Here is a 57,671-nt window from a genome sequence, read left to right on the forward strand (position 1 = left end):
ACAGGGGACCGCGTCAGCATGCATAGCGCGGTCGGTGTAGGAGCGGCCTTGTGTCGCGATGGGCCGCAAAGCGGCCCCGACAATCTCAGCCGCGAGCCAGCTGCCGGCGCAACTCTGCCAAAACCGGCGCCGTATCCGGCCGTACCCCACGCCAGATAAAGAACGCCTCAGCCGCCTGCTCAGCCAGCATCCCCAAGCCATCCAGCACCTTCACCGCCCCCAGCTTCTCGGCCCACTGGCAAAACGGCGTAAGCTCCTTGCCATACATCATGTCATAGCAAACCGTGCGCCCCGCCTCGACCAGGCTGTCGGCAATAGGCGGCAATTCCCCGGCCAGGCTCGCCGAGGTGGCATTGATGATCACATCCACCGGCTCCTGCAACCAGGCAAACCCGCTGGCTACCACCGGCCCCAGCTCATCGAACTCACGCGCCAGCTGCTCGGCCTTTTCCACGGTCCGGTTGGCAATCACCAGCGACTGCGGCTTGTGCGCCAGGATCGGCTCCAGCACACCACGCACCGCACCACCGGCCCCAAGGATCAGAATGCGCTTGCCCGCAAGCTCCACCCCGGCATTCACAGTCAGGTCGCGCACCAGGCCAGCGCCATCGGTGTTGTCGCCCTGCAGAGTGCCATCGGCCAGCTTGCTCAGCGTGTTCACTGCACCCGCGCGCTGGGCACGCGGGGTCAGGCTGTCACACAGGCGGTAAGCTTCTTCCTTGAACGGCACGGTGACGTTGCCGCCGCTGCCTTGCTTGAAGAAACCGCGCGCGCAGTCGCTGAATTCGTCCAGTGGCGCCAGCAGCGTCCTGTACTCCAGGTCCTGGCCGGTCTGCTCGGCAAACAGGCGATGGATCAACGGCGATTTGCTGTGGCCGATGGGGTTACCAAAAACAACGTACTGGTCCATGACGGCTCCTTGGTTATCCACAGGCTTACTGACCGAGCCAGTCGCGGTCCTGCAGGAAGTACTCGGTAAGGCGCGCTTCTTCGCTACCAGGCGCGGCCTTCCAGTCGTAGCCCCAGCGCACCTGCGGCGGCAGCGACATGAGGATGGACTCGGTGCGGCCACCGGACTGCAGGCCGAACAGGGTGCCACGGTCGTAGACCAGATTGAACTCCACGTAGCGGCCACGGCGGTATTCCTGGAACTCGCGCTGCTGCGGGGTGTAAGGGGTGCCCTTGCGACGCTGGATGATCGGCAGGTAGGCGTTGATGTAGGCATCGCCGATTGCGCGGATGAAGGCGAAGCAGGTGTCGAAGTCCCATTCGTTCAGGTCATCGAAGAACAGGCCACCGATACCGCGTGGCTCGCCGCGGTGCTTGAGGTGGAAATAGCGGTCGCACCAGGCCTTGTAGCGCGGGTACACGTCGGCGCCGAACGGCGCGCAGGCCTGCTCGGCCACACGGTGCCAGTGGATGCAGTCTTCTTCATTGCCGTAGTACGGGGTGAGGTCGAAGCCGCCGCCGAACCACCAGACAGCCTCTTCACCTTCCTTTTCGGCGATGAAGAAGCGCACGTTGGCGTGAGAAGTGGGTACATGCGGGTTGTGCGGGTGGATCACCAGCGACACACCCAGGGCCTCGAAGCCACGGCCCGCCAGCTCGGGGCGGTGAGCACTGGCAGAGGGTGGCAAGCCTGCACCGAACACGTGGGAGAAGTTGACCCCGCCTTTCTCGATCACTTTGCCATCACCGATCACCCGCGTGCGGCCCCCGCCACCGGCTTCGCGCACCCAGGCGTCCTCGACGAAGCGGGCACCGCCGTCTTCGGTTTCGAGGGCAGAGCAGATGCGGTCTTGCAGGTCGAGCAGGTAGGCTTTCACGGCCTCGGTGCGGCTAGTCATCGGGTCACCAGGAACGGGCAGGGAAGAATTCGCCGGGTAGCATACCACCGCCAGCCCGCGCGCCGCAGTTGACGGCGATCAAGCAAAGGCGTCCGATAGAAGGCCTTTCCCGACCCATACGACAGGAGTGCGAGATGGCCAAGCGTATCCAGTTCAGCCAGCATGGCGGCCCGGAAGTGCTGCAGTTTGTGGAGTTCGAACCAGCCCCGCCAGGGCCGCAGCAGGTACGTGTGCGGAACCATGCGATCGGTCTGAACTTCATTGATACCTACTTCCGCAGCGGGCTGTATGCGCCGCCGTCCCTGCCTTCGGGGCTGGGTACCGAAGCGGCGGGTGTGGTCGAGGCGGTTGGCGAGGGCGTAACCCGGCTGAAAGTGGGTGACCGCGTGGCTCATGCCGGTGGCCCGTTGGGCGCATATAGCGAGGTACATACGCTGCCGGAAGCCAACCTGGTGAAGCTGCCCGACAACATCAGCTTCGAGCAGGCGGCGGCGGTGATGCTCAAGGGTTTGACCGTGCAGTACCTGCTGAAGCAGACCTACCAGGTGAAGGCGGGAGATGTGATTCTGTTCCATGCGGCGGCTGGTGGCGTGGGTTCGTTGGCGTGCCAGTGGGCGAAGGCGCTGGGCGCCAAGCTGATCGGTACCGTGAGCTCTGCCGAAAAGGCCGAGCGGGCCAAAGCGCTGGGGGCTTGGGCAACCATCGATTACAGCCGTGAAGACGTAGCCAAGCGGGTGCTGGAGCTGACCGACGGCAAGAAATGCCCGGTGGTGTATGACGGTGTGGGTGCCGATACTTGGCTGACCTCGCTGGAGTGCCTGCAGCCGCGTGGGTTGATGGTGAGCTTTGGTAATGCCTCGGGGGCAGTGAGCGGGGTGAACCTGGGGATTCTGGCGCAGAAGGGCTCGTTGTATGTGACCCGGCCCACGTTGGCGACCTATGCCAACAATGCCGAGAATACCCAGGCCATGGCCGATGACCTGTTTGCGATGATTGGCAGCGGCAAGCTGGTTGTGGATATCCAGCAGCGGTATCCGCTGAGTGAGGTGGCCAAGGCACAGGCGGAGCTGTCGGCGCGCAGGACTGTGGGGTCGACTGTACTGATCCCCTGAGCCCACTCCCACAGGTTCCCAAGAACTGGGGCCAATCACTTTACCTGTGGGAGCGGGTTTACCCGCGAAGAAGACACCGCGGTGCATGGCACCGGCTTTGCCGGTGTTCGCGGGTGAACCCGCTCCCACAGGTACTGCGTCGGCCTTGAATACGGCGCTATCCCTGTGGGAGCGGGCATGCCCGCGAAGCAGGCACCGCGGTGCATGGCACCGGCTGCGCCGGTGTTCGCGGGCGCGCCGCTCCCACAGGTACTGCGTCGGCCTTGAACAGGGCGCTATGCCTGTGGAGGGCGGCTTGTTGGTATCGACTCGATACCATCGAGAATCGCCTCCACCAATCCCTCCGCAAGTTCAATGGAATGCAGGCTCGACCAATACATGCCACGGCCTTCTTCGCGCAGGTACTCAAGGGCTTTCGAGCCCGTTTCGTAGGCGCCTCGCAGATACAGAGCTACATGAACCAAGGCGTCCTCGGCGGAAATGTTCGGGTTTACGGTGAACAGCGGTTCGTGGCCGGCATCGCAGCGGCCGAAGGGGCGAGTAGAGGTGCAGGGAAGCGGTGGATCGGGGACTATTTTCTTCATCATTGGAAAATGCTCCTCATTGCCGCCACCAATCACTACCACGTGAATGGGTGGCGACTGTACGCGAGGTGGTAGACCCGGGCATTTTCCAATCCAGGCAGGCTCGAAAGCCTCCCACGCACAGTCACCATAGACTGCCATGGAAAAAATGCATCCGGGCTACCACACCCGATCGCCAAGTTATTCGGCGATGGGTGAAGCCTAGGGGCACTGGTTCCCACTGAGAAGGTGATGGCAGAGGACGCGGCTCGTAGGATATTTCCCAAGCCGCAAGCTGGACAGCCCTTCGAGACAAAATCAGAAAAATCTGCGGGGACTTGGCCCTGACCTGTGGGAGCGGGCATGCCCGCGAACACGGGCGAAGCCCGTGCCAGGCACCGCGTTGGATTCTTCGCGGGCTCGCCCGCTCCCACAGGAGGTCCCGGAAAGGCCTGTGGATATGTATCAGCCCGGGCGAACGACTTCGCCTGTGGCCAGGTTGCGAATCACACTCGGGTTCTTCCTTCCACCCAAGGCCCCACCCAACACCAGATCCAGCTGACCATGAAAGTACTGCTCCACCCGCAACCGGGTCTTCGCCGCCGGGCGCCCGCCAGGGTTGCACGAGGTGGAAATCAACGGCCCGACCAACGCGCACAGCTCACGCACCACCGGGTGGTCACTGACCCGCAGCGCCACGGTGTCATGCTCGCCGGTCACCCACTCAGGCAACAGGTCCTGGTGCGGCACCAGCCAGGTATTCGGCCCCGGCCAGGTGCTGCCCATGCGGTCGATCCAGTCTTCGGGGAAGTCCTCGAACAAAAAGTCGAACTGGCGGATGTTGTCGGCGACCAGAATCAGCCCTTTATCCACAGGCCGCGACTTAAGCGCCAGCAGGCGATACACCGCGTCCTCGTTCCACGGGTCACAGCCCAGGCCCCAGACCGCTTCCGTCGGGTAGGCGATCACCGCGCCCGCCCGGATCTCACGTGCGGCTTGTTGCACACGAAAACTGCTCACCATTTCTGTCACTCCGCCTATAAACCTTGCTTGTGAGCAGTGTACTTAGCCCGCGCGGGCAAACCAACGCCCGGCTTCGTTGCTGACCCGGCCTTGCAGCTCCAATTCGGTCAGTTGCGCCAGCACCTCGGCCAAGGGCAGCTCGCTGCAGTGGGCCAGGCTTTCGCTGGTTTGTGGCGCAGCATGCAGCAAGGCGAGCAGAGGATGGTCGAATTTGTCCACAACCGCAGGTGGCAGGTTCTGCCAGCCCTGCAGGCTTTCCAGGATCTGCTCCACGCTCTCCACCAACAGCGCGCCGTCACGGATCAACTGGTGGCACCCCTTGGCCCCAGGGTGGTGAATGGAGCCCGGTATGGCATACACCTCGCGGCCTTGCTCGGCAGCCAGGCGTGCGGTAATCAGCGAACCACTGGCCAGGCTGGCCTCGACCACCAGCACGCCCAGCGACAGGCCACTGATGATGCGATTGCGCCGCGGGAAGTTGCCAGGCAGCGGCCCGGCATCCAGCGGGTACTCGGAAACCAGCGCGCTGCCATTGTCGATCATCGCTTGCGCAAGCGACTTGTGGCGCTGTGGATAAAGTTTTTGCAACCCCGTGCCGAGTACGCCAATCGTGCCCCCACCAGCCTGCAATGCGGCCCGATGAGCGGCACCATCGATGCCCACAGCCAAGCCGCTGGTAATTGTGAAGCCGGCCTGCGCCAGGTAGCGGGAAAATGCCGCAGCGGTATCGAGCGCCGGGGGTGAAGCACGCCTGCTGCCCACAATTGCCAGTTGTGGGCGCTCGAGCAAGGCCGGGTCGCCTGCGACGAAAAGCAGCGGAGGGGCATCGTCGATTTCCGCCAATAGTGGCGGGTAGCCAGGGCTGTCCCACATCAGTAAATACTGGCCCGGGCGCTCTAGCCAGGCCATTGCGGCCAATGCACCCTCACGTACTTCGGCACTGCGCCGGGCATCTATGGTGGCCTGTGGTATGCCCAATGCGCGCCAGGCGCCGGCCGGAGCACACAGCGCCGATGAGGCACTGCCAAAGGCCCCCAGCAAGGTGTTAAAGCGACGCAATCCTGTCTCCGGCAGCCGGTGCAGACGTAATCTCGCCTCCAGTTCGGCAGGTGGAAGAGGCGACGAATGGTAGGTTTGCATGGGGATCATCCTTGATCGAAACGGGGCCAGCAACGTGGCACAAACTGTGGATAACTTTGTTGATAACGCTTTGACAACCTGTCCATCGAATGGGCTATAAGCTGGCCCTGAAAACCCTAGACGAGCTTTCGCAGGTGCTGAAATCCCCGTTTCCCTTTATTATGTGTGCTCAGTTTTCAACCGAACGCACAGTGACTGCCTGACCTTATGGCCATCTTGAACATTCTCGAATTCCCGGACCCGCGCCTGCGCACCATCGCCAAGCCGGTGACGGTGTTCGACGACGCCCTGCGTCAGCTGATCGACGACATGTTTGAAACCATGTACGAAGCCCCTGGCATCGGCCTGGCCGCCACCCAGGTCAACGTGCACCTGCAGGTCGTGGTCATGGACCTCAGTGAAGACCGCAGCGAGCCGCGCGTCTTCATCAACCCCACGGTCGAAGAGCTGACCCACGACATGGGCCAGTACCAGGAAGGTTGCCTGTCGGTACCTGGCTTCTACGAGAACGTCGACCGCCCGCTGCGTGTGCGGGTCAAGGCCCAGGACCGCGACGGCAAGCCATACGAGCTTGAGTGCGAAGGGCTGCTGGCGGTGTGCGTGCAGCACGAATTCGATCACCTCAACGGCAAGCTGTTCGTCGACTACCTGTCGCAGCTCAAGCGCGACCGGATCAAGAAGAAGCTGGAAAAGCAGCACCGCCAGCAAGCCTGACCCCCACCTTCCAGAAGGCTTGCTCCGGCAAGCCTTTTTCTTTTTGAAGCGAGAACTCCATGCGCATCGTCTTTGCAGGCACTCCAGAGTTTGCCGCCGAACACCTCAAGGCCCTGCTCGACAGCCCGTACGAGATCGTGGCCGTCTACACCCAGCCCGACCGCCCCGCCGGCCGTGGCCAGAAGCTGATGCCAAGCCCGGTCAAGCAACTGGCTGTGGCCCATGACATCCCGGTGTTCCAGCCGCCGACCCTGCGCAACGCAGAAGCCCAGGCCGAACTGGCCGCGCTGAAGCCGGACCTGATGGTGGTGGTCGCCTACGGCCTGATCCTGCCACAGGTGGTGCTGGATATCCCGCGCCTGGGCTGTATCAACAGCCATGCTTCCCTGCTGCCACGCTGGCGCGGTGCCGCACCGATCCAGCGCGCCGTGGAAGCCGGAGACGCCGAGAGCGGTGTGACCGTGATGCGTATGGAGGCAGGCCTGGACACCGGCCCGATGCTGCTCAAGGTGGTAACCCCGATCAGCGCCGAAGACACTGGCGGCAGCCTGCATGACCGCTTGGCCGAGATGGGCCCGCCGGCAGTAGTGCAAGCCATCGCCGGCCTGGCCGACGGTTCGCTGCAAGGCGAGGTACAGGACGATGCCCTGGCCACTTATGCACATAAGTTGAACAAGGACGAAGCGCGCATCGACTGGAGCCGCTCGGCCGTCGAGCTGGAGCGCCTGATCCGTGCCTTCAATCCATGGCCGGTCTGCCACAGCACCCTGGATGGCGAAAGCGTGAAGGTGCTCGCCGCCAGCTTGTCCACAGGCAACGGCGCCCCTGGCGAGATCCTTTCCGCCAGCAAGGACGGCCTGGTGGTCGCCTGCGGTGACCAGGCACTGAGCCTGACCCGCCTGCAACTGCCGGGCGGCAAGGCACTGAACTTCAGCGACCTGTTCAACAGCCGTCGCGAGAAATTCGCCAGCGGCAAGGTGCTGGGCCAATGAACCCACGCCTCGCCGCCGCCCGTGCCCTTGCAGCTGTGCTCAGCGGCAAGGCCTCGCTGAACAGCTCGCTGCCGGCGCAACTGGACAAGGTCGATGAACGCGACCGTGGCCTGACCCAGGACCTGGCGTTCGGCACCGCGCGCTGGCAGCCACGCCTCGACCTGCTGGCCGCGCAGCTGCTGCAGAAGCCGTTCAAGGCCGCCGATGCCGATGTGCAGGCGCTGCTGCTGGTCGGCCTGTACCAGCTGTTCTACAGCCGTATCCCGGCCCACGCCGCTATCGGCGAGACCGTCGGCTGTGCCGACAAGCTGAAGAAGCCGTGGGCCAAGGGCCTGCTCAATGCCGTACTGCGCCGCGCCCAACGCGAAGGCGAGGAACTGCTGGCCAGCATGGAGCGCGACCCGGTGGTACGCACTGCCCACCCGCGCTGGCTGCAGAAGTCGCTGAAGGCCTTCTGGCCGGAGCAGTGGGAGGCCATCTGCGCCGCCAACAACGCCCACCCGCCAATGATCCTGCGGGTCAACCGCCGCCACCACAGCCGTGATGCCTATCTGGCACTGCTGGCCGAGGCGGGTATTGGCGCCAGCGCCTGCCAGTACAGCCGTGACGGCATCGTGCTGACCGAAGCCTGCGACGTACGCGGCCTGCCAGGCTTTGCCGAAGGCTGGGTGAGCGTGCAGGACGAAGCCGCGCAGCTGTCCGCCGACCTGCTGGAACTGGCCCCCGGCCAGCGCGTGCTCGATGCCTGCTGTGCACCAGGCGGCAAGACCTGCCACCTGCTGGAAGCCGAAGCCGGCCTGGCCCACGTGGTGGCCATCGACCTCGAAGCCAAGCGCCTGACCCGGGTGCGCGAAAACCTCGACCGCCTGCAACTTGACGCCGAGCTGATCGCCTGTGATGCCCGCGACACCGCCAGCTGGTGGGACGGCAAGCCGTTCCAGCGCATCCTGCTCGACGCACCATGCTCGGCCACCGGCGTGATCCGCCGCCATCCGGACATCAAGCTGACCCGCCAGGCCGACGACATCCCGGCCCTGGCCAACCTGCAAGGCGAGCTGCTCGATGCCCTGTGGCCGACTCTGGAAGTGGGCGGCATGCTGCTGTACGCCACCTGCTCCAGCCTGCCGACCGAGAACACCGAAGTGATCGATGCCTTCCTCGCCCGCACTCCGGGCGCCCGTGAGCTGGACCTGGCCACCGAAGCCGGCCTGCGCCAGCCCCACGGCCGTCAGTTGCTGGCGCAGGAGGGCGGCCACGACGGTTTCTACTATGCCAAGCTGATCAAGATCGCCGCCTCGCGCGGATAAGAACAAAAGGTAGGGAGTAGCGGATGAAGATCATCATCCTCGGCGCAGGGCAGGTAGGCGGTACGCTGGCGGAACACCTGGCCAGCGAAGCCAACGACATCACCGTGGTCGACACTGACGGCGACCGCCTGCGCGACCTTGGCGACCGCCTGGACATCCGCACCGTGCAAGGCCGCGGCTCGCTGCCTACGGTGCTGCGCCAGGCCGGTGCCGACGACGCCGACATGCTGGTTGCGGTAACCAACAGTGACGAGACCAATATGGTCGCCTGCCAGGTGGCCTATTCGCTGTTCCACACCCCGACCAAGATCGCCCGGGTGCGCGAGTCGGCCTACCTGACCCGCGAAGAGCTGTTCGACAACGACCATATCCCGGTCGACGTGCTGATCAGCCCAGAGCAGGTGGTGACCAACTACATCAAACGCCTGATCGAGCACCCGGGTTCGCTGCAGGTGATCGACTTCGCCGAAGGCAAGGCCCAACTGGTTGCAGTAAAGGCGTACTACGGCGGGCCGCTGGTCGGCCAGCAACTGCGCCAGATCCGCGCGCACATGCCCAACGTCGACACCCGCGTGGCAGCCATCTTCCGCCGCGACCGCCCGATCACCCCGCGGGGCGACACGGTGATCGAAGCAGACGACGAAGTGTTCTTCATCGCCGCGAAGAAGGATATCCGCGCGGTGATGGGCGAGCTGCGCCGTATCGACGAAACCAACAAGCGCGTGGTCATCGCCGGCGGTGGGCAGATCGGCGAGCGCCTGGCCGAGGCCATCGAAAGCCGCTACCAGGTGAAGATCATCGAGATGAGCGCGGCCCGTTGCCGATACCTCTCCGACACCCTGGATAGCACCGTGGTGCTTCAGGGCAGCGCCTCGGACAAGGACCTGATGCTGGAGGAGAACATCGCCGACGCCGACATCTTCCTGGCCCTGACCAACGATGACGAGGCCAACATCATGTCGTCGCTGCTGGCCAAGCGCCTGGGTGCGCGCAAGGTGATGACCATTATCAACAACCCGGCCTATGTCGACCTGGTGCAGGGTGGCGACATCGACATCGCCATCAGCCCGCAGCTGGCCACCATCGGTACCCTGCTGGCACACGTGCGCCGGGGCGACATCGTCAGCGTGCACTCGCTGCGCCGCGGCGCTGCCGAAGCTATCGAAGCGGTGGCGCACGGCGATTCGAAGTCCAGCAAGGTGGTTGGCAAGGCGATCGAAGACATCGCCCTGCCGCCGGGCACTACCATCGGCGCGATCATCCGTGATGAAGAAGTGATGATCGCCCACGACGACACCATGATCGAGTCGGGCGACCATGTGATCCTGTTCGTTGTGGATAAAAAGCATATTCGGGATGTGGAGAAGCTGTTCCACGTCGGCTTGAGTTTCTTCTAGGAGCACAGGGCATGCGCGAATCGCTGGAGAAGATGCTGGCCAAGGGTGTGGATAACCCGCTGCTGAGGTTCGGGCTGGGCAAGGCCTGGCTGGATGAAGGCAATGGCGCTGAAGCGGCGGTGCATCTGGCACGGTGCGTTGAACAGGACCCGAAGTACTCGGCGGCGTGGAAGCTGCTGGGCAAGGCGCATCAGCTGCAGGGTGACCTGGCGGCGGCGCGCAAGGCCTGGGAGGAGGGGATCGTGGCGGCGCAGGCCCATGGGGACAAGCAGGCCGAGAAAGAGATGACCGTGTTCCTGAAGAAGCTCGACAAAATCTCAAGCTGACGCGGTCCCTGTGGGAGCGGGTTCACCCGCGAATGCGCCGGTGAAGCCAACATTGCATTCGCGGGTAAACCCGCTCCCACAAGGTCCCTGCTACCACAGGCAGAAGTGCATTCAGCCTACTGGAAGAGCAGTGGATAACTCAGTACCAGCGCGGCTCGCCAGCAGGGCGCTTCTTGAAGCGCTTCATGCTCCACATGTACTGGCTCGGGTACTCGCGCACATAGCGCTCGACCACCTTGCTCATCGCCGCTGCCGACACGGTCACGTCGGTGCTGTACATCTCTTCCGGCGCCGCCTCCAGGAACACCTTGAAGCCCGAGCCATCCGGCAGCCGCAGGGCATGCAGGAACACTCCCACCGCCTTGCCCCCGGCCAGCATGTTCGGCACGAACTTGCTGGTCAGCGCCTGGGTCCCCAGGAACGGCACGAATACCCCCGCCGACTCCGCCGGCTCCGGGTCGGCAGGAATACCCACCTGGCCACCACGGCGCACTTCCTTGATCACGCTGAGGATGCCTTCCTTGGTCGAAGGCGCCACGCGGTTACCCATCTGCACCCGCTGCTCGCGCAGCAGGTCATCCACCGCCTTGAGCTTCGGCGGGCGGTAGAAGATGATCGGTTTGCACTGGTTGCAATAGAAGTGGTTCAGCACTTCCCAGTTGCCCAGGTGGCTGGTGATGCCAACCACGCCCTTGCCAGAGGCCAAGGCCTGCTCCAGCACTTCCAGGCCGTGTACTTCCTTGACCAGCTCCAGCGAGCGCTGCGGCGGCCAGATCCAGGCACAGGCACTTTCGACGAAGGATTTACCGATATCCTTCAACGCGCGGCCCACCAGCTGCTCGCGCTCGGCCGGGTTCATCTCGGGGAAGCACTTTGCCAGGTTGATGCGCACGACATTGCGCGAACCGTTAGGCACCTTCCACATCAGCCAGCCGATACCGGCACCGACGCGCTGCACAGCGCCCCAGGGCAGCTTGGCAAACAGACGCAGCACCCCGACCATCAGGGCGCCCTTGAACTTTTCCACAGGCGAATTCCTTATTTCAGCAAGGCGCGCATTGTAACCCCTCAGCGCAACAAGGCGGCGTAGCGATCGCAATCGGTGGTGTGGTCCATGACCATGCCGGTGGCCTGCATGAAGGCGTAGCAGATGGTCGGGCCAACGAACGTGAAGCCGGCTTTCTGCAGGGCCTTGCTCATTGCTTTGGCTTCATCGGTAACCGCAGGTACCTCGCTGCGGCCCGTGAAGTGGTTGATCTTCGGCGCACCACCAACGAACGACCACAGCCAGTCGGCGGGGTTATCCACAGCCAGCCAGGCCTGTGCATTGCGCCTGGCAGCCTTGAGCTTGAGGCGGTTGCGGATGATGCCGGCATCCTGCATCAGCTCCTCTATGCGTTCGTCGCTCATGCCGGCGAGTTTCACCGGATCGAAGCCGTGCAGCACCTCGCGATAACGCTCGCGTTTGCGCAAAACGGTGATCCACGAAAGCCCCGCCTGGAACCCTTCGAGCAAAAGCATCTCGAACAGCAACGCCGGGTCACGCTGGGGCGTTCCCCATTCCTGGTCATGGTAGGCCTGGTACAACGGATCGTCGGTACACCAAAAGCAGCGTGGCATAAGGCTCCAATGAGTAGAGGGCGAGGCGAATCAGGTTATACTCCCGCTCTTTACATCCGCATCCCCAGATACAGGTGAATTTCGTGAGCCAGCCTACGCCAGCCGTGCGTACCTTCCAAGACCTGATCCTCGCCCTGCAGAACTACTGGGCAGCTCAAGGTTGTGTGGTGCTTCAGCCCTACGATATGGAAGTAGGCGCCGGCACTTTCCACACCGCTACATTCCTGCGCGCCGTGGGTCCAGAAACCTGGAACGCCGCCTATGTGCAGCCTAGCCGTCGCCCTGCCGACGGGCGGTATGGCGAAAACCCCAACCGTCTGCAGCACTACTATCAGTTCCAGGTGGTACTGAAGCCCAACCCGGCCAACTTCCAGGAGCTGTACCTCGGCTCGCTGAAAGCCATCGGCCTGGACCCGCTGGTCCACGACATTCGCTTCGTCGAAGACAACTGGGAATCGCCGACCCTCGGCGCCTGGGGCTTGGGCTGGGAAATCTGGCTCAACGGCATGGAAGTCACCCAGTTCACCTACTTCCAGCAGGTAGGCGGCATCGAGTGCTACCCGGTCACCGGTGAAATTACCTACGGCCTTGAGCGCCTGGCCATGTATATCCAGGGCGTCGACTCGGTGTACGACCTGGTGTGGGCCGACGGCCCGTTCGGCAAGGTCACCTACGGTGACGTGTTCCACCAGAACGAGGTGGAGCAGTCGACCTACAATTTCGAGCACGCCAACGTCGAGAAATTGTTCGAGCTGTTCGACTTCTACGAAAGCGAAGCCAACCGCCTGATCAAGCTTGAGCTGCCGCTGCCGACCTATGAAATGGTCCTGAAGGCCTCGCACACCTTCAACCTGCTGGACGCCCGCCGCGCCATCTCGGTAACCGAGCGCCAGCGCTATATCCTGCGTGTACGTACCCTGGCCCGGGACGTGGCGCAAAGCTATCTGCAAGCCCGCGCACGCCTGGGCTTCCCGATGGCCACCCCAGAACTGCGTGACGAAGTGTTGGCTAAGCTGGAGGCTGCACAATGAGTGCTCAAGATTTCCTGGTAGAACTGGGCACCGAAGAGCTGCCACCGAAGGCCCTCGCCAGCCTCGGCGAAGCCTTCCTGGCCGGTATCGAGAAAGGCCTGCAGGCCGCTGGCCTGAACTACACCGGCAAGCAGGTTTACGCCGCGCCGCGTCGCCTGGCCGTGCTGATCCGCCAGCTGGATGTGCAGCAGCCTGACCGCAGCATCAATATCGACGGCCCACCCCTGCAGGCTGCTTTCAAAGACGGCGAGCCGACCCAGGCTGCCTTGGGCTTTGCCAAGAAATGCGGTGTGGATCTGTCGGAAATCGACCAGACCGGCGCCAAGCTGCGCTTCTCCCAGCACATTCCGGGCAAGGCCACTATCGGCCTGCTGCCGACGATCGTCGAAGATTCGCTCAACGACCTGCCGATCCCCAAGCGCATGCGCTGGGCGGCCAGCCGTGAAGAGTTCGTGCGCCCGACGCAATGGCTGGTGATGCTGCTGGGCGACCAGGTGGTCGACTGCACCATCCTGTCGCAGAAGGCCGGCCGTGAATCTCGCGGCCACCGCTTCCATCACCCGGAAAACGTGGTCATCACCACCCCGGCCAACTACGTCGAAGACCTGCGCAAAGCCTACGTGCTGGCCGACTTCGCCGAGCGCCGCGAGCTGATCAGCAAGCGTACCGCCGAACTGGCCATGCAGCAGGAAGGCAGCGCCATCGTGCCGCCGGCACTGCTGGACGAAGTGACCGCTCTGGTCGAGTGGCCGGTGCCGCTGGTGTGCTCGTTCGAGGAGCGTTTCCTCGAAGTGCCGCAGGAAGCCCTGATCACCACCATGCAGGACAACCAGAAGTACTTCTGCTTGCTGGACAGCGAAGGCAAACTGCTGCCGCGCTTCATCACCGTGGCCAACGTCGAGAGCCGCGACCCCAAGCAGATCGTGCAAGGCAACGAGAAGGTCGTGCGCCCACGCCTGACCGACGCCGAGTTCTTCTTCAAGCAGGACAAGAAGCAGCCGCTGGAAACCTTCAACGAGCGCCTGAAGAACGTGGTGTTCCAGGCTCAGCTGGGTACTGTGTACGACAAGGCCGAGCGCGTTTCCAGGCTAGCCGCCTTCATCGCCCCGCTGATCGGCGGCGACGCCCAGCGTGCCGGCCGTGCTGGCCTGCTGTCGAAGTGCGACCTGGCCACCGAGATGGTCGGCGAATTCCCTGAAATGCAGGGTGTTGCCGGTTACTACTACGCGCTCAACGACGGTGAGCCGGAAGACGTAGCCCTGGCCCTGAACGAGCAGTACATGCCGCGCGGTGCTGGTGCCGAGCTGCCGCAGACCCTCACCGGTGCTGCCGTGGCCATCGCCGACAAGCTCGACACCCTGGTCGGCATCTTCGGCATCGGCATGCTGCCTACCGGCAGCAAGGACCCGTACGCCCTGCGCCGTGCCGCCCTGGGCGTGCTGCGCATCCTGATCGAGAAGCAACTGGACCTGGACCTGACCGGCGCGGTCGAGTTCGCGGTCAAGCAGTTCGGCACCAAGGTCAAGGCCGTAGGCCTGGCCGAACAGGTGCTGGAGTTCATCTTCGACCGCCTGCGTGCGCGTTACGAAGATGAAGGCATCGACGTGGCCACCTACCTGTCGGTACGTGCCCTGCAGCCAGGTTCTGCGCTGGACTTCGACCAGCGCGTGCAGGCTGTACAAGCCTTCCGCAAGCTGCCGGAAGCCGAGGCCCTGGCCGCGGTGAACAAGCGTGTGTCGAACCTGCTGAGCAAGGCCGAAGGCGCCATCGCCGACCACGTCGAGCCGAAATACTTCGACAACGCCAACGAGTTCTCCCTGTACTCGGCCATCCAGCAGGCCGACCAGGCTGTGCAACCGATGGCTGCTGCACGCCAGTACAGCGAATCGCTGGCCCGCCTGGCGGCCCTGCGTGACCCGGTCGACGCCTTCTTCGAGGCGGTGATGGTCAACGCCGAGGATGCCAAGGTACGCGCCAACCGTTATGCCCTGCTCAGCCGCCTGCGCGGCCTGTTCCTGGGCGTGGCCGACATTTCGCTGCTGGGGTAAGCCTTGAAACTGCTGATTCTCGACCGTGACGGAGTCATCAACCATGACTCCGACGCCTACATAAAGACGCTGGACGAGTGGGTGCCGATCCCTGGCTCGGTCGAAGCGATCGCGCAGTTGAGCAAAGCAGGCTGGACGGTGGCGGTAGCCACCAACCAGTCCGGCATTGCCCGTGGCTACTATGCGCTGGCAACCCTTGAGACCATGCACGCGCGCCTGCGCGCTCTGGTGGCCGAGCAGGGTGGCGAGGTGGGTTACATCGTGTATTGCCCGCACGGGCCGGACGAAGGCTGCGATTGCCGCAAGCCCAAGCCTGGCATGCTGCGGGCGATCGCCGAGCATTACCAGGTCGGCCTGGAAGGCGTCTGGTTCGTTGGCGACAGCAAAGGTGACCTGGAGGCCGCCCTGGCCGTCGGTGCACAACCCGTGCTGGTGAAAACCGGCAAGGGCGAGCGGACCCTGGAAAAAGGCGTCCCGGAAACTACACTGATTTTCGACGATCTGGCAGCTATCGCCAGAGAACTAATTTAAACAGTGCGCCTTCGGGCGCATTTTTCTCAGGCGGGCATGCCCCGCAATGGTACAAGCCACTATGTCGATCCTGCAGGCGATCAGAATCTTTCTTTTTTACCTGCTGCTGGGCACCAGTTCTCTGCTGTGGTGCTCGCTGAGCTTCTTCGTCGCGCCGTTCCTGTCTTTCCCCAAGCGCTACAAGTTCATCAACGTGTACTGGTGCCGTTGCGCGTTGTTCCTGGTGCGCACCATCCTGGGTATCGACTACAAGGTCACTGGTGCCGAGAACGTGCCTGATGAGCCTTGCGTGATTCTGTCCAATCACCAGAGCACCTGGGAAACCTTCTTCCTTTCCCAGTACTTCTCGCCGCTGAGCCAGGTGCTCAAGCGCGAGTTGCTGTACGTGCCGTTCTTCGGTTGGGCCATGGCCATGCTGCGGCCGATCGCGATCAACCGCGACAACCCCAAGGAAGCCCTGCGCCAGGTAGCCAGCAAGGGCGACGAGTTGCTCAAGCAGAAAACCTGGGTGCTGATCTTCCCGGAAGGCACCCGGGTGCCATTCGGCACAATGGGCAAGTTCTCCCGCGGCGGCACCGCGCTGGCGGTGAATGCCGGGCTGCCGGTGTTGCCGATTGCCCACAACGCCGGCAAGTTCTGGCCGAAGAACGGCTGGGGCAAACGCGCTGGCACCATCGAGGTGGTGATTGGCGAACCGATGTATGCCAACGGCACCGGGCCACGGGCCATCGCCGAGCTCAATGACCGCGCCGCAGCGTGGAACGAAGCGACCCAGCGCGCCATGGGTTCGCTGCCACCAGCAGAGGAGAAGCCCCAGGAGCAGATGGCCTGACCTTCTGTGGATAACTTGTGTGCAATTTCTGGATGAAATGCTCTTAATCGACGCTAAGTCTTTGAATTAGCTGTTTATTTCTGTGTATGACATTTTTCTGAAAATCGTGCATAAGTTTTTTTGGGGCATAAGAAAACCGGCTTTTACAGCCGGTTTTTTTATGGGTTCATGCAGGTGTGGGTGATCTGTGTAGGAGCGGCCTTGTGTCGCGATAGGGCTGCGAAGCAGCCCCGGCAATTTGTGCATCACTGCTGAAACCCCAGGGCCGCTTCGCGGCCCTTTCGCGACACAAGGCCGCTCCTACAGCCAACCGTCAGATCTTGTCGATATCCACATCCTTGGTTTCTTTCAGGCAGAAAATCCCCACCACCAGGCTGACCCCGGTTACCAGCACCGGGTACCACAGCCCATAGAAGATATCCCCGGTATACACCACCAGTGCGAACGACACCGTTGGCAGGAAGCCACCAAACCAGCCGTTGCCAATGTGGTAAGGCAGCGACATCGAGGTGTAGCGGATACGAGTCGGGAACAGCTCGACCATCACCGCCGCCAGCGGGCCATAGGTCATGGTCGCGATCAGGATCATCGCCACGATAAGCACCACCACCATCACCTGGTTGACCTGCCCTGGGTCAGCCTTGGCCGGGTAGCCAGCCTGTTCCACCGCCGCACGCATGGCCGCTTCGTCGAAGCCATTGATGGTCTTGTCACCGATGTTGACCACCACATCGCTGCCCGCCACATCCACCGAGCTGTACGGCAGGCCCTGCTTGACCAGGAATGTCTTGACCTTGTCGCACGGGCTGTCGAAACGCGCCTTGCCCACCGGGTCGAACTGGAAGGTGCAACCTTGTGGGTCGGCGGTGACCACGATCGGCGCCTGGCGGCTGGCCGCGTCGATCTGAGGGTTGGCGTAGTGGCTCAGCGCCTTGAACAACGGGAAGTACAGCACCGTGGCCAGCAGCAGGCCGAGCATCAGGATCGGTTTGCGGCCAATACGGTCGGACAACCAGCCGAAGAACACGAAGAACGGCGCACCAATGACCACGCTGATGATCAGCAGGGTGTTGGCTTGGGCCGGGTCCATCTTCAGCATCTGGGTCATGAAGAACAGCACGTAGAATTGCGCCGTGTAGAAGGTTACGGCCTGCCCTGCGTTGATGCTGAACAGGGCGGTGAGCACCACCTTCAGGTTCGGCCAGGAGGTGAACGACTCACGGATTGGCGACTTGCTGACCTTGCCCTGGGCCTTCATTTTCACGAACGCCGGCGACTCGTGCATGCTCATGCGGATCCAGGTGGAAATCGCCAGCAGCACGATCGACAGCAGGAACGGCAGGCGCCAGCCCCAGGTTTCGAACTGGTCGCCACTGACATAGCGGCTGCCCAGCACCACCAGCAGCGACAACAACAGGCCAAGGGTGGCGGTAGACTGGATGAAACCGGTGTGGAAACCGCGCTTGCCGGGCGGCGCATGCTCGGCCACGTAGGTGGCCGCACCGCCGTATTCACCACCCAGCGCCAGCCCCTGCAGCATACGCAGGACTACCAGGATGATCGGTGCCGCGATGCCGATGCTGGCGTAGGTGGGCAACAACCCCACCGCGAAGGTGGACAGGCCCATCAGCACGATGGTCACCAGGAAGGTGTACTTGCGCCCGATCATGTCGCCCAGGCGGCCGAACACCAGCGCACCGAACGGCCGCACCAGGAAGCCGGCAGCAAAGGCCATGAGGGCGAAGATGAAGGCGGTGGTGTCGTTCACGCCAGCGAAGAACTGCTTGCTGATGACCGCTGCCAGCGCACCATAGAGAAAAAAGTCATACCACTCGAAAACTGTCCCGAGGGATGACGCGAAAATGATCTTGCGTTCTTCACGACGGCTGGAGCTGCTGGCCGCCGCACCCTGCTCTTGGATGTAATCCGACATCGTTGCTGTCCTCGGCCCGCAGGCCACAGTGATTATTCTTGTTGTTCCACTGTCGGCAGCTTCTGACCGCCAGCTGCCGGTACTGCACGCACCCGTGGTCAGGGCGTCGGTATCGCGTCTTCGTTCAGATAGGTCTGGGTGGCAGCTCCTTTGAGAATCAGTTGCGCCGCCTTCTCGGCGATCATCAGGGTGGGTGAACAGGTATTGCCGGAGGTGATCTGCGGCATGATCGAGGCGTCTGCCACGCGCAGACCGGGGATGCCGTGCACGCGCAACTGGTTATCCACAACGTCCAGTTCGCCATTGCCCATGCGGCAGGTGCCGACCGGGTGGAAGATGGTGGTGCCGATCTTGCCGGCAGCTTCGAACAGCTCCTCTTCAGTTTGCAGGGCTGGGCCCGGCAGGTATTCCTTCGGGTCGAACACGGCGAGGGCAGGGGCCTGGACGATACGCCGGGTTAGGCGAATGGAATCGGCGGCAACGCGCAGGTCCTGGGGGTCACTGAGGTAGTTGGGGTCGATCAGCGGCGTGCTGTTCATGTCGCTGCTGCGGATATCGATACGCCCGCGGCTGGCCGGGCGCAGATTGCACACCGAAGCGGTAAAGGCCGGGAACGTGTGCAGTGGCTCGCCGAAGCGCTCAAGTGACAGCGGCTGCACGTGGTACTGCAGGTTGGCGGTGGCCTGCTCAGGGCTTGAACGCACGAATGCCCCCAGCTGGCTCGGCGCCATGGCCAGCGGGCCACTGCGGTCATAGAGGTAGCGCAGGCCCATGCCCATCTTGCCCCACAGGCTGTTGGCCATCTGGTTGAGGGTGCGGGTATTGCGAATCTGATAGACCAGGCGCAGTTGCAGGTGATCCTGCAGGTTGCCGCCAACACCGGGCATGTCGTGACGTACGCCAATGCCCAGGCTTTCCAGTAGCTGTCGTGGGCCGATGCCGGAGCGCTGCAGGATACCAGGAGAGCCCACCGCGCCCGCACAGAGGATGATCTCGCGACGTGCCGCAAACTCGTGCCAGGCACCCTGCCAGAACGCCTTCACCGCCCGTGCGCGGGTGTTGTTGAGCAGCACCTGGTCAACCTGAACGCTGGTCAGCACGGTGAGGTTGGGGCGGTCCTTGATCGGCCGCAGGAAAGCCTTGGACGCGTTCCAGCGTACACCGCTGCGCTGGTTCACCTGAAAGTATCCACAGCCCTGATTGTCGCCAGTATTAAAGTCGTCGACCTTGCTGATGCCGCTCTGCTCGGCGGCATCGCGGAAGGCATCGAGGATCGGCCAGCTGTAGCGCTGGCGCTCGACCCGCCATTCGCCATCACCACCGTGGTGCTCGCTGGCGCCGGCAAAGTGGCTTTCGCTGGCCTTGAACAGCGGCAGTACGTCCTTCCAGGCCCAACCGTCGTTGCCTTGCTCGGCCCAGCGGTCGTAGTCGGCGGCCTGGCCGCGCATGTAGATCATGCCGTTGATCGAGGAGCAGCCACCCAGCACCTTGCCGCGTGGATAGCCCAGCGCACGACCGCCCAGGCCAGGCTGCGCCTCGGTCTTGAAGCACCAGTCGGTGCGCGGGTTGCCGATGCAATAGAGGTAACCAACGGGGATGTGGATCCAGGGATAGTTGTCGCGGCCACCCGCCTCCAGCAGCAGCACGCGGCAGGAAGGGTCGGCGGACAAACGATTGGCCAACAGGCAACCGGCGGGACCGGCCCCTACGACCAGGTAGTCGAAGACAGAATCGGCTGATGGCATGTGCAACCTCGGGCCTGATTATTATTCTTGTCCCGATCCATCTTAGTGAGTAATTTCGTGGAGGAAACACGAGATTTCGCGCAGCCGCTGTGCGTTTTAGCACAGTGGTAAGTCTGTACCGGCCTCTTCGCGGGTGAACCCGCTCCCACAGGTTCGGCGCTGCTTCTGAAGCCTGCGCGATCCCTGTGGGAGCGGGTTTACCCGCGAAGAGGCCGGACGAACAGCCACAAGGATCAGCATGTTCGACTGGAACGATCTGCGGTTTTTCCTCGAGTTGCAGCGCAGCGGCCGTCTGCTTACCGCCGCCAAGCGCCTCAACACTACCCACAGCACCGTGGCCCGGCACATCGAGAGCATCGAGCAAAGCCTGGGTACCGCGCTGTTCGTGCAGCATGCCCAGGGCTATGAACTGACCCCCTCGGGCCAGGCCCTGCTCAAGCATGCCGAAGCCATGGAGAACGTCGCCCTGCTGGCGCAGGAAGAAATCACCCAGGCCATCACACCGCTCGGCAAGATTCGCCTGGGTGTGACCGAAGGCATCGGCATCATGTTCTTCACCCCGCGCATGAATGCGCTGTTCGACCGCTACCCCGGCCTGGAGGTGGAGCTGGTGGCGGTGCCGCGCTTCGTCAGCATCCTCAATCGCGAGGCGGAAATCAGCATCCACCTGGAACGGCCCAACGCAGACCTGCTGATCACCCGCAAGCTCACCGACTATCGCCTGGCCTTGTACGCCAGCCAAGCCTACCTGGATCGTGCCCCTCCGCTGCGCAACCGCGAGGACCTGGCCCGGCACAGCTGGATCGGCTACGTGGACGACTTGTTGTTCAGCCAGGAACTGCTGTTTCTCAACAGCTTCTGTCGCGCCCCCAACGTGGTGTTTCGCAGCACCAGCGTAATCGCCCAGCAAACCGCCGCCCGCGCCGGGCTGGGCATCGCCGTACTGCCCAACTACATGGCGCGCCACGACCCGACTCTGGTGCGCGTGCTGCCTGGCGAAACCATCCAGCGCAGCTACTGGATCTGCACCCGCCGCGAACTGCACAAGTCGGTGCGCCTGCGGGTAGTGTGGGACTACCTGCTGGCGCTGTGCGCGGCAGAACAGAGCGAGCTGCTAGCCCAGTAGCGCCTTGCCGGCCAGCAGCAGAGCCGCAGCCCAACCGGCCACGGCAAACATCTGCTGCAAGCGCGGCCCGGCCAGCCTGGCCGCCAATGGCCGCGCCAGCAGCAGGCCGAGCACCGCACCGACGGCGAACGGGGCGCCAACCTGCCAGTGCATGACCCCTGCCAGGCTGGCGCTGACCACACTGCCGGTGGACACCAGCGCGATCACCGCCAGCGAAGTGGAGACGATGCTGGCCATCCGCAGGTTGGTGTAGCGGTTCAGGGCCGGGATGATGACAAAGCCACCGCCCACGCCGAGCAGGCCGGACAGCAGCCCGGACAGTGCGCCGGTGAAGGCCAGGGCGCGCGCGCAGGGCAGGGTCCAGCGCAAACGGCCCTGCAACGGGTTCAGCACGCAGGGTTCGATGTAGCGATGGGCGTCATTGGCTTCGCCGCGCAGTTCCTTGGCCGCCTTGCGCCAGATGCGCAGGCAGGCGTATACCAACAGCCCGGCGAACACCAACTGCAGTGGCGTATTCGGCAAACGGTGGGCCAGCATCAGCCCGAACGGGGCCGCTGCCACACCGATCAATGCGATGAACAATGCCGCCCGGTAGCGCACCAGGCCCTGACGCAAGCCCAGCACAGCACCCACCGCTGCCGCCATGCCGACAGCCAGCAGGCCGACCGGTGCAGCCTCGACCATCGACAAACCCAGGCCGAACACCAGCAAAGGCACTGCGAGAATGCCACCGCCGGCACCGGTCAACGCCAGCACGGCACCGATGATCGCGCCCAGCCCCGCTCCCAGTATTTGATGTTCGATCACTGCCGACCCTCGGCTACCAACGGCTGTGGCCGTGCCAGCCACTCGCGGCCCTTGAGCATGCCTTTCCAGTACAAGGGTGGCAGCACCTGTGCCTTGAGCAACCAAGCCAGACGTGTCGGTTTGCGGCCATCCAGCAGCCAGTTGGGGAAGCTTGGAGCCAGCTTGCCGCCATAGGTGAACTCGGCCAGGACGATCTTGCCGCGCTCGACGGTGAGCGGGCATGAGCCATAACCATCGTACTGGGCCAGGGTAGGCAATCTGCCCAGGGCCACCAGCACGTTGTTGGCCACGACCGGAGCTTGCTTGCGTGCAGCGGCGGCGGTCTTGGCATTGCTGGTATTGGCTACGTCACCCAGGGCATGCACGTTGGTGTATTTGCGATGGCGCAGGGTGTGCGGGTCGACATCGACCCAGCCGGCGCTGTCGGCCAACGGGCTTTCACGAATGAAGTCCGGTGCCACCTGCGGTGGTACCACGTGCAGCATGTCGAAGGCCTCGACACGGGTTTCGCTGCTGCCATCGGCCAAGGTGCACACGAAGGTGGCGCGCTTGTTCGGGCCGTCCACGGCGACCAGGCGGTGGGAAAAATGCAGGTCCACGGCGTACTTGTCGATGTACTTCATCAGTGCGGGCACGTAGTCCGCCACTCCGAACAACACCGCGCCGGCATTGAAGAAGCTGGCTTTCACAGCCCCCAGATGACCGTGCCGCAGCCAGTGGTCGCAAGACAGGTACAGCGCCTTCTGCGGCGCGCCTGCGCACTTGATCGGCATGGGCGGCTGGCAGAACAGGGCTCGGCCTTGCTTGAGCTTCTGCACAAGTTCCCAGGTGTAGGGCGCCAGGTCGTAGCGGTAGTTGGAGGTGACGCCATTGCGACCCAAGGTCTCGCTGAGGCCATCAATGGCCGCCCAATCCAGCTTGAGGCCGGGGCAGACCACCAACTGTTCATAACTGATGGCGCGGCCACCTTCGAGCAGGACCAGTTGGCCCAACGGGTCGAACCCCTGCACGCGTGCCTTTATCCAGCGCACGCCGCGCGGAATGGTCGAGGCCATGGTGCGAGCAGTGCTTGGCGCCTTGAACACACCGGCACCGACCATGGTCCAGCCGGGCTGGTAGTAATGCACTTCGGCGGGGTCGATCAAGGTCACATCCAGCGACGGGTCACGGCTGATCAGGCTGGAAGCAGTGGCGATTCCGGCGGCGCCGGCACCGACGATGACCACTTTGTGGTGGTCGGTATTGGCAGGGGACAACAAGGCAGGCATGGCGGTAAATCCTGTAAATCTGGTTATGGGGCAGGGCGGTCACAGCTTGTTCAGCGGAATCTTCAGGTAGCTCACACCGTTATCTTCCGGCGCGGGGAACTGGCCGCTGCGCATGTTCACCTGCACCGAAGGCAGGATCAGTACGGGCATGTCGAGGGTCTTGTCACGGGCTTCACGCATGGCGACGAAGCTGTCCTCGTCGACGCCCTGGTGGATATGAATATTGTTGGCGCGCTGCTCGGCCACGGTGGTGACGTACTGCATGTCACGGCCACCTGGCAGGTAGTCGTGGCACATGAACAGCCGGGTCTGATCGGGGAAGGCCAGCAGGCGACGAATCGAGCGGTACAGGGTCCGGGCATCAGCCCCAGGGAAGTCGCAACGGGCGGTACCGTAGTCGGGCATGAACAGGGTGTCGCCGACGAACACCGCTGTCTCGCCGGCGTCCTCGATCATGAAGCTCATGCACGCAGGCGTGTGCCCCGGAGTGTGCAACGCGCGGGCATGCAGGTTGCCAATGCGGAAACCTTCCTCGTCCTCGAACAGCACATCGAACTGGCTGCCATCGCGGGCGAAGCCAGGCTCGGCGTTGAACAGGGCACCGAACACTTTCTGTACCTGGGTGATGTGCGCGCCGATGGCGGTATGGCCACCTAGCTTCTCCTTCAAATAGGCCGCCGCCGAAAGGTGGTCGGCATGCACATGGGTTTCCAACACCCACTGCACACTGGCTTCAAGCTCGGTCACGCGCTGGATCAGGCGGTCCGCCGACGCAGTGCGGGTGCACCCGGACTTGGGGTCGTAATCCAGCACACTGTCGATCAATGCGCATTGGCGGGTTTCACGGTCCATGACCAGATAGCTGATGGTCGAAGTCGCCTTGTCGTAAAAGGCGTCCACGTGCAGGTTGTTGCCGATGATCATCGCGTTCTCCAATTTATCCGCCCGGCCTTGTACAGGCGTAGGCAGTGCCAGGAGGTTTATCAAGATGCATGCCAGGCAATTTCCTACGCGTGGGCTAGGGAAACCGGTCCGTTGCTGTCAGTTGCCGATGACAGTGGCAGCGCAGATGGCAGTCGACTGTCAGCCAATGGCAGTGTTTGGCAGTCCTTGTTACCCTGCCCCGGTCATCCAATCGGTGCCGTCATGCCTGAAGCCCATCCCCTCATCCTAGCTTTGGTTTCCTATCTTGAGCACGATGCCCTGCCAACCATCGTGCTGGATACCGACTACAACATCCTGGCGGCCAATGCTGCCTATCGCCGTCAGTTCGGCCGCCATGAGCAGGCACCACTGGGTGAGAAATGTCACAAGGTCTCGCACCACTACGCCGTGCCTTGCGACCAGGCCGGCGAGCATTGCCCGATGCGCAAGGCATGGCAAAGCAAGGTGCCGGAGCGTGTGCTGCACATTCATCACACGCCACGCGGCCCCGAACATGTGGATGTCGAGCTGCGGCCAATCCTGGATGAACAGGACAGGGTGGTCGCCTTTGTCGAACGCCTGACCAGCATCACGCTGGCGTCAGCGCAGCCTCAGGAACAAGGGCTGGTCGGCCGAGCACCAGCTTTCAAGGCGGCTCTGGCCAGCCTGCAGCGTGCGGCGCCGGCGCAGATCCCGGTGTTGCTGCAGGGTGAGTCGGGTACCGGCAAGGAACTGTTCGCTCGAGCAGTACACATGGGCAGCCCCAGGGCGAACGGTCCGTTGGTGGTGGTCGACTGTACTGGCCTGACCGAGTCGTTGTTCGAGAGCGAGTTGTTCGGTTACGAGAAGGGCGCGTTCACTGGCGCCAACCAGCGCAAGATCGGCCTGGCTGAAGCGGCGCATGGCGGCACCCTGTTCCTGGACGAGATCGGCGAGGTACCGCTGGCGATGCAGGTGAAGCTGCTGCGCCTGATCGAGTCCGGCAGCTTCCGCCCGGTGGGTAGCCTGCGTACGGTGCATTCGGATTTCCGCCTGGTGTCGGCAACCCATAAACCGCTCAGGCAAATGGTCGCGGACGGCACCTTCCGCGAAGACCTGTACTACCGCATCAGCGGCTTCCCGATCCGTCTTCCTGCTTTGCGCGAACGGGTAGAGGACCTGCCCTTGCTCGCCCAGAGCCTGCTGCAGCGCATGGCAGACAAGCCGACACCGAGGCTGAGCGACGACGCCTTGCAGCAGCTTGGGCTGCATCCATTTCCGGGCAACATTCGCGAGCTGCGCAACATTCTGGAAAGGGCTCGCTTGTTTGCCGATGACGGACTGATCCGGCCAGAGCATTTGCCGGAGGATATTGGGCCGGCGGGGGCGATTACGGCAGGTGGCAGGCGCAATCATCTGGGCGAGCTGGCGCAGGCACTGGAACAGTTCAAGGGCTCACGCAGTGAACTGGCCCGTCACCTTGGCCTGAGCGAGCGCACGCTGTATCGCCGGTTGAAGACGCTTGGCCTGAATTGAAGCGTTGGCTGTGCTGGCCGTATCGCCGGCAAGCCGGCTCCCACAGGTACGTCACAGCACCCAAATACAGCGCCACACCTGTGGGAGCGGGTTACCCGCGAAGAATTCGACGCGGTGGATGGCACCGGCTTCGCTGGTGTTCGCGGGTAAACCCGCTCCCACAGGGGTGGCACTTCACGGACCTTTACCTCTGTGCTGACATTTTGAACGGGGACTATGTGTTGGTGGCCATTGCCAGTGGTGTGATCGTCAACGTCCTCAGCGGTTACTGATTTCTACAGGCACAAAAAAGCCCGCATTTGCGGGCTTTCTTGTGTCTGGTGATCTACACCGGATCAGAAGTCCAGGTTCGATACCGACAGCGCGTTGCTCTCGATGAAATCACGACGTGGCTCGACCGCATCACCCATCAGGGTGTTGAAGATCTGGTCAGCAGCAATCGCATCCTCGATGGTGACCTTGAGCATACGGCGGACGGTCGGGTCCATGGTGGTTTCCCACAGCTGCTCAGGGTTCATCTCGCCCAACCCTTTGTATCGCTGGATGGTGTGGCGCTTGGTGGTTTCGTTCATCAGCCAATCCAGGCCTTCCTTGAACTCGACGATTGCCTTGCGGCGCTCACCGCGCTGCACGTAAGCACCTTCGCCCAACAAGCTGGACAGCTTGGCACCAATGTTGACTACGGTACGGTAGTCATTGCTGCCAAAGAAGTCCCGGTTGAAGGTGACGTAGCTGGCCAGGCCGTGGGAGGTAATTTCCACTTCTGGCAACCATACGTTGCGCTCTTTGTCTTCACGCAGGCTGGCTTTGTAAACCAGGCCGGACTTCTGGCTGCTGTTCAGACGTTCCTGGAACTTAGCCAGCCAGGCTTGCATCACAGCATGGTCACCCAACTGCTCCAGGGTCACCTCCGGCAGGTAGATGAAGTGCTCGGTCAGTTCTTCCGGATACAAGCGCGACAGGCGCTTGAGTGTCTTCATGACACTGCGGAACTCATTCACCAGCGCTTCCAGCTGCACACCAGAAACCGCTGGTGCCGACTCGTCCAGGTGCAGGCTGGCATCTTCGAGGGCCGACTGGGTCATGTACTCTTCCATGGCCTCGTCGTCCTTGATGTACTGCTCCTGCTTGCCTTTCTTTACCTTGTACAGCGGTGGCTGGGCAATGTAGATGTAACCGCGCTCGACCAGCTCCGGCAGCTGACGGAAGAAGAAGGTCAGCAGCAGCGTACGGATGTGCGAACCGTCAACGTCAGCATCGGTCATGATGATGATGTTGTGATAACGCAGCTTGTCGATGTTGTACTCTTCGCGGCCGATACCGCAGCCAAGTGCAGTGATCAGCGTGCCCACTTCCTGGGACGAGATCATCTTGTCGAAGCGCGCTTTCTCGACGTTGAGGATTTTACCCTTCAGCGGCAGGATCGCCTGGGTGCGACGGTTGCGGCCTTGCTTGGCCGAGCCACCCGCAGAGTCACCCTCCACCAGGTACAGTTCAGAAAGGGCAGGGTCCTTTTCCTGGCAGTCCGCAAGTTTGCCTGGCAGGCCAGCAATATCCAGCGCGCCTTTACGGCGAGTCATCTCACGGGCTTTACGTGCCGCTTCACGGGCACGGGCAGCGTCGATCATCTTGCCAACGACGGCCTTGGCCTCGTTGGGGTTTTCCAGCAGGAAGTCGGCGAAGTACTTGTTCATCTCCTGTTCCACGGCGGTTTTCACCTCCGAGGAGACCAGCTTGTCCTTGGTCTGCGAACTGAACTTAGGGTCCGGCACCTTCACCGAGATGATTGCGGTCAGGCCTTCACGGGCGTCGTCACCAGTGGTCGCCACCTTGTTCTTCTTGGCCAGTCCTTCCTGTTCGATGTAGCTGTTCAGGCTACGGGTCAGCGAGGAACGGAAGCCCACCAGGTGAGTACCGCCATCACGCTGCGGAATGTTGTTGGTGAAGCACAACAGGTTTTCGTTGAAGCTGTCATTCCACTGCAGGGCGACTTCAACACCCACGCCATCGTCACGCTGGACGTTGAAGTGGAATACCTGGGAGTTGACCGGGGTCTTGTTGGTGTTCAGGTATTCGACGAAAGCACGCAGGCCACCTTCGTACTTGAAGAACTCTTCCTTACCGCTACGTTCATCCTTCAGCAGAATGCCAACGCCCGAGTTGAGGAACGACAGCTCGCGGATACGCTTGGCCAGGATGTCCCAGCTGAAGTGAATGTTCTTGAATGTTTCAGCCGAAGGCTTGAAGTGGATGTGGGTACCGGTGGTTTCGCTGTCACCGACAACCGCCATCGGCGCCTGTGGAACACCGTGAACGTAGGTCTGTTCCCAGATCTTGCCACTACGGCGAACGGTCAGTACCAGCTTTTCGGACAGGGCGTTCACAACAGAAACACCTACGCCGTGCAGACCGCCGGATACCTTGTAAGAGTTGTCGTCGAACTTACCGCCGGCGTGCAACACGGTCATGATGACCTCGGCTGCGGAAACGCCTTCTTCTTTATGCACGTCGACCGGAATGCCGCGACCGTTGTCGCGCACACTGATGGATTCGTCCGGGTGGATGATGACGGTGATGTCATCGCAGTGACCGGCGAGGGCTTCGTCGATCGAGTTGTCGACTACCTCGAAAACCATGTGGTGCAGGCCGCTACCATCATCGGTGTCGCCAATGTACATGCCGGGGCGCTTGCGCACGGCATCCAAACCTTTCAGCACCTTGATGCTGGAGGAGTCGTACGTTTGATTTTCGCTCATGCATTCACTCCCGATGGTCGTGGGTCTGGGTGATACGGCCTTGTTCCACGTGGAACAAAGCAACTGGCGTTTCCGTCTGCCAGCCTTCCCTCAGTAATTCGTGATCTACACAGGTGATGAACACCTGGCAGCGTAATTCTTCAAGCAAGCGGCACAACGCGCGGCGATGCTGGTCGTCCAGTTCGGACGGCAAGTCATCCACGAGATAAATACAGTGACCGCGGCGAGCCTGACTAACGAGGTGGCCTTGGGCAATGCGCAATGCGCACACCACCAGCTTTTGCTGACCACGCGACAGGATGTCGGCTGCATTGTTGGCAGCCAGACGAAGACGCAGATCAGCGCGCTGCGGACCGGCCTGGGTGTGGCCCATCTGCTGATCGCGAAGGAGAGAGGACGCGAGTACTTCTTGCAGTTCCCGGTCCTTGTCCCAGCCTCGGTAGTAGCTAAGGGTCAACCCGTCCAGCTCGACCAGTTCGCTCAGGGTTCGCTCGAAGACGGGCTTCAAGGCCTTGATGTAGTTGCGACGGTATTCATCTATCTCCGCACTGGCCAGGCATAATTCCCGGTCCCAAGCGGCTTGCGAAGCTGGGTCAAGTGTACCATGCCGCAACCATGAGTTCCGCTGCCGCAGTGCCTTCTGCAGCCGTTGCCAGGCTGGCAGGAAACGTGGTTCCACGTGGAACACTCCCCAATCCAGGAACTGGCGGCGTATTTTTGGAGCGCCTTCCAACAGGCGGAAACTGTCTGGATTGATGAGCTGAAGCGGAAGCAGCTCAGCTAGCTGTGCCGCACTCCGAGCATTCTGCCCATCAATACGAATAGTGAACTCCCCTTGCCGCTCCCGGGATACACCCAGGTTGCTGCTGCCACCCTCGGCCAGTTGCACCTCGCCGAACACGGTACAGGCAGGCTGTTCGTACTGGATAACCGGATTCAGGCGGGTGCTGCGGAACGAACGCGCCAGCCCGAGCAGATGCACGGCTTCAAGCACGCTGGTTTTGCCGCTACCGTTGGCGCCGTAAAGGATGTTGATGCGGGGGGAGGGTGAGAGTGTCACCGGGTGCAGATTGCGCACCGCGGTGACAATGATACGTCGAAGGGACATTTCGCCTGCTACGGGTTACAGGCGCATCGGCATGACAACGTAGGAAGAATCGTCGTTGCCAGCTTCCTGCAGCAGAGCACTGCTGTTGGAGTCGGACAGGATCAGACGAACTTGCTCGGTAGTCATCACGCCCAGCACATCCAGCAAGTAGCTGACGTTGAAGCCGATTTCCAGCGAGCTACCATCGTAGTCCACGCTGATTTCTTCTTCAGCTTCTTCCTGCTCGGGGTTGTTGGCTTGGATCTTCAGTTGGCCAGCGGCCAGTTGCAGGCGGATTCCGCGGTACTTTTCGTTGGAAAGAATTGCAGTACGGCTGAAGGCTTCACGCAGCGCCTGACGGTCACCAATCACCAGTTTGTCACCGCCCTTGGGCAGTACGCGCTCGTAGTCCGGGAATTTGCCGTCTACCAGCTTGGAAGTAAAGGTGAATTCACCGGTGGTAGCGCGGATGTGGTGCTGGCCCAAGACGATGCTGACCATGCCTTCCGGGTCGGTCAGCAGGCGCGCCAGTTCGAGGATACCTTTGCGCGGCACGATGACCTGGTGGCGATCATCCTGCTCGATCGGTGCACTCATGGAGCACAGCGCCAGGCGGTGGCCGTCAGTGGATACAGCTCGCAGGGTGTTGCGGGAAACTTCCAGCAGCATACCGTTGAGGTAGTACCGCACATCCTGCTGGGCCATGGCGAAACTGGTACGCTCGATCAGGCGGCGCAGCTTGCTCTGTTCCAGGTTGCAGGTCAGAGAGCCCGGGCCTTCTTCCACGGTCGGGAAGTCATTGGCAGGCAGGGTCGACAGGGTAAAGCGGCTGCGGCCGGCCTTGACCAACAGTTTCTGCTCGTCGACCTTGATATCGATCAGGGCGTCGTTCGGCAAGCTTTTGCAAATGTCCATCAGCTTGCGTGCCGGGACAGTGATTTCGCCAGGCTCGGCCGGCTCTTCGAGTTGCACGCGGCCTACCAGTTCGACTTCCAGGTCGGTACCAGTCAACGACAGTTGCTGGCCTTGTACGACCAGCAATACGTTGGACAGGACCGGCAAGGTCTGGCGGCGCTCGACGACACCGGCGACCAGTTGCAGGGGTTTCAACAGGGCTTCGCGTTGAATGGTGAAATGCATGGTCTAGTCCCTTGCCTTCAATTAGCTGCGCAGACGGCCATCAGGTCGTCAGCGTCCGCAGCAGGTTCTTGTAGTCCTCGCGGATGTCCGCGTCGGATTCCTTCAGTTCGTTGATCTTGCGGCATGCGTGCAGCACCGTCGTATGGTCGCGACCACCGAACATGTCGCCGATTTCCGGCAGACTGTGGTTGGTCAGTTCCTTGGACAGGGCCATGGCCACCTGACGTGGACGCGCTACGGAACGCGAACGACGCTTGGACAAAAGATCGGAGATCTTGATCTTGTAGTACTCGGCGACAGTACGCTGAATGTTATCCACACTGACCAGCTTGTCCTGCAGCGCCAGCAGATCCTTGAGCGACTCACGAATCAGTTCGATGGTTATGTCGCGGCCCATGAAGTGAGAGTGAGCGATCACCCGCTTCAATGCGCCTTCCAGTTCACGGACGTTGGAACGGATACGCTGGGCAATGAAGAAGGCCGCGTCATGCGGTAGTTCGACCTTGGCCTGGTCGGCTTTCTTCATCAGGATCGCCACGCGTGTTTCCAGCTCCGGAGGCTCGACGGCCACCGTCAGGCCCCAACCAAAGCGCGACTTCAGGCGCTCTTCCAGGCCTTCGATCTCCTTGGGGTAGCGGTCAGAGGTAAGGATTACCTGCTGGCCACCCTCGAGCAGGGCGTTGAAGGTGTGGAAAAACTCTTCCTGCGAGCGCTCTTTACGGGCAAAGAACTGGATATCGTCGATCAGCAACGCATCCACCGAGCGGTAGAAACGCTTGAATTCATTGATGGCGTTCAGCTGCAGCGCCTTGACCATGTCCGCGACGAAGCGCTCCGAATGCAGGTACACGACCTTGGCGTTCGGGTTCTTCTTCAGCAGGTGGTTACCCACAGCATGCATGAGGTGGGTTTTACCCAGGCCCACACCACCATAAAGGAAGAGCGGGTTGTAGCCGTGCTTGGGGTTGTCTGCCACCTGCCAGGCAGCTGCGCGCGCCAGCTGGTTCGACTTGCCTTCGACGAAAGTGTCGAACGTGAAGGTGCGGTTCAGGTAACTGGTGTGCTTGAGCGCACCTTCGACCTGCACGGTCCGTTGTTCGGTCCGGGCATTGCCGGCCGACACAGTAGCCGGTTCGGCCATGGCATCGAAGCTATCACGCGAGGATGGCTCGGCCAGTTCATCGACCAGTACAGGTTCGGCCGCCGCCAAGGCGACGGGTTCGACCGCTGCCGGCACGGCCTTCTGTGTCTGGCTCTGCGTCTGGGTCTGGGCCAGCGAGGCGGCCACCGCAGCACTTACTGGCGCGTTGGGCGCGGCACGTGGCGCGGAGCTGCGACGGCTGCCGATCAACAAGGAAAGAGCAGGCGCAATGCCGCTGCCGTTTTCGCCCAACAGCTCGAGCAAACGACCCAGGTACTTTTCATTGACCCAATCGAGAACGAAACGGTTAGGCGCATAGACGCGCAACTCGTCGCCTTCGGCTTCGACCTGTAGCGGACGGATCCAGGTGTTGAATTGCTGGGCAGGCAGTTCATCGCGCAGAAGCTCCACGCACTGCTGCCAAAGTTCCACTGACACGGATATCCCCTGAGTTTGAAAGCCGGATGAGGCAAAAACAAACCGCTATTGTACCGGTCGAGCGTCCAGTTATCCACATGTGGACACGTTAGGAACCATGACAAAACAGCCATTTATCGACCAAAACGGCTTCGTCATGCTGTGAATAAGCCCTGTGGATAACCGACCATGAGCGCTATGCACAACCCTGAGGTCAGAGCTGTTGATAACTCAGCTGTGGATAAGCGGCATTTTAATCCACAGCTTTCGACCATGAAGAAAACAAGCGCAGCACGGGTTGATAACGCACTTGTAAAACTCTGTACAGCCCGATTTCTATGGGTTAGAGATGGTTATCCACAGAAGGTTATCCACTTAAGATTTATAGATTCTTCAGAAAAGCTTTTTATATGTCTCTTCTTTTTTTTCATGTTGTCCCCAATTCGTGTGTCCGATCAAGCACCCGTGAGGGATTGGGCAAGCACGCACCGTCCATCACGTGCTCTATATGGAAAGACTGGTTGGAAATTGACCTACGGGCTTGCTTTCTCTAGAATCGCCGGTCTCTTAAAAAGGGGGCCATCCCGGCCCGTCGTCGACAAACCAGGTAACACGCCATGAAACGTACTTTCCAACCAAGCACCATCAAGCGCGCGCGCACCCACGGCTTCCGTGCCCGTATGGCTACCAAGAACGGCCGCGCTGTTCTGTCGCGTCGTCGTGCCAAAGGCCGTAAGCGTCTGGCCATTTGATTTTTCGGCACAGGTGGTGAGTCAGGACTTCAGTCGGGAAAAGCGACTGCTTACACCCCGACATTTCAAAGCGGTCTTCGACTCCCCAACCGGCAAGGTTCCAGGGAAAAACCTGCTGATCCTTGCTCGCGAGAACGGCCTCGATCACCCACGCCTCGGCCTGGTAATCGGCAAGAAGAGCGTCAAGCTCGCCGTTCAACGCAACCGCCTCAAGCGCTTGATGCGCGATTCCTTTCGCCTGAACCAGCAGTTGCTTGCCGGGTTGGACATTGTGATCGTCGCGCGCAAGGGATTGGGTGAGATAGAAAACCCGGAATTGCACCAACACTTTGGCAAACTCTGGAAACGCCTGGCGCGCAGCCGGCCCACTCCAGCAGTGACCGCCAATTCCGCAGGGGTAGACAGCCAAGATGCGTAAACTGGCGCTCGTTCCGATCCAGTTTTACCGTTATGCCATTAGTCCTCTGATGGCCAGCCACTGTCGTTTCTTCCCCAGTTGCTCCTGTTACGCTTATGAAGCCATCGAAAACCACGGCCTCTGGCGTGGTGGGTGGCTAGCCGTTCGTCGCCTGGGGCGTTGTCATCCGTGGAACGACGGCGGTTTCGATCCCGTTCCTCCCGCTCCTTCATCCCGAACTTCTTCGATAGCCGAGTAATCATGGATATTAAACGCACGATCCTGATCGTCGCCCTGGCAATCGTGTCCTATGTCATGGTCCTCAAGTGGAACCAGGACTACGGCCAGGCTGCCCTGCCGACTCAGAATACTGCTGCCAGCACCGTTGCCCCGGGTTTGCCGGATGGCGTACCGGCCGGTAATGCCGGCGCCAGCGCCGATGTGCCAAGCGCCAACGCCGAAACCAGCGCAGCCGAACTGGCGCCGGTTGCGGTCAGCAAGGACCTGATCCGGGTCAAGACCGATGTCCTGGACCTGGCTATCGATCCGGTCGGTGGTGACATCGTCCAGCTGAACCTGCCGCAGTACCCACGGCGCCAGGACCACCCGGACATTCCGTTCCAGCTGTTCGACAACGGTGGCGAGCGTGTCTACCTGGCACAAAGCGGCCTGACCGGCGTCAACGGTCCGGATGCCCGTCCGGCCGGTCGCCCTCTGTACGCTACCGACAAGAAGGGTTACCAGCTGGCCGATGGCCAGGAACAACTGGTGGTCGACCTGAAGTTCAGCGACAACGGCGTCAACTACATCAAGCGCTTCAGCTTCAAGCGCGGCGAGTACGACCTGACCGTCAGCTACCTGATCGACAACCAGAGCGGCCAGGCCTGGAGCGGCAACATGTTTGCCCAGCTCAAGCGTGATGCCAGCTCCGATCCGTCGTCGAGCACTGCCACCGGCACCGCTACCTACTTGGGCGCGGCCCTGTGGACAGCTTCCGAGCCCTACAAAAAGGTCTCGATGAAGGACATCGACAAAGGTAGTTTGAAAGAAAATGTGTCCGGCGGCTGGGTTGCCTGGCTGCAGCACTACTTCGTGACCGCCTGGATTCCGGCCAAGTCGGACAACAATGTTGTCCAGACCCGCAAGGACAGCCAGGGCAACTACATCATCGGCTACACCGGCCCGGCCATCAGCGTACCTGCTGGCGGCAAGGTCGAGACCAGCGCCATGCTGTACGCCGGCCCGAAAATCCAGTCCAAGCTGAAAGAGTTGTCCCCAGGCCTGGAACTGACCGTCGACTACGGCTTCCTGTGGTTCATCGCCCAGCCGATCTTCTGGCTGTTGCAACATATCCACAGCCTGTTGGGTAACTGGGGCTGGTCGATCATCGTGCTGACCATGCTGATCAAAGGCCTGTTCTTCCCGCTGTCGGCTGCCAGCTACCGTTCGATGGCGCGCATGCGTGCCGTTGCGCCGAAGCTCGCTGCACTGAAGGAACGCTTCGGTGACGATCGCCAGAAGATGTCCCAGGCGATGATGGAGCTGTACAAGAAAGAGAAGATCAACCCGCTGGGCGGCTGCCTGCCGATCCTGGTGCAGATGCCAGTGTTCCTGGCCCTGTACTGGGTGCTGCTGGAAAGTGTGGAAATGCGCCAGGCCCCATGGATGCTGTGGATTACCGACTTGTCGATCAAGGATCCGTTCTTCATCCTGCCGATCATCATGGGCGCCACCATGTTCATCCAGCAGCGCTTGAACCCTACGCCGCCGGATCCGATGCAGGCCAAGGTGATGAAAATGATGCCGATCATCTTCACCTTCTTCTTCCTGTGGTTCCCGGCTGGTCTGGTGCTGTACTGGGTTGTGAACAACTGCCTGTCGATCGCACAGCAGTGGTACATCACCCGCAGCATCGAAGCAGCCAGCAAAAAAGCTGCTGCTTGACAGGCTACTGCGCTAGCCTGTGAATAAAAAACGCCCCCTAGTGGGGCGTTTTTGCTATCTGTCGTTTTTGTCGTAGAGGCTTTCGAGCATGAACACTGTGCGTGAAACCATCGCCGCCATCGCCACCGCCCAGGGCCGCGGCGGTGTGGGTATTGTCAGGTTGTCCGGCCCCTTGGCCGCCCAGGCCGGCCAGTTGATTACCGGCCGTACGCTTACGCCGCGCCATGCCCATTACGGCCCGTTCCGCGACGAGGAAGGGCTGGTGCTGGACGAAGGTATCGCGCTGTTTTTCCCCGGGCCGAATTCGTTCACCGGCGAGGATGTGCTGGAACTGCAAGGCCACGGTGGCCCGGTAGTGCTGGATATGCTGCTGCAGCGCTGTGTACAAGTGGGTTGCCGGCTGGCTCGCCCAGGCGAGTTCAGCGAGCGTGCATTCCTCAACGACAAGCTCGACCTGGCCCAGGCCGAAGCCATCGCCGACCTGATCGAGGCCAGTTCCAGCCAGGCCGCGCGCAATGCACTTCGTTCGCTGCAGGGGGAATTCTCCAAGCGCGTGCATTTCCTGACCGAGGCGTTGATTGCCCTGCGCATATACGTCGAGGCGGCGATCGACTTCCCGGAGGAAGAAATCGACTTCCTTGCCGACGGTCACGTACTGTCGATGCTCGATGTGGTGCGCGATGAGCTGTCCAAGGTGCAGCGTGAAGCCGGGCAGGGTGCCTTGCTGCGTGACGGCATGACCGTGGTCATCGCCGGTCGGCCGAATGCCGGCAAGTCGAGCCTGTTGAACCAACTGGCCGGGCGCGAAGCAGCGATCGTCACCGATATCGCCGGCACCACCCGGGACATCCTGCGCGAACACATCCACATCGACGGCATGCCGCTGCACGTGGTCGATACTGCCGGCCTGCGCGACACCGATGACCATGTGGAAAAGATCGGCGTGGAACGTGCGCTGAAGGCCATTGGCGAGGCAGACCGGGTGCTTTTGGTGGTGGACTCCACCGCACCCGAGGCCAGCGACCCATTCGCCCTGTGGCCGGAATTTCTCGACCAGCGGCCAGACCCAGGCAAGGTCACGCTGATCCGCAACAAGGCCGACCTGAGTGGTGAGCGGATCGCGCTGGAACAGTGCGATGACGGCCATGTGACCATCACCCTCAGTGCCAAAGGGGACGACACAGGCCTGCAGCTGCTGCGTGACCACCTGAAGGCGTGCATGGGTTATGAACAGACAGCCGAGAGTGGTTTCAGCGCCCGTCGGCGCCATCTGGATGCCCTGCGCCAGGCCAGTGAGCACCTGGAACACGGCCGTGCGCAACTGACCCTGGCTGGCGCGGGTGAGCTGCTGGCAGAAGACCTGCGACAGGCGCAGCAGGCCCTGGGAGAAATTACCGGGGCATTCAGCTCAGACGACCTGTTGGGAAGGATTTTCTCCAGTTTCTGCATCGGCAAGTAATCTACAGCCAGGCAAGGCCAAGAGCCGCTCCTTCGGGAGCGGCTTTTTTTTTGCCTGTAATTCGTTACAGGAGATAACCGGGTACCTGTGGGAGCGGGCGTGCCCGCGAAGAGGCCCTTACAAGCCCTGAATCTCTGTGGCTGTACCGACGCTTTCGCGGGCTCGCCCGCTCCCACCTTGTCCGTATCCAGCCCTACCTCGATGTTTTTTTTCATTCACAGGCTCGAATCCGTGCTCAGGAGCCCTGTGGAAAACTCGCCTTCAGCTCCGTTGATAAGCAGGCTTTTTTTCTGAGGACAAACCCGCCTGTGGGTAAACAGTCATTTAATCCACAGGCTAAATCGTGTTATCCATAGCCCTCATGGCACTCCAGCCACAGGGTTTAATTTTTCTCTATCCTGCATGAACAAAGGCCTAGGTAACCTTATCCACAGAATGGCTTGTGCATAAGAATAAACATAAAAACAAAGCTTTTTTAAATTTCTCCTCTTTGATTTCTGTTACCTGCCACTCATCCACAGGCTGGTCAAATTTTGCTCAGAAGGTTTCTTTAAAGGGGGTGAAGTCCCTATACTTGTCCGCTTACCTTCTCTATTCGCAAAAACAGGCACGAGGTGCGTGGTGGATTTCCCTTCCCGTTTTGAAGTGATCGTCATCGGCGGCGGCCATGCCGGTACCGAGGCTGCGCTTGCGTCTGCACGCATGGGTGTGAAAACCCTGCTGTTGACCCATAACGTGGAAACCCTCGGTCACATGAGCTGCAACCCCGCCATTGGCGGTATTGGCAAAAGCCATCTGGTCAAAGAGATCGATGCTCTCGGCGGCGCCATGGCGCTGGCCACCGACAAGAGCGGCATCCAGTTCCGCGTTCTGAACAACCGCAAGGGGCCGGCGGTACGCGCCACCCGTGCACAGGCCGACCGCGCCATCTACAAGGCAGTGGTGCGTGAAATCCTGGAAAACCAGCCGAACCTGTGGATATTCCAGCAGTCCTGCGACGACCTGATCGTCGAGCAGGACCAGGTCAAAGGCGTGGTGACCCAGATGGGCCTGCGTTTCTTCGCCGAATCGGTGGTACTGACCACCGGTACCTTCCTCGGCGGCCTTATCCACATTGGTTTGCAAAACCATTCCGGTGGTCGCGCCGGCGATCCGCCTTCGATCGCCCTGGCCCACCGCATGCGTGAATTGCCGCTGCGCGTTGGCCGCCTGAAAACCGGTACTCCGCCGCGCATCGATGGCCGTTCGGTGGACTTTTCGGTGATGACCGAACAGCCAGGCGATACGCCGATCCCGGTGATGTCGTTCATGGGCAATGCCCAGATGCACCCGCGCCAGGTGAGCTGCTGGATCACCCACACCAATGCACGCACCCACGAGATCATTGCCTCGAACCTGGACCGTTCGCCGATGTACTCGGGTGTGATCGAAGGTGTCGGCCCTCGCTACTGCCCGTCGATCGAAGACAAGATTCATCGCTTCGCCGACAAGGAAAGCCATCAGGTGTTCATCGAGCCGGAAGGCCTGACCACCCATGAGCTGTACCCCAACGGTATTTCCACTTCACTGCCGTTCGATGTGCAGCTGGAGCTGGTGCGTTCGATCCGCGGCATGGAGAACGCCCACATCGTGCGCCCGGGTTATGCCATCGAGTACGACTACTTCGACCCCCGTGATCTCAAGTACAGCCTCGAGACCAAGGTTATCGGCGGCCTGTTCTTCGCCGGCCAGATCAACGGCACCACCGGTTACGAAGAAGCCGGCGCCCAAGGCTTGCTGGCCGGGACCAACGCCGCACTGCGTGCGCAGGGCCGTGATAGCTGGTGCCCGCGCCGCGACGAGGCGTACATTGGCGTACTGGTCGACGACCTGATTACCCTGGGTACCCAGGAGCCGTACCGCATGTTCACTTCGCGCGCCGAGTACCGTCTGATCCTGCGCGAAGACAACGCCGACCTGCGCCTGACCGAAAAGGGCCGCGAGCTCGGCCTGATCGACGACCAGCGCTGGGCCGCCTTCTGCGCCAAGCGCGACGGCATCGAACGCGAGGAGCAGCGCCTGAAGTCGACCTGGGTACGTCCGAACACCGAGCAAGGCCAAGCCATTGTGGATAAGTTCGGCACCCCGCTCAGCCATGAGTACAGCCTGCTCAACCTGCTGGCGCGCCCGGAAATCGACTACGCCGGCCTGATCGAGGCGACCGGCGGCGAAGCGATCGATCCACAGGTCGCCGAGCAGGTCGAAATCCGCACCAAGTACGCCGGTTACATCGATCGCCAGCAGGATGAGATCGCCCGTCTGCGCGCCAGCGAAGACACTCGCCTGCCTGTGGATATCGATTACTCGACGATTTCCGGCCTTTCCAAGGAAATCCAGGGCAAGCTGGGCCAGACCCGTCCGGAGACCCTGGGCCAGGCCTCGCGCATCCCGGGCGTCACCCCGGCGGCGATTTCCCTGTTGCTGATTCACTTGAGAAAACGCGGCGCTGGCCGCGAATTGGAGCAAAGCGCTTGAGTTCCCTGGTCACCCCGCAACACGCAGAAGAGTTGTCCACAGGTGCGCGCCAGCTCGGTGTCGAGCTGACCGCAGAGCATCACGAAAAGCTGCTCGGCTACCTGGGCCTGTTGATCAAGTGGAACAAAGCCTACAACCTCACTGCCGTGCGCGACCCCGACGAGATGGTGTCGCGCCACCTGCTCGACAGCCTCAGTGTCATGCCGTTTATCCACAGCGAGCGTGACAACTGGCTGGATGTCGGCAGCGGCGGTGGCATGCCCGGTATCCCTTTGGCTATCCTGCATCCGCACAAACGCGTGACGGTGCTGGACGCCAATGGCAAGAAGACCCGCTTCCTGACCCAGGTGAAAATGGAACTCAAGCTGGACAACCTCACGGTTATCCACAGCCGGGTCGAGGCCTTCCAGCCAACACAAGCGTTCGACGGAATCATCTCCCGCGCCTTCAGCAGCATGGAGAACTTCACCAACTGGACCCGCCATCTGGGCGACACCGGGACGCAATGGCTTGCAATGAAGGGGCTGCATCCTGCCGATGAACTGGTAGCATTGCCCGCAGACTTCACAGTGGAAAGCGAGCAGGCCCTGACCGTTCCGGGTTGCCAGGGCCAGCGCCATCTGCTGATACTGCGCCGCAAGGCATGACTGGGAACACACGCAACAATGGCTAAGGTATTCGCAATCGCGAACCAGAAAGGTGGTGTGGGCAAGACCACCACCTGTATCAATCTCGCCGCCTCGCTGGCTGCGACCAAGCGTCGTGTGCTGCTGATCGACCTCGATCCGCAGGGCAACGCCACCATGGGCAGCGGTGTGGACAAGCACGAGCTCGAGCACTCGGTCTACGACCTGTTGATCGGGGAATGCGACCTGGCCCAGGCCATGCATTACTCCGAACACGGTGGTTTCCAGTTGTTGCCGGCCAACCGTGACCTGACCGCTGCCGAAGTGGTGCTGCTGGAAATGCAGGTCAAGGAAAGCCGCCTGCGCAATGCCTTGGCACCGATCCGCGACAATTACGATTTCATCCTCATCGACTGCCCGCCGTCGTTGTCGATGCTCACGCTCAATGCCCTGGTCGCCTCCGATGGCGTGATCATCCCGATGCAGTGCGAGTATTACGCACTGGAAGGTCTCAGCGACCTTGTGGATAACATCAAGCGGATTGCCGCCCGGTTGAACCCGGAGCTGAAAATCGAGGGCCTGCTGCGGACCATGTACGATCCGCGCCTGAGCCTGAACAACGATGTCTCGGCGCAGCTGAAAGAGCACTTTGGCCCGCAGCTGTACGACACGGTCATTCCGCGCAACATTCGCCTGGCCGAAGCCCCGAGCTTCGGCATGCCGGCCCTGGCTTACGACAAGCAATCGCGCGGCGCGCTGGCTTATCTGGCCCTGGCCGGGGAACTGGTACGCCGTCAACGCCGTCAATCCCGCACTGCACAAACAACTTAAGGAATCCGTATGGCCGTCAAGAAACGGGGTCTCGGACGTGGGTTGGATGCACTGCTCAGTGGTCCTTCCGTCAGCGCGCTCGAAGAGCAGGCTGTGAAGATCGACCAGAAAGAACTGCAACACCTGCCGGTCGAACTGATCCAGCGTGGCAAATACCAGCCGCGCCGGGACATGGACCCGCAGGCGCTGGAAGAGCTCGCGCACTCGATTCGCAACCATGGCGTGATGCAACCGATCGTGGTGCGCCCGATCGATGGCAACCGCTACGAGATCATCGCCGGTGAGCGCCGCTGGCGCGCCACCCAGCAGGCTGGCCTGGACAAGATTCCGGCGATGGTCCGCGAGGTGCCCGACGAAGCCGCCATCGCCATGGCGCTGATCGAGAACATCCAGCGCGAAGACCTCAATCCGCTGGAAGAGGCGTTGGCCCTGCAGCGCCTGCAGCAGGAGTTCGAGCTCACCCAGCAACAGGTGGCCGATGCCGTGGGCAAGTCGCGGGTAACCGTGGCCAACCTGCTGCGCCTGATCACCCTGCCAGACGCGATCAAGACGATGCTCGCCCATGGCGACCTGGAGATGGGCCATGCCCGTGCATTGCTCGGCCTGGAAGAACATCGCCAGGAGGAGGGGGCGCGTCATGTTGTCGCACGTGGCCTCACCGTGCGCCAAACCGAGGCACTGGTTCGTCAGTGGCTCAGCGACAAACCTGATCCGGTCGAACCGAGCAAACCTGATCCGGATATTGCACGCCTTGAACAGCGGCTCGCAGAGCGCCTGGGCTCGGCCGTGCAGATCCGCCATGGCAACAAGGGCAAAGGCCAATTGGTTATTCGCTACAACTCGCTTGACGAGTTGCAAGGCGTGCTTGCTCACATCCGCTGAAACAATTCCCGTTGTAGCGCGCAGTCGGAAATCACTACCGAATAGTTGAATAGGGGTTAATCCACCCCTATACTCTGCGCGCATTTTGTCGGCACAAATTATGCCAAGTCATAGCTGACTTGGTGGTCGACTTCCGAGGAGCAGTTGTGATGGAAATACGCACGCCAAACCGCCTGCCTTTCCATCGCTGGGCGGTTTTCCCGGTACTGCTGGCTCAATTCGTCGTACTGCTGCTGGCAACGTTGGTGTTGTGGCAGTGGAAAGGGGCGGTCAGTGGATATTCAGGCCTTTGCGGAGGTTTGATTGCCTGGCTACCCAACGTGTATTTCGCCTGGAAGGCTTTTCGCTTCAGTGGGGCCCGGGCGGCACAAGCCATCGTCAAGTCGTTCTACGCTGGCGAGGCAGGCAAGATGATTTTGACGGCAGTGCTTTTTGCACTGACCTTCGCAGGAGTGAAGCCACTGGCGCCGTTAGCAGTATTCGGCGTCTTCGTGTTGACCCTTTTGGTCAGCTGGTTCGCGCCCCTGCTGATGAATAAAAGACTTTCGAGACCTTAGGGCGTTTGAGGCAACCATGGCAGCAGAAACCGCTTCGGGCTATATCCAGCACCACTTGCAGAACCTGACCTACGGTCAACTACCAGACGGCAGCTGGGGCTTCGCCCATTCGGCTGCAGAAGCCAAGGCAATGGGCTTCTGGGCGTTCCACCTGGACACCCTGGGTTGGTCCGTCGCGCTGGGTCTGATCTTCCTGTTCATCTTCCGCATGGCGGCCAAGAAGGCGACTTCCGGCCAACCTGGCGGCCTGCAGAACTTCGTTGAAGTGCTGGTGGACTTCGTCAACGGCAGCGTGAAGGACTCCTTCCACGGCCGTAGCCCGGTAATCGCTCCGCTGGCGCTGACCATTTTCGTCTGGGTGTTCCTGATGAACGCCATCGACCTGGTACCGGTCGACTGGATTCCTCAGCTGGCCATCCTGATCTCCGGTGACCCGCACATTCCGTTCCGCGCCGTGTCGACCACCGACCCGAACGCGACCCTGGCCATGGCCTTCTGCGTGTTCGCCCTGATCATCTTGTACAGCATCAAGGTCAAAGGCCTGGGCGGCTTCCTCGGTGAGCTGACCCTGCACCCGTTCGGCAGCAAGAACATCTTCGTGCAGATCCTGCTGATTCCGGTGAACTTCCTGCTGGAATTCGTCACCCTGATCGCCAAGCCGATTTCGCTGGCACTGCGTCTGTTCGGCAACATGTACGCCGGCGAGCTGGTGTTCATCCTGATCGCCGTGATGTTCGGCGCCGGCATCCTCTGGCTCAGCGGCCTGGGTGTGGTGCTGCAGTGGGCGTGGGCTGTGTTCCACATCCTGATCATCACCCTGCAAGCCTTCATCTTCATGATGCTTACCATCGTCTACCTGTCGATGGCTCACGAAGATAACCATTAAGACCGCCTGGCGTGTCTGATAGCCTTCCCCGCTCGTTTGGGGGGAGGGCTTAAAAAGTCCGCAAGGGCATGCTGTACCAAACGATTTGTTTTACCGCTTCAAACTAAAAACCTAACCAATACGACGTAAAAGTCGGGAGGAAAGATGGAAACTGTAGTTGGTCTGACCGCTATCGCTGTTGCTCTGCTGATCGGCCTGGGTGCTCTGGGTACCGCCATTGGTTTCGGCCTGCTGGGCGGCAAGTTCCTGGAAGGCGCTGCTCGTCAGCCTGAAATGGTTCCAATGCTGCAGGTGAAAATGTTCATCGTTGCCGGTCTGCTCGACGCCGTAACCATGATCGGTGTTGGTATCGCTCTGTTCTTCACCTTCGCGAACCCCTTCGTTGGTCAGATCGCCGGCTAATCACTCGTACCCACGAGTTGATGGCTGTGATGAATTAAGACCGAGCGAGGTGTTGGCGTGAACATTAATGCAACCCTGATTGGCCAATCCGTTGCTTTTCTGATTTTTGTACTCTTCTGCATGAAGTACGTATGGCCTCCGGTCATCACTGCTCTGCAAGAGCGTCAAAAGAAGATTGCCGACGGCTTGGACGCTGCCAACCGCGCAGCTCGCGACCTGGAGCTGGCCCAAGAGAAAGTGGGTCAGCAACTGCGTGAAGCTAAAGCACAGGCAGCCGAAATCATTGAGCAAAGCAAGAAACGCGCTGCTCAGCTTGTCGAGGAAGCCCGTGATCAGGCCCGCGTCGAAGCTGACCGTGTGAAGGCTCAGGCTCTGGCCGAGATCGAACAGGAACTGAACAGCGCTAAAGACGCCCTGCGTGCCCAAGTGGGTGCCCTGGCCGTTGGCGGTGCTGAAAAGATCCTTGGCGCCACAATCGATCAAAACGCGCATGCGGAGCTGGTTAACAAACTGGCCGCTGAAATTTAAGCGAGGGCGATCATGGCAGAACTGACCACGTTGGCCCGACCTTACGCTAAGGCTGCCTTTGAGCATGCCCAGGCCCATCAGCAACTGGCCAATTGGTCAGCCATGCTCGGCCTGGCTGCTGCGGTGTCGCAAGACGACACCATGCAGCGCCTGCTCAAGGCCCCGCGACTGACGAGCGCAGAAAAGGCCGCCACGTTCATTGACGTGTGCGGTGACAAGTTCAATGCACAGGCACAGAATTTCATTCATGTTGCCGCGGAAAACGACCGTCTCCTGCTTCTGCCGGAGATTGCCGCCCTGTTCGACCTGTACAAGGCCGAGCAAGAGAAATCCGTGGACGTGGAAGTCACCAGTGCCTTCGCGTTGAACCAAGAACAGCAAGACAAACTCGCCAAGGTTCTCAGTGCACGGTTAGGCCAGGAAGTGCGCCTGCACGCGTCGGAGGATGCCAGCCTGATTGGCGGCGTCGTCATCCGCGCTGGTGACCTGGTAATCGATGGCTCTGTTCGCGGCAAGATCGCGAAACTGGCCGAAGCATTGAAATCTTGAGTTTGAAGGGGCAGCAGAGCAATGCAGCAACTCAATCCTTCCGAAATTAGTGAAATCATCAAGGGCCGCATCGACAACCTCGATGTGAGCTCCCAAGCCCGTAACGAAGGTACCGTTGTTTCGGTATCCGACGGTATCGTGCGGATCCACGGTCTGGCCGACGTCATGTACGGCGAAATGATCGAGTTCCCTGGCAGCGTTTTCGGCATGGCCCTGAACCTGGAGCAAGACTCCGTAGGTGCAGTGATCCTGGGTGCCTATGACACCCTCGCCGAAGGCATGAGCGCCAAGTGCACCGGTCGCATCCTGGAAGTTCCGGTCGGCAAAGGCCTGCTGGGCCGCGTCGTCGACGCTCTGGGTAACCCGATCGATGGCAAGGGTCCTCTGACCACCACCGAAACCGACGCGGTCGAAAAGGTCGCTCCGGGCGTTATCTGGCGTAAGTCGGTAGATCAGCCTGTACAGACTGGCTACAAGTCCGTCGACGCCATGATCCCTGTCGGCCGTGGCCAGCGCGAGCTGATCATCGGTGACCGTCAGATCGGCAAGACCGCCATGGCCATCGACGCCATCATCAACCAGAAAGACTCCGGTATTTTCTGTGTTTATGTTGCTGTCGGCCAAAAGCGTTCCACCGTTGCCAACATCGTTCGCAAGCTGGAAGAAGCCGGCGCCCTGGCCAACACCATCGTGGTCGTTGCCAGTGCTTCGGAATCCGCCGCACTGCAGTTCCTGGCGCCATACGCCGGCTGCACCATGGGCGAGTTCTTCCGTGACCGCGGTGAAGACGCTCTGATCGTTTACGATGACCTGTCCAAGCAGGCCGTTGCCTATCGTCAGATCTCCCTGCTGCTGCGCCGTCCACCAGGACGCGAAGCGTACCCAGGCGACGTGTTCTATCTCCACTCCCGTCTGCTGGAGCGTGCATCGCGCGTTTCGGAAGAGTACGTCGAGAAGTTCACCAACGGCGCAGTCACTGGCAAGACCGGTTCCCTGACCGCCCTGCCGATCATCGAAACCCAGGCTGGCGACGTTTCCGCGTTCGTTCCGACCAACGTGATTTCCATCACCGACGGTCAGATCTTCCTGGAATCGGCCATGTTCAACTCGGGCATCCGCCCTGCAGTGAACGCCGGTGTTTCGGTATCCCGCGTAGGTGGTGCCGCCCAGACCAAGATCATCAAGAAGCTGTCCGGTGGTATTCGTACCGCTCTGGCTCAGTACCGTGAACTGGCTGCATTCGCCCAGTTCGCTTCCGATCTGGACGAAGCGACCCGCAAGCAGCTGGAGCATGGTCAGCGCGTAACCGAGCTGATGAAGCAGAAGCAGTACGCGCCAATGTCCATCGCGGACATGGCACTGTCGCTGTACGCCGCTGAGCGTGGTTTCCTGACTGACGTGGAAGTCTCCAAGGTCGGCAGCTTCGAGCAAGCTCTGATCGCCTACTTCAACCGTGATCACGCCGAACTGATGGCGAAGATCAACGTGAAGGGTGACTTCAACGACGAAATCGACGCTGGCATGAAAGCCGGTATCGAGAAGTTCAAGGCCACCCAGACCTGGTAAGCCGCAGCGGGGGCTGCGGCCCCCGCTTGCTAACCTGATAGGTGATACATGGCAGGCGCAAAAGAGATTCGCAGTAAGATTGCGAGCATCAAAAGCACGCAAAAAATTACCAGCGCCATGGAGAAAGTGGCGGTCAGCAAGATGCGCAAGGCACAAATGCGCATGGCTGCTAGCCGTCCTTACGCGGAGCGTATCCGCCAGGTGATCGGTCATCTGGCCAACGCCAACCCGGAGTACCGCCACCCGTTCATGATCGAGCGCCCTGTAAAGCGCGCCGGTTATATCGTGGTGAGCAGTGACCGTGGTCTGTGCGGTGGCTTGAACACCAACCTGTTCAAGGCCCTGGTCAAGGACATGAACGCAAACCGCGAACAGGGCGTGGAAATCGACCTGTGCGTGATCGGTAGCAAGGGTGCGACTTTCTTCCGCATCTTTGGCGGCAACGTCGTAGCCGCGATCAGCCACCTGGGCGAAGAGCCATCGATCAACGATCTGATCGGCTCCGTCAAAGTGATGCTGGACGCCTACCTGGACGGCCGTATCGATCGCCTCTCGGTGGTTTCGAACAAGTTCATCAACACCATGACCCAAAAACCGACGGTCGAGCAATTGGTACCGTTGGTGGCAACCCCGGATCAGGATCTCAAGCATCACTGGGATTACCTGTACGAACCCGACGCAAAAGAGCTGCTGGACGGCTTGATGGTGCGTTACGTGGAGTCGCAGGTGTACCAGGCGGTGGTCGAGAACAACGCTGCTGAACAAGCGGCCCGGATGATCGCCATGAAGAACGCCACAGACAACGCCGGTGATTTGATCAAAGAGCTGCAATTGATCTACAACAAGGCGCGTCAGGCTGCGATCACCCAGGAGATCTCGGAAATCGTCGGCGGCGCTGCCGCGGTTTAACGGTTCAAAAATTCAGAGGATCCAGCTATGAGTAGCGGACGTATCGTTCAAATCATCGGCGCCGTCATCGACGTGGAATTCCCACGTGACGTCGTGCCGAGTGTTTACAACGCGCTGAAAGTACAAGGCGCGGAAACCACCCTGGAAGTTCAGCAGCAGCTGGGCGACGGCGTGGTTCGTACCATTGCGATGGGCTCGACCGAAGGCCTGAAGCGCGGTCTGGATGTCGTTGACACCGGCGCTGCCATTTCCGTTCCAGTTGGTAAGGCCACCCTGGGCCGTATCATGGACGTATTGGGCAACCCGATCGACGAAGCCGGCCCGATCGGCGAAGAAGAGCGTCGCGGTATCCACCAGCCAGCGCCTTCGTTCGCTGACCAGGCAGGCGGCAACGACCTGCTGGAAACCGGCATCAAGGTTATCGACCTGGTATGCCCGTTCGCCAAGGGTGGTAAGGTTGGTCTGTTCGGTGGTGCCGGCGTTGGCAAGACCGTGAACATGATGGAACTGATCCGTAACATCGCCATGGAACACAGCGGTTATTCCGTGTTCGCTGGTGTGGGTGAGCGTACTCGTGAGGGTAACGACTTCTACCACGAGATGAAGGACTCCAACGTTCTCGACAAGGTAGCGCTGGTCTACGGTCAGATGAACGAGCCACCAGGAAACCGTCTGCGCGTAGCGCTGACCGGCCTGACCATGGCCGAGAAGTTCCGTGACGAAGGTAACGACGTTCTGCTGTTCGTCGACAACATCTATCGTTACACCCTGGCCGGTACCGAAGTATCCGCACTGCTGGGCCGTATGCCTTCGGCGGTAGGTTACCAGCCGACCCTGGCTGAAGAGATGGGCGTTCTGCAAGAGCGCATCACCTCCACCAAGGAAGGTTCGATCACCTCCGTTCAGGCCGTATACGTACCTGCGGACGACCTGACCGACCCGTCGCCAGCGACCACCTTCGCCCACCTGGACGCCACCGTCGTTCTGTCCCGTGACATCGCTTCCCTGGGTATCTACCCAGCGGTCGACCCACTGGACTCGACTTCGCGCCAGCTGGACCCGAACGTGATCGGCAACGAGCACTACGAGACCGCTCGTGGCGTTCAGTATGTTCTGCAGCGCTACAAAGAGCTGAAGGACATCATCGCCATCCTGGGTATGGACGAACTGTCCGAAGCCGACAAGCAACTGGTAGCCCGCGCTCGTAAGATCCAGCGCTTCCTGTCGCAGCCGTTCTTCGTGGCCGAAGTCTTCACCGGTTCGCCAGGCAAGTACGTTTCCCTGAAAGACACCATCGCTGGCTTCAGCGGCATCCTCAAAGGTGACTACGACCACCTGCCAGAACAAGCGTTCTACATGGTCGGCAGCATCGACGAAGCGATCGAGAAAGCCAAGAAACTGTAATCCCGGCGCCCCGAAAGGGGCGCTAATCAGGTTGAGGCAAGCAGATGGCTATGACAGTCCATTGCGATATCGTCAGCGCGGAAGGAGAGATCTTCTCCGGCCTGGTCGAGATGGTAGTAGCGCACGGCAACCTGGGCGATCTCGGTATCGCTCCAGGCCACGCGCCGCTGATCACCAATCTCAAGCCTGGTCCGATCACGCTGACCAAGCAGGGCGGCGAGCGCGAGGTGTTCTACATCTCCGGTGGCTTCCTGGAAGTGCAGCCGAACATGGTCAAGGTACTCGCCGACACCGTGCAACGTGCAGCCGACCTGGACGAAGCCTCCGCTCAGGATGCCGTCAAGGCAGCTGAGAAGGCCCTGCATGAGAAGGGCGCGGATTTCGACTACAGTGCCGCATCCGCACGTCTGGCCGAGGCCGCAGCCCAGCTGCGTACCGTCCAGCAGATCCGCAAGAAGTTCGGCGGTTAATTCCGCAGGCTTCATGTAGATTGAGAACAAGGGTAGCCATCGGCTACCCTTTTTCTTTTTTGTAACCCCTAAAACCGGTCATTTCACTGACCACCCAGGATTGGTAGCCAGTAATGTCACTCGATATCGTTATTCTCGCCGCCGGCCAAGGCACCCGCATGCGCTCGGCGCTGCCCAAGGTACTGCACCCGGTAGCTGGCAACTCCATGCTTGGCCATGTTATCCACAGCGCGCGTCAGCTGCAGCCGCAAGGTATTCATGTGGTCATTGGCCATGGTGCCGAGCTGGTTCGCGAGCGCCTGGCCGCCGACGACCTGAACTTTGTCATGCAGGACAAGCAGCTGGGTACCGGCCATGCGGTTGCCCAGGCTTTGCCGGCCTTGACTGCCGAAACCGTGTTGGTGCTGTACGGTGATGTGCCGTTGATCGAAGTGGAAACCTTGCAGCGTCTGCTGGCGAAGGCCAACGAGCAGCAGCTGGGCTTGCTCACGGTGACCCTCGACGACCCGACTGGCTATGGCCGCATCGTGCGTGACGAGCAGGGTAAGGTGACTGCCATCGTTGAGCACAAGGATGCCAACGATGCGCAGAAAGCTATCAAGGAAGGCAATACCGGTATTCTGGCCCTGCCAGCCGCGCGCCTGGCCGATTGGATGGGCCGCCTGTCGAACAACAACGCACAGGGCGAGTATTACCTGACCGACGTGATTGCCATGGCTGTGTCCGATGGCCTGGTGGTGGCTACCGAGCAGCCGCACGATCCGATGGAAGTGCAAGGCGCCAACGACCGTCGCCAGCTGTCCGAGCTGGAGCGCCATTACCAGTTGCGTGAAGGCCGTCGCCTGATGGCCCAGGGCGTTACCTTGCGCGACCCGGCGCGATTCGATGTCCGCGGTGAAGTGACTGTTGGCCGTGATGTGCTGATCGATATCAACGTGATTCTCGAAGGCAAGGTTGTCATCGAGGACGATGTGCAGATTGGCCCTAACTGTGTGATCAAGAACACCACCCTACGCAAAGGTGCGGTGGTCAAGGCCAACAGCCACCTTGAAGGCGCCGTGATGGGCGAGGGCAGCGATGCCGGCCCGTTCGCCCGCCTCCGCCCGGGCAGTGTGCTGGACGCCAAGGCCCATGTGGGTAACTTCGTCGAACTGAAAAACGCCCACCTCGGGGAAGGCGCCAAGGCCGGTCACCTGACCTACCTGGGCGATGCCGAAATCGGTGCACGCACCAACATCGGCGCCGGCACCATCACCTGCAACTACGATGGCGCCAACAAGTTCAAGACCGTGATGGGCGAGGACGTGTTCATCGGCTCGAACAACTCGTTGGTGGCGCCTGTGGAAATCAAGGCGGGCGCGACCACTGCAGCCGGTTCGACCATCACCCAGGCCGTAGAGGCAGGTGACCTGGCAGTGGCTCGTGCGCGCCAGCGCAATATCTCGGGTTGGAAGCGGCCTGAGAAGATCAAGAAGAGCTGAGTTATACACAGCTGTTTCGATCGAAAGCCGACTTATGTGAATAAGTCGGCTTTTTTCTTGGTCGATTGGTGCTCCTTGTGGGAGCGGCCTTGTGTCGCGAAAGAGCCGCAAAGCGGCCCCCAATGATTTCAAAGGTAACGCGAATATTGCCGGGGCTGCTTCGCAGCCCTTTCGCGACACAAGGCCGCTCCCACAAGGCATGGCGAGTGCCGTAAGAAATTATCCACAGGGCAGTGACACCTTGACGAATCGCTCATCTTAGGTTTTGATTGCCATCATTATCTTTCGAAACGAAACTTAAGCGCTCATGTCGAAACGAAACACCCCGCAGCGGCGGCACAACATCCTGGCTTTACTCAGCGAGCAGGGCGAGGTGAGTGTGGACGCGTTGGCCAAGCGTTTCGCAACCTCGGAAGTCACCATCCGCAAGGACCTCGCTGCCCTGGAAACCAATGGCCTGTTGCTAAGGCGCTACGGTGGCGCGGTACCGGTGCCGCAAGAACTGCTAGGTGAACCTGCCCAGCCGGTGTCTTCCTATAAAAAGGCCATCGCCCGCGCCGCCGTGGCGCGTATCCGTGAACATGCGCGCATCATCATCGACAGCGGCAGCACCACGGCGGCCATGATCCCCGAACTGGGGCGCCACCCTGGCCTGGTGGTGATGACCAATTCGATGAACGTGGCCCGTGCCATTTGCGACCTCGAACACGAGCCGGTGCTGCTGATGACCGGTGGCACCTGGGACCCGCATTCCGAGTCGTTCCAGGGGCAGGTGGCCGAGCAGGTGTTGCGCTCATACGATTTCGATCAACTGTTCATCGGCGCCGACGGCATCGACCTTGGCCGCGGCACTACCACCTTCAACGAACTTCTCGGGCTAAGCCGGGTAATGGCCGAAGTCGCCCGTGAAGTTATCGTGATGGTCGAATCGGACAAGGTAGGGCGCAAGATCCCCAACCTCGAGCTGCCCTGGAGCAGCGTGCACACCCTTATTACTGACGAACGCCTGCCCGCAGCGGCACGCGAACAAATTCAAGCCCGCGGCATCAACCTGATCTGCGCCGCGATCAGCCAGGAGCAATAAACCATGTGTGGAATCGTTGGTGCCGTCGCCGAACGCAACATCACAGCCATCCTGATCGAAGGCCTCAAGCGTCTTGAGTACCGCGGGTACGACAGCGCCGGCCTGGCCGTCCTGACCCAGAACGGTGAACTGCAGCGCCGCCGCCGTATCGGCAAGGTCAGTGAGCTGGAAGCCGCTGTTGCCGCCGAGCCACTGGCCGGCCAGCTGGGCATCGCCCACACCCGCTGGGCCACCCACGGTGCGCCGACCGAGGGCAACGCCCACCCGCACTTCTCGGGCAATGAAGTGGCCGTGGTGCACAACGGCATCATCGAGAACCACGAAGAACTGCGCGAAGAGCTGAAGGGCCTTGGCTATGTCTTCACTTCGCAAACCGATACCGAAGTCATCGTCCACCTGATCCACCACACCTTGAAGAGCGTTCCGGACCTGACCGATGCCTTGAAGGCTACGGTAAAGCGGCTGCATGGCGCTTATGGCCTGGCTCTGATCAGCACCAAGCAACCTGATCGCCTGGTAGCTGCACGCAGTGGCAGCCCGTTGGTCATTGGCCTTGGCCTGGGCGAGAACTTCCTGGCGTCCGACCAGTTGGCCCTGCGCCAGGTCACCGACCGCTTCATGTACCTGGAAGAAGGCGACATCGCCGAAATCCGCCGCGACCAGGTCGCCATCTGGGACCAGCAAGGCAACAAGGTTCAGCGTGAAACCGTGCAGTACCACGAAGGCGCCGAAGCTGCCGACAAGGGTACCTACCGTCACTTCATGCTCAAGGAAATCCACGAACAGCCAAGCGTAGTGCAGCGCACGCTGGAAGGCCGCCTGGGCAAGGACAACGTGCTGGTCCAGGCCTTCGGCCCGCAGGCTGCTGAACTGTTCGCCAAGGTGCGCAACGTGCAGATCGTTGCCTGCGGTACCAGCTACCACGCCGGCATGGTCGCCCGTTACTGGCTGGAAAGCCTGGCCGGGATCCCGTGCCAGGTCGAAGTGGCCAGCGAATTCCGTTACCGCAAGGTAGTAGTGCAGCCGGACACCCTGTTCGTCTCCATCTCGCAGTCTGGCGAAACCGCCGATACTTTGGCCGCGCTGCGCAACGCCAAGGAACTGGGCTTCCTCGGCAGCCTGGCGATCTGCAACGTCGGTATCAGCTCGCTGGTGCGTGAGTCGGACCTGACCCTGCTGACCCTGGCCGGTCCGGAAATCGGCGTGGCCTCGACCAAAGCTTTCACCACCCAGCTGGTTTCGCTGATGCTGCTGACCCTGGCTCTGGGCCAGGTGCGCGGTACCTTGGAAGCCGGTGTCGAAGCCGAGCTGGTAGAAGAGCTGCGCCGCCTGCCGACCCGCCTGGGCGAAGCCTTGGCCATGGATGCCACTGTCGAGAAAATCGCCGAACTGTTCGCCGACAAGCACCACACCCTGTTCCTCGGCCGTGGTGCGCAGTACCCGGTGGCGATGGAAGGTGCGCTCAAGCTCAAGGAAATCTCCTACATCCACGCCGAAGCCTACCCGGCAGGTGAGCTGAAACACGGCCCACTGGCGTTGGTGGACAACGACATGCCAGTGGTTACTGTGGCGCCGAACAACGAACTGCTGGAGAAGCTTAAGTCCAACCTGCAGGAAGTGCGCGCCCGTGGTGGCGAGCTGGTAGTGTTTGCCGACGAGCAGGCCGGCATGAGCAACGGTGAAGGCACCCATGTGGTCAAGGTGCCGCACATCGCCGACGCCCTGGCGCCGATCCTCTACACCATCCCGCTGCAGCTACTGTCGTACTACGTGGCCGTGCTCAAGGGGACGGATGTGGACCAGCCGCGTAACTTGGCCAAGTCGGTTACGGTCGAGTAAGCCAGAAGCCAGGGGCGCTTTGCGCCCCGTCGCGACACAAGGCCGCTCCTACAGGAGAACGCAATTTCCTGTAGGAGCGGCCTTGTGTCGCGAAGGGCTGCAAAGCAGCCCCCGGCGATCTCGCATCAGATCTGCATTGCCATCCCGTCCACATTCATAGCTGCCTGGCGCAAGGCCTCGGAGCGGGTCGGGTGGGGGTGGCAGGTGAGGGCGATGTCTTCCGCCGAGGCCGAGAACTCCATGGCCACGCAGAATTCACCAATCATCTCGCTGACGCTCGGGCCGACCAGGTGCACACCCAGCACTTCGTCGGTCTCGGCGTCGGCGATGACCTTGGCGAAGCCTTCGGTCTCGTGGTTGATCTTGGCGCGGCTGTTGGCCGTGAACGGGAATTTGCCGACTTTATAGGCACGCCCTTCGGCCTTGAGCTGTTCTTCGGTCTTGCCCACGGTGGCAAGCTCCGGGCGGGTATAGATCACGCCAGGGATAAGGTTGTAGTTGACCTCGTGGGGCTTGCCGGCAATGCGTTCGATGCAGGCCACCGCTTCGTCTTCGGCTTTATGCGCCAGCATCGGGCCGGAGGTGACGTCACCAATCACCCAGATACCCGGCACGGAAGTGCGGTGGTGGTCGTTGCCGAGCATGCCGCGTTTGTCGGTTTCCAGGCCAACGCTTTCCAGGTTCAGCCCTTTGGTATAGGGGCGGCGGCCGATGGCGACCAGTACGTAATCGGCCTGTAGCGATTCTGCAGTGCCGCCGGCGGCCGGCTCCAGGGTCAGGTTCACGCCATCGGAGCTGGCGCTGGCCTGGGTCACCTTGCTGCCCAGCTTGAACACCATGCCTTGCTTGGCCAAGGCCTTCTGCAGGGTCTTGGCGGTTTCTTCGTCAGTGCCCGGGCAGATACGGTCGAGGTATTCGATGACCGTCACTTGGCTGCCCAGGCGGCGCCATACCGAACCCAGTTCGAGGCCGATCACGCCGGCGCCGATTACGACCAGATGCTTGGGCACCTGTGGCAGCGACAGTGCACCAGTCGAGTCGATGATGCGCTGGTTGTCGATGGTCACGCCCGGCAGGGGGGTAGGTTCGGAGCCGGTGGCAATGACGATGTCTTTGGCCTGCAGTGCGGTTTCGCTGCCGTCCTCGGCCTTGACCAAGACCTTGCCGACGCCATCCAGGCGGCCCCAGCCCTTGATCCAGTCGACCTTGTTCTTGCGGAACAGGTACTCGATGCCCTTGGTCAGGCCGGTCACGCTCTCGTCCTTCTGTTTCATCATCTGGGCGAGGTTGAGGTTAGGTTTGACTTCGATACCGAGGTGGGCGAACTCGTCACCGCTGGCGGCTTCGTAAAGCTCGGAAGCATGTAACAACGCCTTGGAGGGCATGCAGCCCACGTTCAGGCAAGTGCCGCCCAAGGTGGAACGGCCTTCAACGCAAGCTACGCTCAGGCCCAGCTGGCCGGCACGGATGGCTGCGTTGTAGCCGCCAGGGCCACCGCCAATGATCACCACGTCATAGGATTTCATGGGTTCAACTCCAGGATGAAGAAGGCAAGAGGGGCACAAGGTTAAGCTGAGATGCCAAAATTGTATACAATCTGCCGTATGGATAAGATCAGTTGGTTCTAGACCATGGTCTCGTTTAGAGGAAACATCCCACGAATGAACTACTCTGATCCGGCGACGTTCGAAATATCAGGCGTCGTGGCCAAATACGGACAGGAGGGTCGTTCATGCTTGCGCAACTTCCACCGGCACTGCAGAGCTTGCATCTGCCGCTGCGGCTGAAACTGTGGGACGGTAACCAGTTCGATCTGGGGCCTAGCCCGCAGGTCACCATTCTGGTCAAGGAGCCACAGCTGATCAGCCAGTTGAGCCACCCGAGCATGGACCAGCTGGGCACGGCGTTCGTCGAAGGCAAGCTGGAGCTTGAAGGCGATATTGGTGAAGCCATCCGGGTATGCGATGAGCTGAGCGAAGCACTGCTGACCGATGAGGACGAAACCCCACCGCAGCGGCTTGCCCACGACAAGAGCACCGACGCCGAAGCCATTTCCTACCATTACGATGTATCCAACGCGTTCTATCAGCTATGGCTGGATCAGGACATGGCCTACTCGTGCGCCTACTTCCGCGAGCCGGACAACACGCTGGATCAGGCACAGCAGGACAAATTCGATCATCTGTGCCGCAAGCTGCGCCTGGACGCAGGTGACTACCTGCTCGACGTTGGCTGCGGCTGGGGCGGGCTGGCGCGTTTTGCTGCTCGCGAATATGGCGCCAAGGTGTTTGGTATCACCTTGAGCAAGGAGCAGCTCAAGCTCGGTCGCGAGCGGGTGAAGGCAGAGGGGCTGGCCGAAAGGGTCGACCTGCAGATTCTCGACTACCGTGACCTGCCTCAGGATGGCCGCTTCGACAAGGTTGTCAGCGTTGGCATGTTCGAGCATGTCGGGCATGCCAACCTGGCACTGTATAGCCAGAAGCTGTTCGGTGCCGTGAGGGAAGGGGGCCTGGTGATGAATCACGGTATCACGGCCAAGCATGTCGATGGTCGCCCGGTCGGGCGTGGTGCTGGCGAGTTCATCGATCGCTACGTGTTTCCTCACGGTGAGCTGCCGCACCTGTCGATGATCAGTGCCAGCATCTGTGAGGCGGGGCTAGAGGTGGTAGACGTGGAAAGCCTGCGTTTGCACTACGCCAAGACCTTGCACCACTGGAGCGAGAACCTGGAGAACCAGCTGCACAAAGCGGCAGCACTGGTGCCCGAGAAGACTTTGCGTATCTGGCGCCTGTACTTGGCCGGGTGTGCTTATGCCTTCCAGAAGGGCTGGATCAACCTGCACCAGATTCTGGCCGTGAAGACCTACGCCGATGGGCATCATGACCTGCCCTGGACGCGCGAAGATCTGTATCGCTGAATTGCGACAAAGCACGCAAGCGCGACACCGAACCTTGTGGGAGCGGGTTTACCCGCGAATGCGTCGGTACAGCCACTGACGTCTTCGCGGGTAAACCCGCTCCCACACGGTCCGCGATACGCATCAGAGAATCGGCGAAATCAGCCGCGCAATCCGCATCCCCAGTTGCTGCAGCCGATGAGTATCGCGGCTGTCCTCCGCAGTAATTTCCCGTGCCTGTTCAAAGTCATTGAGCAGCATGTTCTGGACCTGGTCAGCGAAGCCACGGTCGACCGTCAGCAGGGTGATTTCGAAGTTCAGGCGGAACGAGCGGTTGTCCAGGTTGGCACTACCGATCGCGCTGACATCGTCATCCACCAGCACCACCTTCTGATGCAGGAAGCCCGGTTGGTAGCGGAACATGCGTACCCCCGCACGTACCGCTTCGAAGGCGAAGAGGCTGGAGGCGGCATAGACGATGCGATGGTCTGGGCGCGACGGAATCAGCACTCGCACATCGACCCCACGCAGCACCGCCAAACGCAAAGCGGCGAACACCGCCTCGTCGGGGATGAAATACGGGCTGGTGATCCATACGCGCCGGTTGGCTGAATGGATCGCCTCAAGGAAGAACAATGAGCAGGTTTCCTGTGGGTCTGCCGGGCCGCTGGCCAAGGCTTGGCACAGCACGCCGTTGTCCGGGTAGGTGTCCGGCAGAATCAGCGGTGGTAGCTGGCGCGTGGCCCAATACCAGTCTTCGGCGAACGACTCCTGCAGGCAGGCCAGCACCGGCCCGCTGATCTGCACATGGGTGTCGCGCCAGGGTGAGAGCTGCGGGTGGTCACCGAGGTATTCATCGCCCACGTTGTGCCCGCCGATGAAACCGAGCAGGCCGTCCACCACCACGATCTTGCGGTGGTTGCGGAAGTTCACCTGGAAGCGGTTGAACCAGCCACGACGCGTTGCGAAGGCATGAACCTGTACACCACCGTCGCGCAGCAGCTGGCTGTAGCTGGCCGGCAAGGCATGGCTGCCGACGCGGTCATAAAGCACGAACACCTTCACTCCTTCGGCGGCCTTGCGCAGAAGCAGTTGCTGCAGTGCTTTGCCAAGGCGGTCGTCATGGATGATGAAGAACTGTACCAGCACCACGTCGCGGGCATTCTCAATAGCGGCGAAGATGGCATCGAATGTCGCCTTGCCATCGATCAGCAGCTTCACCTCGTTATTGGCAAGGCAGGGCATGCGCCCGAGCTTGGGCATGGCGCGCAACGCCGCATAGCTTTCCGACTCGCGGGCGGTGAGGGCTTCTTCTACCCAGGGCCGCCAGTTGAGGTTGGCCATGGCCACATG

The 57,671-nt window shown here is 61.1% G+C and carries 52 protein-coding genes (1 of these 52 running past the window's edge); 34 read left to right on the forward strand and 18 right to left on the reverse strand.

The annotated features are described in order from the left end of the window. Positions 1-85: 85 nt before the first annotated feature. Together aroE and hemF are read right to left on the reverse strand one after the other, a co-directional pair. Entirely contained in the window at positions 86-910 is an 825-nt protein-coding gene (gene aroE, locus J5M58_RS01325; protein ID WP_112251686.1) for a shikimate dehydrogenase, read from the reverse strand. A 25-nt stretch (positions 911-935) separates the two neighbouring features. Next, entirely contained in the window at positions 936-1,847 is a 912-nt protein-coding gene (gene hemF, locus J5M58_RS01330; RefSeq protein ID WP_112251685.1) for an oxygen-dependent coproporphyrinogen oxidase, read from the reverse strand. Between the two features lie 134 nt (positions 1,848-1,981). Between hemF and J5M58_RS01335 the strand changes: the two genes are divergently transcribed. Next, positions 1,982-2,959 carry an NADPH:quinone reductase gene (locus tag J5M58_RS01335; protein ID WP_112251684.1) on the forward strand — a complete coding sequence of 326 codons (978 nt, stop codon included), beginning with the start codon at positions 1,982-1,984 and terminating at the stop codon, positions 2,957-2,959. A gap of 275 nt (positions 2,960-3,234) precedes the next feature. On the opposite strand, the gene J5M58_RS01340 is transcribed toward J5M58_RS01335, so the two are convergent. The 3 genes from J5M58_RS01340 to dprA form a co-directional block, all read right to left on the reverse strand. After that, positions 3,235-3,546, reverse strand: coding sequence for a hypothetical protein (locus J5M58_RS01340; RefSeq protein WP_112251758.1), 312 nt, complete (start codon positions 3,544-3,546; stop codon positions 3,235-3,237). A gap of 441 nt (positions 3,547-3,987) precedes the next feature. Further along, entirely contained in the window at positions 3,988-4,545 is a 558-nt protein-coding gene (locus J5M58_RS01345; protein ID WP_023660948.1) for an L-threonylcarbamoyladenylate synthase, read from the reverse strand. A 42-nt stretch (positions 4,546-4,587) separates the two neighbouring features. After that, the gene (gene dprA / locus J5M58_RS01350) at positions 4,588-5,685 is read right to left on the reverse strand and encodes a DNA-processing protein DprA (RefSeq protein ID WP_112251683.1); all 1,098 of its coding nucleotides are present in this window, start codon (positions 5,683-5,685) and stop codon (positions 4,588-4,590) included. Positions 5,686-5,892: 207 nt separating this feature from the next. On the opposite strand from dprA, the gene def reads away from it, so the two are divergent. Genes def through J5M58_RS01375 form a run of 5 tightly spaced genes read left to right on the forward strand, consistent with a single transcriptional unit; the run spans position 5,893 to position 10,421 of the window. Beyond that, a complete protein-coding gene (def, locus tag J5M58_RS01355; protein ID WP_016712797.1) occupies positions 5,893-6,399 on the forward strand; it encodes a peptide deformylase in 507 nt (168 codons plus the stop codon). Positions 6,400-6,458: 59 nt separating this feature from the next. Beyond that, the gene (fmt, locus tag J5M58_RS01360) at positions 6,459-7,391 is read left to right on the forward strand and encodes a methionyl-tRNA formyltransferase (RefSeq protein ID WP_112251682.1); all 933 of its coding nucleotides are present in this window, start codon (positions 6,459-6,461) and stop codon (positions 7,389-7,391) included. Further along, positions 7,388-8,698: a 16S rRNA (cytosine(967)-C(5))-methyltransferase RsmB gene (gene rsmB, locus J5M58_RS01365; RefSeq protein ID WP_112251681.1), complete on the forward strand. Its 1,311-nt coding sequence runs from the start codon at positions 7,388-7,390 to the stop codon at positions 8,696-8,698. The genes fmt and rsmB overlap by 4 nt, the downstream gene beginning before the upstream one ends. Before the next feature lie 23 nt (positions 8,699-8,721). Further along, entirely contained in the window at positions 8,722-10,095 is a 1,374-nt protein-coding gene (gene trkA / locus J5M58_RS01370) for a Trk system potassium transporter TrkA (protein ID WP_112251680.1), read from the forward strand. Positions 10,096-10,106: 11 nt separating this feature from the next. Continuing rightward, positions 10,107-10,421: a tetratricopeptide repeat protein gene (locus tag J5M58_RS01375; protein ID WP_046615308.1), complete on the forward strand. Its 315-nt coding sequence runs from the start codon at positions 10,107-10,109 to the stop codon at positions 10,419-10,421. 139 nt (positions 10,422-10,560) lie between these two features. Here the strand turns inward: J5M58_RS01375 and J5M58_RS01380 are convergent, their stop codons facing one another. Next, positions 10,561-11,448 carry a lysophospholipid acyltransferase gene (locus tag J5M58_RS01380; protein WP_112251678.1) on the reverse strand — a complete coding sequence of 296 codons (888 nt, stop codon included), beginning with the start codon at positions 11,446-11,448 and terminating at the stop codon, positions 10,561-10,563. Positions 11,449-11,489: 41 nt separating this feature from the next. Next, entirely contained in the window at positions 11,490-12,041 is a 552-nt protein-coding gene (locus tag J5M58_RS01385) for a DNA-3-methyladenine glycosylase I (protein WP_112251677.1), read from the reverse strand. An 83-nt stretch (positions 12,042-12,124) separates the two neighbouring features. Here J5M58_RS01385 and glyQ point away from each other — a divergent pair, with 83 nt between their 5' ends. The 4 genes from glyQ to J5M58_RS01405 are packed head-to-tail and all read left to right on the forward strand — an operon-like array spanning position 12,125 to position 16,483. After that, a complete protein-coding gene (gene glyQ / locus J5M58_RS01390) occupies positions 12,125-13,072 on the forward strand; it encodes a glycine--tRNA ligase subunit alpha (RefSeq protein ID WP_027592054.1) in 948 nt (315 codons plus the stop codon). After that, entirely contained in the window at positions 13,069-15,120 is a 2,052-nt protein-coding gene (gene glyS, locus J5M58_RS01395) for a glycine--tRNA ligase subunit beta (protein ID WP_133969803.1), read from the forward strand. Before glyQ ends, glyS begins: the two co-directional genes overlap by 4 nt. Positions 15,121-15,123: 3 nt before the next feature. Further along, positions 15,124-15,651: a D-glycero-beta-D-manno-heptose 1,7-bisphosphate 7-phosphatase gene (gene gmhB / locus J5M58_RS01400; RefSeq protein WP_112251675.1), complete on the forward strand. Its 528-nt coding sequence runs from the start codon at positions 15,124-15,126 to the stop codon at positions 15,649-15,651. Positions 15,652-15,697: 46 nt separating this feature from the next. Further along, complete coding sequence (locus J5M58_RS01405) at positions 15,698-16,483, forward strand: 1-acyl-sn-glycerol-3-phosphate acyltransferase (RefSeq protein WP_112251674.1); 786 nt, start codon at positions 15,698-15,700, stop codon at positions 16,481-16,483. Positions 16,484-16,796: 313 nt separating this feature from the next. Here the strand turns inward: J5M58_RS01405 and J5M58_RS01410 are convergent, their stop codons facing one another. Then, the gene (locus J5M58_RS01410; RefSeq protein WP_112251673.1) at positions 16,797-18,416 is read right to left on the reverse strand and encodes an MFS transporter; all 1,620 of its coding nucleotides are present in this window, start codon (positions 18,414-18,416) and stop codon (positions 16,797-16,799) included. Positions 18,417-18,514: 98 nt separating this feature from the next. Further along, positions 18,515-20,161 (reverse strand): GMC family oxidoreductase, encoded by a 1,647-nt coding sequence (locus J5M58_RS01415; protein WP_112251672.1) that lies wholly within the window; start codon positions 20,159-20,161, stop codon positions 18,515-18,517. A 238-nt stretch (positions 20,162-20,399) separates the two neighbouring features. On the opposite strand from J5M58_RS01415, the gene J5M58_RS01420 reads away from it, so the two are divergent. Further along, complete coding sequence (locus J5M58_RS01420; RefSeq protein ID WP_133969799.1) at positions 20,400-21,287, forward strand: LysR family transcriptional regulator; 888 nt, start codon at positions 20,400-20,402, stop codon at positions 21,285-21,287. Here J5M58_RS01420 and J5M58_RS01425 read toward each other — a convergent pair. The 3 genes from J5M58_RS01425 to J5M58_RS01435 are packed head-to-tail and all read right to left on the reverse strand — an operon-like array spanning position 21,276 to position 24,286. Then, on the reverse strand, positions 21,276-22,094 hold the full coding sequence (locus tag J5M58_RS01425) for a sulfite exporter TauE/SafE family protein (protein WP_112251670.1): 819 nt from the start codon (positions 22,092-22,094) through the stop codon (positions 21,276-21,278). The two genes, J5M58_RS01420 and J5M58_RS01425, sit on opposite strands and share 12 nt — an antisense overlap. Continuing rightward, positions 22,091-23,362: an FAD/NAD(P)-binding oxidoreductase gene (locus J5M58_RS01430; RefSeq protein ID WP_207876978.1), complete on the reverse strand. Its 1,272-nt coding sequence runs from the start codon at positions 23,360-23,362 to the stop codon at positions 22,091-22,093. The genes J5M58_RS01425 and J5M58_RS01430 overlap by 4 nt, the downstream gene beginning before the upstream one ends. Before the next feature lie 39 nt (positions 23,363-23,401). Further along, positions 23,402-24,286: an MBL fold metallo-hydrolase gene (locus J5M58_RS01435; protein WP_207876980.1), complete on the reverse strand. Its 885-nt coding sequence runs from the start codon at positions 24,284-24,286 to the stop codon at positions 23,402-23,404. Positions 24,287-24,508: 222 nt separating this feature from the next. Between J5M58_RS01435 and J5M58_RS01440 the strand changes: the two genes are divergently transcribed. After that, entirely contained in the window at positions 24,509-25,801 is a 1,293-nt protein-coding gene (locus tag J5M58_RS01440; RefSeq protein WP_112251667.1) for a sigma-54-dependent Fis family transcriptional regulator, read from the forward strand. 335 nt (positions 25,802-26,136) lie between these two features. Here the strand turns inward: J5M58_RS01440 and gyrB are convergent, their stop codons facing one another. From gyrB to dnaA, 4 genes are read right to left on the reverse strand one after another with little or no spacing between them, the layout of a single operon-like run. Next, positions 26,137-28,557, reverse strand: coding sequence for a DNA topoisomerase (ATP-hydrolyzing) subunit B (gene gyrB, locus J5M58_RS01445; RefSeq protein WP_112251664.1), 2,421 nt, complete (start codon positions 28,555-28,557; stop codon positions 26,137-26,139). A 4-nt stretch (positions 28,558-28,561) separates the two neighbouring features. Beyond that, the gene (gene recF, locus J5M58_RS01450; protein WP_112251663.1) at positions 28,562-29,665 is read right to left on the reverse strand and encodes a DNA replication/repair protein RecF; all 1,104 of its coding nucleotides are present in this window, start codon (positions 29,663-29,665) and stop codon (positions 28,562-28,564) included. A gap of 15 nt (positions 29,666-29,680) precedes the next feature. Further along, positions 29,681-30,784 (reverse strand): DNA polymerase III subunit beta, encoded by a 1,104-nt coding sequence (gene dnaN, locus J5M58_RS01455; protein ID WP_112251662.1) that lies wholly within the window; start codon positions 30,782-30,784, stop codon positions 29,681-29,683. Between the two features lie 40 nt (positions 30,785-30,824). Beyond that, the gene (dnaA, locus tag J5M58_RS01460; RefSeq protein WP_112251661.1) at positions 30,825-32,363 is read right to left on the reverse strand and encodes a chromosomal replication initiator protein DnaA; all 1,539 of its coding nucleotides are present in this window, start codon (positions 32,361-32,363) and stop codon (positions 30,825-30,827) included. A 596-nt stretch (positions 32,364-32,959) separates the two neighbouring features. Here dnaA and rpmH point away from each other — a divergent pair. The 21 genes from rpmH (at position 32,960) to glmS (ending at position 53,422) form a co-directional block, all read left to right on the forward strand. Further along, positions 32,960-33,094: a 50S ribosomal protein L34 gene (gene rpmH / locus J5M58_RS01465; RefSeq protein WP_003253163.1), complete on the forward strand. Its 135-nt coding sequence runs from the start codon at positions 32,960-32,962 to the stop codon at positions 33,092-33,094. A gap of 13 nt (positions 33,095-33,107) precedes the next feature. Beyond that, a complete protein-coding gene (rnpA, locus tag J5M58_RS01470; protein ID WP_003253166.1) occupies positions 33,108-33,512 on the forward strand; it encodes a ribonuclease P protein component in 405 nt (134 codons plus the stop codon). Continuing rightward, positions 33,505-33,750, forward strand: coding sequence for a membrane protein insertion efficiency factor YidD (yidD, locus tag J5M58_RS01475; protein WP_075046823.1), 246 nt, complete (start codon positions 33,505-33,507; stop codon positions 33,748-33,750). Before rnpA ends, yidD begins: the two co-directional genes overlap by 8 nt. A 2-nt stretch (positions 33,751-33,752) precedes the next feature. After that, positions 33,753-35,435 (forward strand): membrane protein insertase YidC, encoded by a 1,683-nt coding sequence (yidC, locus tag J5M58_RS01480; protein WP_112251659.1) that lies wholly within the window; start codon positions 33,753-33,755, stop codon positions 35,433-35,435. 88 nt (positions 35,436-35,523) lie between these two features. Continuing rightward, positions 35,524-36,894 carry a tRNA uridine-5-carboxymethylaminomethyl(34) synthesis GTPase MnmE gene (gene mnmE / locus J5M58_RS01485; RefSeq protein WP_207876981.1) on the forward strand — a complete coding sequence of 457 codons (1,371 nt, stop codon included), beginning with the start codon at positions 35,524-35,526 and terminating at the stop codon, positions 36,892-36,894. Between the two features lie 621 nt (positions 36,895-37,515). Then, positions 37,516-39,408: a tRNA uridine-5-carboxymethylaminomethyl(34) synthesis enzyme MnmG gene (gene mnmG / locus J5M58_RS01490; protein ID WP_207876982.1), complete on the forward strand. Its 1,893-nt coding sequence runs from the start codon at positions 37,516-37,518 to the stop codon at positions 39,406-39,408. Continuing rightward, a complete protein-coding gene (gene rsmG / locus J5M58_RS01495; RefSeq protein WP_112251657.1) occupies positions 39,405-40,055 on the forward strand; it encodes a 16S rRNA (guanine(527)-N(7))-methyltransferase RsmG in 651 nt (216 codons plus the stop codon). Before mnmG ends, rsmG begins: the two co-directional genes overlap by 4 nt. Positions 40,056-40,073: 18 nt before the next feature. Beyond that, on the forward strand, positions 40,074-40,865 hold the full coding sequence (locus tag J5M58_RS01500; RefSeq protein WP_112251656.1) for a ParA family protein: 792 nt from the start codon (positions 40,074-40,076) through the stop codon (positions 40,863-40,865). Positions 40,866-40,874: 9 nt separating this feature from the next. Further along, positions 40,875-41,747 carry a ParB/RepB/Spo0J family partition protein gene (locus tag J5M58_RS01505; RefSeq protein WP_085621457.1) on the forward strand — a complete coding sequence of 291 codons (873 nt, stop codon included), beginning with the start codon at positions 40,875-40,877 and terminating at the stop codon, positions 41,745-41,747. 149 nt (positions 41,748-41,896) lie between these two features. After that, positions 41,897-42,304: a F0F1 ATP synthase subunit I gene (locus J5M58_RS01510; protein ID WP_008092225.1), complete on the forward strand. Its 408-nt coding sequence runs from the start codon at positions 41,897-41,899 to the stop codon at positions 42,302-42,304. Between the two features lie 16 nt (positions 42,305-42,320). Continuing rightward, entirely contained in the window at positions 42,321-43,190 is an 870-nt protein-coding gene (gene atpB, locus J5M58_RS01515; protein WP_207876983.1) for a F0F1 ATP synthase subunit A, read from the forward strand. Between the two features lie 144 nt (positions 43,191-43,334). After that, positions 43,335-43,592, forward strand: coding sequence for a F0F1 ATP synthase subunit C (gene atpE / locus J5M58_RS01520; protein WP_003097235.1), 258 nt, complete (start codon positions 43,335-43,337; stop codon positions 43,590-43,592). Positions 43,593-43,649: 57 nt separating this feature from the next. Further along, the gene (locus J5M58_RS01525) at positions 43,650-44,120 is read left to right on the forward strand and encodes a F0F1 ATP synthase subunit B (protein ID WP_027917106.1); all 471 of its coding nucleotides are present in this window, start codon (positions 43,650-43,652) and stop codon (positions 44,118-44,120) included. A 12-nt stretch (positions 44,121-44,132) separates the two neighbouring features. After that, a complete protein-coding gene (locus J5M58_RS01530) occupies positions 44,133-44,669 on the forward strand; it encodes a F0F1 ATP synthase subunit delta (RefSeq protein WP_003253191.1) in 537 nt (178 codons plus the stop codon). 21 nt (positions 44,670-44,690) lie between these two features. Beyond that, entirely contained in the window at positions 44,691-46,235 is a 1,545-nt protein-coding gene (atpA, locus tag J5M58_RS01535) for a F0F1 ATP synthase subunit alpha (RefSeq protein WP_063912289.1), read from the forward strand. A 48-nt stretch (positions 46,236-46,283) separates the two neighbouring features. Continuing rightward, positions 46,284-47,144, forward strand: a complete 861-nt coding sequence (gene atpG, locus J5M58_RS01540) for a F0F1 ATP synthase subunit gamma (RefSeq protein WP_112251654.1) — start codon at positions 46,284-46,286, stop codon at positions 47,142-47,144. A gap of 27 nt (positions 47,145-47,171) precedes the next feature. After that, positions 47,172-48,548, forward strand: coding sequence for a F0F1 ATP synthase subunit beta (gene atpD / locus J5M58_RS01545; RefSeq protein WP_003253197.1), 1,377 nt, complete (start codon positions 47,172-47,174; stop codon positions 48,546-48,548). Between the two features lie 44 nt (positions 48,549-48,592). Further along, positions 48,593-49,018, forward strand: coding sequence for a F0F1 ATP synthase subunit epsilon (locus J5M58_RS01550; protein ID WP_023383131.1), 426 nt, complete (start codon positions 48,593-48,595; stop codon positions 49,016-49,018). Between the two features lie 113 nt (positions 49,019-49,131). Then, positions 49,132-50,499: a bifunctional UDP-N-acetylglucosamine diphosphorylase/glucosamine-1-phosphate N-acetyltransferase GlmU gene (glmU, locus tag J5M58_RS01555; protein ID WP_112251653.1), complete on the forward strand. Its 1,368-nt coding sequence runs from the start codon at positions 49,132-49,134 to the stop codon at positions 50,497-50,499. 307 nt (positions 50,500-50,806) lie between these two features. After that, positions 50,807-51,583: a DeoR/GlpR family DNA-binding transcription regulator gene (locus tag J5M58_RS01560; protein ID WP_112251652.1), complete on the forward strand. Its 777-nt coding sequence runs from the start codon at positions 50,807-50,809 to the stop codon at positions 51,581-51,583. Between the two features lie 3 nt (positions 51,584-51,586). Further along, positions 51,587-53,422 (forward strand): glutamine--fructose-6-phosphate transaminase (isomerizing), encoded by a 1,836-nt coding sequence (gene glmS / locus J5M58_RS01565; RefSeq protein WP_207876985.1) that lies wholly within the window; start codon positions 51,587-51,589, stop codon positions 53,420-53,422. A gap of 125 nt (positions 53,423-53,547) precedes the next feature. On the opposite strand, the gene lpdA is transcribed toward glmS, so the two are convergent. Continuing rightward, on the reverse strand, positions 53,548-54,948 hold the full coding sequence (gene lpdA, locus J5M58_RS01570) for a dihydrolipoyl dehydrogenase (protein ID WP_112249475.1): 1,401 nt from the start codon (positions 54,946-54,948) through the stop codon (positions 53,548-53,550). A 206-nt stretch (positions 54,949-55,154) separates the two neighbouring features. Here lpdA and cfaB point away from each other — a divergent pair, with 206 nt between their 5' ends. Beyond that, positions 55,155-56,339, forward strand: a complete 1,185-nt coding sequence (cfaB, locus tag J5M58_RS01575; RefSeq protein WP_207876987.1) for a C17 cyclopropane fatty acid synthase CfaB — start codon at positions 55,155-55,157, stop codon at positions 56,337-56,339. A 123-nt stretch (positions 56,340-56,462) separates the two neighbouring features. On the opposite strand, the gene cls is transcribed toward cfaB, so the two are convergent. Next, positions 56,463-57,671, reverse strand: partial view of a cardiolipin synthase gene (gene cls / locus J5M58_RS01580; protein ID WP_112249473.1) — the 3' portion only. 231 nt of this gene lie beyond the right edge of the window; the window shows 1,209 of its 1,440 coding nt (coding positions 232-1,440); its start codon lies beyond the right edge, outside the window; it ends in the stop codon at positions 56,463-56,465.

The sequence above is a fragment of the Pseudomonas sp. 32_A genome, assembly GCF_017490905.1.
In the GTDB taxonomy this organism is placed as follows: Bacteria; Pseudomonadota; Gammaproteobacteria; order Pseudomonadales; family Pseudomonadaceae; genus Aquipseudomonas; species Aquipseudomonas inefficax.

Excerpts from the sequence above, each read along its gene's own strand:
- glmU (WP_112251653.1), top strand. The coding sequence starts at position 49,132 with ATGTCACTCGATATCGTTATTCTCGCCGCCGGCCAAGGCACCCGCATG.
- J5M58_RS01335 (WP_112251684.1), top strand. The coding sequence starts at position 1,982 with ATGGCCAAGCGTATCCAGTTCAGCCAGCATGGCGGCCCGGAAGTGCTG.
- J5M58_RS01375 (WP_046615308.1), top strand. The coding sequence starts at position 10,107 with ATGCGCGAATCGCTGGAGAAGATGCTGGCCAAGGGTGTGGATAACCCG.
- aroE (WP_112251686.1), bottom strand. The coding sequence starts at position 910 with ATGGACCAGTACGTTGTTTTTGGTAACCCCATCGGCCACAGCAAATCG.
- J5M58_RS01385 (WP_112251677.1), bottom strand. The coding sequence starts at position 12,041 with ATGCCACGCTGCTTTTGGTGTACCGACGATCCGTTGTACCAGGCCTAC.
- lpdA (WP_112249475.1), bottom strand. The coding sequence starts at position 54,948 with ATGAAATCCTATGACGTGGTGATCATTGGCGGTGGCCCTGGCGGCTAC.
- atpA (WP_063912289.1), top strand. The coding sequence starts at position 44,691 with ATGCAGCAACTCAATCCTTCCGAAATTAGTGAAATCATCAAGGGCCGC.
- J5M58_RS01405 (WP_112251674.1), top strand. The coding sequence starts at position 15,698 with ATGGTACAAGCCACTATGTCGATCCTGCAGGCGATCAGAATCTTTCTT.
- cfaB (WP_207876987.1), top strand. The coding sequence starts at position 55,155 with ATGCTTGCGCAACTTCCACCGGCACTGCAGAGCTTGCATCTGCCGCTG.
- J5M58_RS01560 (WP_112251652.1), top strand. The coding sequence starts at position 50,807 with ATGTCGAAACGAAACACCCCGCAGCGGCGGCACAACATCCTGGCTTTA.
- J5M58_RS01340 (WP_112251758.1), bottom strand. The coding sequence starts at position 3,546 with ATGATGAAGAAAATAGTCCCCGATCCACCGCTTCCCTGCACCTCTACT.
- J5M58_RS01550 (WP_023383131.1), top strand. The coding sequence starts at position 48,593 with ATGGCTATGACAGTCCATTGCGATATCGTCAGCGCGGAAGGAGAGATC.
- glmS (WP_207876985.1), top strand. The coding sequence starts at position 51,587 with ATGTGTGGAATCGTTGGTGCCGTCGCCGAACGCAACATCACAGCCATC.
- J5M58_RS01510 (WP_008092225.1), top strand. The coding sequence starts at position 41,897 with ATGGAAATACGCACGCCAAACCGCCTGCCTTTCCATCGCTGGGCGGTT.
- gyrB (WP_112251664.1), bottom strand. The coding sequence starts at position 28,557 with ATGAGCGAAAATCAAACGTACGACTCCTCCAGCATCAAGGTGCTGAAA.
- atpB (WP_207876983.1), top strand. The coding sequence starts at position 42,321 with ATGGCAGCAGAAACCGCTTCGGGCTATATCCAGCACCACTTGCAGAAC.
- J5M58_RS01430 (WP_207876978.1), bottom strand. The coding sequence starts at position 23,362 with ATGCCTGCCTTGTTGTCCCCTGCCAATACCGACCACCACAAAGTGGTC.
- J5M58_RS01410 (WP_112251673.1), bottom strand. The coding sequence starts at position 18,416 with ATGTCGGATTACATCCAAGAGCAGGGTGCGGCGGCCAGCAGCTCCAGC.
- dnaN (WP_112251662.1), bottom strand. The coding sequence starts at position 30,784 with ATGCATTTCACCATTCAACGCGAAGCCCTGTTGAAACCCCTGCAACTG.
- recF (WP_112251663.1), bottom strand. The coding sequence starts at position 29,665 with ATGTCCCTTCGACGTATCATTGTCACCGCGGTGCGCAATCTGCACCCG.
- yidC (WP_112251659.1), top strand. The coding sequence starts at position 33,753 with ATGGATATTAAACGCACGATCCTGATCGTCGCCCTGGCAATCGTGTCC.
- trkA (WP_112251680.1), top strand. The coding sequence starts at position 8,722 with ATGAAGATCATCATCCTCGGCGCAGGGCAGGTAGGCGGTACGCTGGCG.
- J5M58_RS01530 (WP_003253191.1), top strand. The coding sequence starts at position 44,133 with ATGGCAGAACTGACCACGTTGGCCCGACCTTACGCTAAGGCTGCCTTT.
- atpE (WP_003097235.1), top strand. The coding sequence starts at position 43,335 with ATGGAAACTGTAGTTGGTCTGACCGCTATCGCTGTTGCTCTGCTGATC.
- J5M58_RS01345 (WP_023660948.1), bottom strand. The coding sequence starts at position 4,545 with ATGGTGAGCAGTTTTCGTGTGCAACAAGCCGCACGTGAGATCCGGGCG.
- glyS (WP_133969803.1), top strand. The coding sequence starts at position 13,069 with ATGAGTGCTCAAGATTTCCTGGTAGAACTGGGCACCGAAGAGCTGCCA.
- hemF (WP_112251685.1), bottom strand. The coding sequence starts at position 1,847 with ATGACTAGCCGCACCGAGGCCGTGAAAGCCTACCTGCTCGACCTGCAA.
- J5M58_RS01500 (WP_112251656.1), top strand. The coding sequence starts at position 40,074 with ATGGCTAAGGTATTCGCAATCGCGAACCAGAAAGGTGGTGTGGGCAAG.
- def (WP_016712797.1), top strand. The coding sequence starts at position 5,893 with ATGGCCATCTTGAACATTCTCGAATTCCCGGACCCGCGCCTGCGCACC.
- rsmB (WP_112251681.1), top strand. The coding sequence starts at position 7,388 with ATGAACCCACGCCTCGCCGCCGCCCGTGCCCTTGCAGCTGTGCTCAGC.
- fmt (WP_112251682.1), top strand. The coding sequence starts at position 6,459 with ATGCGCATCGTCTTTGCAGGCACTCCAGAGTTTGCCGCCGAACACCTC.
- dprA (WP_112251683.1), bottom strand. The coding sequence starts at position 5,685 with ATGCAAACCTACCATTCGTCGCCTCTTCCACCTGCCGAACTGGAGGCG.
- J5M58_RS01420 (WP_133969799.1), top strand. The coding sequence starts at position 20,400 with ATGTTCGACTGGAACGATCTGCGGTTTTTCCTCGAGTTGCAGCGCAGC.
- J5M58_RS01440 (WP_112251667.1), top strand. The coding sequence starts at position 24,509 with ATGCCTGAAGCCCATCCCCTCATCCTAGCTTTGGTTTCCTATCTTGAG.
- J5M58_RS01505 (WP_085621457.1), top strand. The coding sequence starts at position 40,875 with ATGGCCGTCAAGAAACGGGGTCTCGGACGTGGGTTGGATGCACTGCTC.
- rpmH (WP_003253163.1), top strand. The coding sequence starts at position 32,960 with ATGAAACGTACTTTCCAACCAAGCACCATCAAGCGCGCGCGCACCCAC.
- J5M58_RS01435 (WP_207876980.1), bottom strand. The coding sequence starts at position 24,286 with ATGATCATCGGCAACAACCTGCACGTGGACGCCTTTTACGACAAGGCG.
- J5M58_RS01415 (WP_112251672.1), bottom strand. The coding sequence starts at position 20,161 with ATGCCATCAGCCGATTCTGTCTTCGACTACCTGGTCGTAGGGGCCGGT.
- mnmE (WP_207876981.1), top strand. The coding sequence starts at position 35,524 with ATGAACACTGTGCGTGAAACCATCGCCGCCATCGCCACCGCCCAGGGC.
- atpG (WP_112251654.1), top strand. The coding sequence starts at position 46,284 with ATGGCAGGCGCAAAAGAGATTCGCAGTAAGATTGCGAGCATCAAAAGC.
- atpD (WP_003253197.1), top strand. The coding sequence starts at position 47,172 with ATGAGTAGCGGACGTATCGTTCAAATCATCGGCGCCGTCATCGACGTG.
- yidD (WP_075046823.1), top strand. The coding sequence starts at position 33,505 with ATGCGTAAACTGGCGCTCGTTCCGATCCAGTTTTACCGTTATGCCATT.